The organism is Bradyrhizobium sp. 142, from assembly GCF_023074015.1.
Taxonomy (GTDB): Bacteria; Pseudomonadota; Alphaproteobacteria; order Rhizobiales; family Xanthobacteraceae; genus Bradyrhizobium.
Genome location: NZ_JADPKQ010000126.1, coordinates 1 through 55,798, shown reverse-complemented (window position 1 = coordinate 55,798; position 55,798 = coordinate 1). Strand labels below are relative to the sequence as shown.

The following is a 55,798-nucleotide window of genomic DNA, read 5'->3' as shown; positions in this document are numbered from 1 at the left end:
CGTGAAGGCAGCGCGTGCCAGCTGCCGGATCGCTTCCAGCGAGAGATAATTACCGCCCTTCATGTCGTAGATGCCGGGGCCGTAGCACCTGCCGCCCTCGCGCCGCCATTTCAGCTTCTCGATCGTGCCGACCGGGTGGACGGTATCCATGTGCCCCGCAATCAGGATGCCCGGCTCGCCCTGCTTCGGATGCGGGAAACGCGCGCGGACGACACCGCCAAAACCCTGACGGCCGGCGATGCGCTCGATCGTCGCACCCATGACCGCCATATCCCGCGCTGCGAGATCGAGCATGCGGTTCACGGCGTCGGCGTCCCAGGTCGGGCTTTCGCATTCCACCCAGCTGCGCAGGCCCTCGAGCATTGCCTCGGAATCAAAGGGAAGATTGGCTGGATTCATCTGGGTCTCTTCGGCTTAGAACGATGGATTTGCGCGTGCAGCGCGCGATGGGGGAAGGATCGGCGGACAACGTTGTAGAGTGAAAGCGATCATTGTGGAGCCCGTGCGCGCGCCCCCATGGGCATGCACTGAATGCGGATTGACGGGCTCGATGCTCTCTGCAAGTCTCGAAAAGATAAAGGCATTGCATGAGGTTAGTTCGCCTAAAGAACGATCCGATTGCTCAACCAATAACCTGCCTTTGACCAGTTTCACGTCAGGAGAAACTTCAATGTTCCAACTCATGCGCCGGGGGCGTCGCGCGTTCGCCTCCAAACTTGCGCTGTCGGTCGTCGCGCTTTCGACGGCACTGGCCTCGCCCGTGCTTGCGGCCGGCAAGACCATCACGGCGGTGATGCATTCGGATCTGCGCATCATCGATCCGATCTTCACCACGGCCTACATCACGCGTGACCACGGCTACATGGTTTACGACACGTTGATCGCGACTGATTCGAATTTCAAGATCCAGCCGCAGATGGCGGACTGGAAGATCTCCGACGACAAGCTCACCTACACCTTTACGCTGCGCGATGGCCTGAAGTGGCATGACGGCGCGCCGGTGACGGCGGAGGATTGCGTCGCCTCGCTGAAGCGCTGGGGTGCGGTCGACGGCATGGGCCAGAAGCTGATGGACTTCACCGCGAGCATCGAGGCGACCGACGCCAAGACCATCACGCTGAAGCTGAAGGAGCCCTACAGCCTGGTGCTCGAGTCGATCGGCAAGCCATCCTCGCGCGTTGCCTTCATGATGCCGAAGCGCCTCGCGGAGACGCCGCCGGACAAGCAGATCCCCGAACAGATCGGCTCCGGCCCCTTCAAGTTCGTGCAGTCGGAATTCCAGCCCGGTGTGAAGGCGGTCTATGTCAAGAACACCGACTATGTCCCGCGCAAGGAGCCGTCGAGCTGGACCTCCGGCGGCAAGGTGGTGAAGGTCGACCGTGTCGAATGGATCACCATGCCGGACTCGCAGACCGCAGTGAACGCGCTGCAGTCGGGCGACATCGATTTCATGGAAAATCTGCCGTACGACATGCTTCCGGTGCTGGAGGCGAACAAGGAGCTCACGCTCGAGGTCTCGAACAAGTTCGGATTCCAGACGCTCGGGCGAATGAACTTCCTCTATCCGCCGTTCGATAACGTCAAGGTGCGCCGCGCTGCCTTGCTGGCGATGAACCAGAAGGACGTTCTCGACGCGCTCGTCGGCAACCCCAAATATCAGAAGATCTGCGGCGCGTTCTTCGTGTGCGACACACCGTTTGCGAGCGACGCCGGCTCCGAGAGCCTGATCAAGGGCAGTGGCATGGCGGAAGCCAAGAAGCTGCTCGCCGAGTCCGGCTATGACGGCACGCCGGTGGTGGTCATGGCTCCGGGCGATGTCACTACGCTGAAGGCGCAGCCGATCGTCGCGGCCCAGCTCTTGCGCGAAGCCGGCTTCAAGGTGGACCTGCAGGCAACCGACTGGCAGACGGTGGTGAGCCGTCGCGCCAGCCAGAAACCGCCGAAGGAGGGCGGCTGGAACATGTTCTTCACTAACTGGGTCGCGGCCGACGTGTCCAATCCGATCGCCAATCTCTCGATCGGCGGCCAGGGCAAGAAGGGCGGCTGGTTCGGCTGGGCGGAAGACGCCAAAATCGAGCAGCTCAAGGACGCCTTCGTGCGCGCGCCCTCGCTCGACGAGCAGAAGAAGATCGCGACCGAGATCCAAAAGGAAGCTTATGAGCAAGTGATCTACGTTCCGCTCGGCCAGTATCTTCTGCCGAGCGGCTGGCGCAAGTCGCTCACCGGCTTGCTTGACGGCCCGGCAACCCCGGTGTTCTGGAACGTCGACAAGAGCGAGTGAGGCGAGGGCGCGTCCCGCGCCCTTCGTCCCGATCAGGACACGGCGCCGCTGTCAGCAGCGGCGCCGTTTTCGTTTGCTCCTCGCTTCGGCAAAAGGCCTGGAGCCTTGAAGACTTCCAGTATCCAATCATTGCTATTTGTTTCCATTCTGAAATAGATGTGCCGTCTCCTCGCATCACTTTCCCTTCCTCCATTTGATTCCCGTGCCGATCGATTTTGCATTTCAGGCGATGGCCGAACGGTCCGATCGCGCGCCGGCGCGATGGCGCCGACCTTTTCTCGGTTGGCTCGACGCGGTCGAGGCGGGCTGGGCCGTGCCGCTGCTGCTGGCCTGCTTCGTTGCGCTCTGGACCCTCTATCTGGTCATCGCCTATGCCGGCGGCGGCCTGCATCCCGATACGCTCGAGGGCTGGACGCTGGGGCGGAATTTCGCCTGGGGCGATTACAAGCATCCGCCGCTGACGGGATGGGTCACGGCGGCGTGGACTTTCGTCTTCCCGCTCAGCGACTGGTCGCTGCAGCTGATGGCGATGACGAATGCGGGGCTCGGCCTGTTTTTCGTCGACCTGATCTCGCGGCAATTCGCAAGAGGGCACAAGCGCATCCTGGTCCTGCTGCTGCTGATGCTGACGCCGGCCTATCAATTCCACGCCCAGCGTTTCAACGCCAATGCGGTGCTGCTCGCAACCTGGCCGCTGGCGACTTATTGCTTCCTGCGCGCGTTCGAGACCCGCAATGCGTTCTGGGCGGTCGCGGTGGGATTCACTACGGCGCTGGCGATGGTCGGCAAGTATTATTCGATCTTTCTCGTCGCGAGCTTCGCGTTTGCCGCGCTGGCGCATCCGGCGCGGCGCGCCTATTTCACGTCCGCTTCGCCGTGGATATCCGTCGTCGTCGGGCCCGCGGCGCTGTCGCCGCACATCTGGTGGCTCGCGACCACCGGCGCGTCGACCTTCACTTATGCGCTGGCCCACGCCAACGGCAATGCCGCCAGCTCTCTCGGCGAGGTGAGGAATTTCCTGCTGGGGCTGGCGGCAGCGATGAGCGTATCGGCCGTGGTCTGGTTTTTCGTCGCCGGGATGCGCCTAAGGCAGATTCCGGCCGATTTCGCCGCGATGAGTCCCGCCTTGCGGCTTCTCTTGTACGTTGCGATCGGCACGATCGTGCTGCCGGTCCTGACATCGCTGGCATTGGGCACGGATCTGCCGTCGCTTTGGGCGTTGCAGGGGCTGTTCCTGTTCATCGTGCTCGTCGTCTGCGGCACGCGCTACCCGATCGAGCGCTTCTATACCGTCAATGTCACCGTCATCACTGCACTCGTTGCGCTCGCTGCCGTCTTGATCGCCGCGCCGATCCACGCCGTCTACCGCAACACGAGCGGCTATGAAGAGGGGCGAAACCTCTACGCACAGGCGGCGAACGAACTCACCCGCCAGTGGCACGAGCTGACCGGCGAACCGCTCAGCGTCGTCAGCGGCGACGATTCGCTGGCCTTCGCGGCGGCGTTCTACAGCCCGGACCATCCGCACTACGCGCGGGCCTTCGATTATCCATACATTTGGGGATCGCCGCACAAGGCGACTGACCGCGGCTGGGCCGCGCTCTGTTTTCGCGGCCAGGACTATTGCAATCAGTGGATGGAATGGGTGTCCGGGCAGGCCAGCCACGTTGTCAGGCGTGAATTCACCGTGCAGGCGAGGCTGTGGGGCCGGCCTGGCCTCACACGGGAGGTGGTCGTGATGATGGTGCCACCGCGCGCCAACTCCGCAATGCCCGAGAGCGCCGCCGACGATTTCAGCGCCAGCAAGCGCGCGCCGGAGTAGCGGCTGCGCTTAGCAGTGGCCGCCGCGCACCTGTTCGAGCCCCTCGCTTGCGAACGGCAGATGCGGCTCGGCAGGAGTCGAATCCGACGACGGGCTTTGCTTCGTCTCCCGCTGATCCCGGGCGTGTTGGTCTTCGCGGTGTTCCGGTTCCATTGCGGCCCTCTCGAATTGCTGCAGTACAACATCAAGGGCGCAAGGAAGTTCCTCACGCGATCGGGCGATGATGCGGCTTGAACAGCCGTCCCTTCTCCACCACCAGCACGATCGCGAGCGCTGCGAGCGTCGAGAGGAAGAAGCCGGCCGAGAACGGCAGCAGCGTGCCGTCAAAGCTCTGGCCGATGGCCATGCCGACGACAATGCCGATCAGCGTCGTGATCGAACCGTAGAGCGAGGAGGCGGTGCCGGCGATATGGCCCTGCGGCTCCATCGCGAGCGCGGTGAAGTTGGCGACCATCATGCCGAACGAGAACATCATCAGGGCCGAGAGCGCCATGAACAAGGCAAGCGGCAGCGCGCCCAGGCTTTCCGTCAGCAGCATCACGCCCGCCACGGCGGTGTAGAGCATCAATGCACCGTGCGAGATCACGCGCATGCCGAGCCGTCCGACCAGTTTTGCGTTCAGGAAGCCGGCGATGGCGGTGCCGGCGGCGATCGCGGCAAAGGCGAGGGGGAAATAGTGCCCGAGATGGTAGATGCCGGTGAAGACCTGCTGGGCTGAGAACACATAGGCGAACAGCGCGCCCATGACGCTGCCGGCGGCGGTGGCGTAGCCGATGGTCTGGCGGTTGGTCACGGTCTGGCGGAAGGCCGCGAGCACGTCGGCGGGCGCGAGCGACCTGCGCTCCGATTCGGGCAGCGTCTCCGGCAACCGCCACACGCTCCACGCCAGCGCGAGCAGCCCGTAGAGCATCAGCACGACGAAGATGCCGCGCCATTGCGTCACCAGCAGCACCGCCTGTCCGAACGAGGGCGCGATCACGGGTACCGCGATGAACACCATCATGGCGAGCGACATCACGCTGGCCATGCGGCGCCCGACATAGCAATCGCGCACCATGGAGGTTGCGATCACGCGCGTCGCCGAGGTGCCGAGCCCCTGCAGCGCCCGCGCCAGCAGCAATGTTTCGAACGAGGGTGCGGCGACCGCCAGCACGCTCGCCACCGCATAGACCGCCATGCCGCCCAGCAGCACTGGGCGCCGGCCGAAGCGGTCGGACAGCGGGCCCATGACGAACTGGCCCACGCCGAAGCCGATCAGGAAGGTCGACAATACGAGCTGGAGATGGTTGGCGTTGGGAATCTTGAATGCGGCCCCGATATTGGGCAGCGCCGGCAGCATCATGTCCATGGCGAGCGGATTCAGCGCCATGATCGACGCCACCACGATGACGAATTCGGGAAAGCCCATCGGGCGGTGTCCCGAGGACACCCAACTGTCGGCGTTAACGTCGGACAAGGAAGCTCACCTCTGATTTCGGAGGCTTGTCTACCCCTCATGCTGCGATGCACAACCCTTGTTTCGAGATGGCTGTCAGGCGGGGCGGGGACGGACAAGAATTGGTGAGGGCGCCGCAGATTCGGCGGATGGGAGCGCCTTGGCTGCCGGCCCGAAACCAGCGATTTACCATGTGCGTCCAAAGATCGGCGCCCCGGCAGCGTCTATCGACACGGCAGGATGAAATGAAAACCCATCCTGTTCACTGTGGTGGCCGATCGATGAGGCGCAGCGTTGGCGGCGCTGAGGGAAGCCCAGGCAAAGGTATCTATTTGTGTCCGACGTGACCGGAACAGCACGATGGTTGGGGCCGTCGGCCGACATGGCTGAGCAGCGGGGCGTTTGGCTTGTCCGCCTGATCGTGCTGGTGGCGCTGCTGGTGCTCGGCAATCTCGTCAACGACGCCAGGCTCGACATGAAGTATGGCTGGGATGTTCGCGTCAATTGCGCGGCAGTCGATGCCCATGTCGGCGGGCTCGATCCCTACTTCGTCAAGAATCTGAAGGGCACCAAGCTTTCCTATCCCTATCTGCCGGTGACGTTGGATGCCTTCCGCCCCCTTTGCGCGGGCGGCTTTCTCGTCGGTCATTACAGAGGACTCTATCTCGGTCTCGCCATCCTCTGCGGCCTGCTGCTGCCTGGTCTCGGCCGGACGCGCAATCTGCCTGACGTCGCACTCAGGATTCTCTGGGTGCTCGGCGCATTTGTCGGCTTCGAGTGGGTTGTGGCCTCGGGGAATTTCGCGATCCTGAGTGGTGCGCTGACCGCCGTCGCGCTTGCGCTGCTGCTTCGCCCCGCCGCACCTGCGGCGCGCGATGGTCGCGATGACCTATTTCGCGTCATAGGGGCTGCATTGCTCGGGCTCGTCCTTTCGCTCAAGCTGGTGTTCTGCCCGGTGCTGGCCGCGCTCTATTTCCTGCCGCTGCCGCGTCGGCGGAAACTCGTGCTGATCATCGTGGGTGCCGTCGGCTTCGCGCTCCCGATCCTGTTCTCGATCGCCTTCTATCCACAGCTATCATCGAGCTGGTTGCTCGCGATCACGGGAGAGATTCCCGACCAGCATTCGGTCCAGCTTGACGAAATCAATCCGTCGCTGCTGCTGCTGGCCCGAAGCGTCATGGACTGCGCCGGCCTGGCCGATAGCAAGGCGATCGTGTTCGCCGTCTATGCGTTGGCAGCGTCCACGCTGGTGTTGGCGCCGCTCGGCTGGTCGATGCTGCGCACGATCGGCAATGGTGAGGGATCGCTGCCGGCGCGCTTCGACCGCTGGCTGATCGATCATCCGCATGCAGCCATGCGCTTCAGCGTGCTTGCGATGTACGGACTTTATCTCTGTTCGCCGCGCCTCAAGGAATATGCCTTTCTCGAATTGGCGGTCTACGCCGCCGTCCTGATCGTCGATCTTCCGGCCGCGACGCTTGCAGCCGTGCTGAGCATCGGCGTCGCCATCCCGACTGTTGTCTCGCTCACGGGGGAGACGATCGAGGGCAGTTTCATTCAGATCGCGGTCGCGCTCGCCTGCTTCTGGATCATGCTGTTGGCGCGATCGGCGCCGTCAGTTCAGGTGGTGCGGGCAGCCGGGGTCGAACCGGCACAGCGCTTGCGCACCGAGGGATTTTAAGTCCCTTGCGTCTACCAATTCCGCCATGCCCGCTTGATCCAACGAGATCAACGACTTAAGTCCCGTTTCGGCCGCTTTGGTGGCGGAAGCCGGACGGGTTGTCTCTTCCTTAAGCGAGCCGCCCGCGCAAGGCAAAGCCTCAATCCGGACATCTCGGCTTGCTTTAGGCAATCTCAATCTACGGGGACTACCAATCCGACATGCCTGTCTCGTTTCTCCACCAAACTCGCCTTGCGCGTGTGCTGCTTCCGCTGCTGGGACTCTGCGCGGTGCTTGGCGGCTGCGCGGGTATCACCGAGACCATCAGCCCGGCCTTCGTCGATCCGGCCCGCTATGACCTCTGGGAGTGCAAGCAACTCGCGCCCGAGCGGAAAACCCTCATCAAGCGCCGTGATGAGCTGGAGCGGCTGATGGCCAAGGCCGAAACCGGGGCAGGCGGTGCGGTCGTGTCGGAGCTCGCCTATCGCAACGACTACCTCGCCGTGCGCGGACAGCAAAAGTTGCTGGAAGAGACCTGGCGGAGGGACCGATGCCGCGAGAGCGACATGGAGGCAGCCAATCCGCCGGCTCAGCCGACACCTGTGGCTGCACCGGCAGGCGCGGCCAAGCCGTCGAAGCTGCTGGGCTCGAAATCCGGCGACGCCATCCACTGACGATGACGATCGCTGCTAATCGCACCGCGCTTCAGGCCCGCCAGCCGTAGATCCAGTCCTGCCGCGCCAGCATGCGCTCCGGCCCGAGCGAGCGGATCGCAAGGTCGCGCGCGAGCGCAAGCGGACCGCTCAAATGATAGATGCGGCCCTGCTGCCGTGCCGTTCGCTGCACGCGCCGCACGCGCGTCTGGCGCGCCCGGCCATACTGTTTCAACGCTGCGGCGATGCTGCTTGCGCTTTCGGCTGTCTCAAAGCTCAAGTGCCTGGCGAGCACGGCGGCATCCTCGATCGCCATGCCGGCCCCCTGGGCGGCGAAGGGCAGCATCGCGTGCACGGCGTCGCCGAGCAGCGCCACCTGGCCTTTGCTCCAGGGGCAGCCCTCGGGCACGCCGAACAGCGCCCATTTGCGCCAGCTGTCGACCGCGGCGAGCATCATCCGCGCCGGTGGCGGCCAGCGCGGCGCGGCAAAGGCGTCCATCACCTCGAAGGGATCGCCCGGCGTGCTCCAGCCCGGCCTGTTCCACGTGCCCGGCAGCACCGCCACCACATTGAGTTGGCGCCCGCCCGCGATCGGATAAGCGACCAGGTGGGCGTTTGGCCCCATCCAGAGCTGCACCCGGCGCGCGGTGTAGTCCTTCGGCAATTGCGTGGCATCGATCGTGCCGCGCCAGGCGATCAGTCCGGAGAACCGCGGCTGCACCTCGGGAAACAGATGCTGGCGTACCGTCGACCAGATGCCATCGGCGCCGATCAGCGCGCTCGCGAGATCACTGCGGCGTATCGTGCCGCTGCGATGGACAACCGTCAGTCCCTTGGCGTGAGACGCGACATCCTCGAACGTCGCGCCGAGCTTCAACTCGATGTCGGGATGGTCGGAGACCGCGCCGGCCAGCGCCGCTTGCAGGTCGGCACGATGCACCACCCAATAGGGGGCTCTGGCCCGCGCCGAGGCCGCTTCGCCAAGCGGCATGCGCAGCAATTCGCCGCCGGCCCGCGCGCTCATGATGCTGACCGCCTCGGGGGTCACCGCACGGAGCCTGAGGCGCTCGGTCAGGCCGAGCTCGACCAGGACACGGCTGGCATTGGGGGAGAGTTGCAGACCCGCGCCGACTTCTTCGAGGTGCTCGGCTTTTTCCAGCACCACGACACGAAAGCCGCGGGCCGCAAGCGCCAGCGCGGCCGTCAGGCCTCCGATTCCGGCACCGGCGATGACGATTGTTCTGGAGAGCGCCACCCCTGGTTGAAGCGACCGTCAGGCCACCTTGTCCTTCAGGACGCATTCCGGCGGACGCGCCTCGCCGGGCTTCAGGTCCGCGGCAAAGCGGTACAGCGTCGAGCAGTAGGGGCAGATGATCTCGTTGTCGTTGCCGAGGTCGAGGAACACGTGCGGATGATCGAACGGAGGATTGGCGCCCACGCACATGAATTCTTGCGAACCGATCTCGATGACGGGAACACCGGCATCGTTATGGAAGTGCGGGACGACATGGTCGGACATCGTAACTCATCCTGGAGTGGCAATGGTAGCGAACACAATCAACAACTGACGCGGCATCTTTAAGGCGCCGCGGACCATACTGGCGAGGGTGGGTGATTGCTAGTCCAGCGGAACCGAAAGGTTCGCAATGCCCCATGCTCATTTGCTCTTGCAAATTCGACACAATCTTGCGGCCTGAGAGAAGCCCTTCTTTCGTCGGGGACGTTGTGTCGCAATTTTGGCATACTATGTCTGCGCACGAGGGCAATTGCGGCAAAAAACCAACCATCAGGCAGACGTCCAGGCTTTCAGCATGAAGTGGCTGCGAATCAGCACAGCGTTGAGCGGGATTGCGGCATGCGGCTTCGTGCTCGCGCAGGTAGCGCCGCATGCCCACGAGGCCGGCGCGATCTTCGCCGCCCAGGACGATCCGGCCACGCTGTCCGAGCTCAAGCTCGATACGGTTCTGCGACAGAACGAGCGGTTGATTCAGGACAACATCGAGGCTGCGCTCGCATCGGGCGATGCCGATCTCGCGAACAGTTTCGTCGTGCTCGCGCGCGAGCGCAATATCGCGCTTGCCGATGACATCCTCACGCGCGTGAGTGACGCGGTCAAAGAGGAAAATTCGACCTCGTATTTCGCCAGGCGATTCGCTACCGGCCTCGTCACCGGCAGCGCGGACGATGTCGCAAGCCTGTCCGGAACCGTCGCCGGCGATCTCTTCGTGATCGGCGACATCAGGGACGTCGTTCGCGAGGGCAAGCATCTCGCCATGGGCGAGGACACCGACCGTCTCGTTCTCGGGCTCGCGGCCGTGGGGCTTGCGGTGACGGCGGCAACCTACGTGTCCGTCGGCGGCGCGGCGCCGGTTCGCGCCGGGCTGACGCTGGTCAAGGATGCCCGGAAGGTCGGGCGGCTCGGCGAGGGGCTGGCCAAGTGGGCCGGCCGGTCTGCGCGCGAGGTGGTCGATACGCCGATGCTTCAGAACGCGGTTGCCTCTGGTTCGGTGCTACGTCCAAGCGAGACCGCGCGCGCCATTAAGGCAGCATTCCGCGCCGAAAAGGTCGGCGCGCTGGTTCGACTCGGCAAGGACGTCACGCGCGTCGCCGAGAAGACCGGCACGCGCGGCGCCATGGACACGCTGCGTATCGCCGAAGCCCCGAAAGATGTCGCGCGTGCGGCGCGGCTTGCTGAAGCGCAGGGCGGCAAGACGCGCGCGATCATGAAGCTGCTCGGTCGCGGTGCGCTGCTGCTCGTGGGCGGCGCGTTCGATCTCGCGCTCTGGCTGTTCGGCGCCGCATTGACGCTGTTTGGCCTTCTGTCCTCGATCAAGACGACCGCCGAGCGCCTGACCCAGTCCTGGTGCGATCGCAGACGAGCGCGGCGGCTTCGCCGGGCGCGGATCGCCGCCGAAGTCGATCCGGCGCACGCGGCCCTCACAGCATGATCCGGAAAAGTGCCCAGCGGTTTTCCGAAAAGATCATGCTCAAACAATAACCACAACCTTCCCCTCAAGACCGCGGAACAAGTGATGCCGAGCTTTCACAACGGCGCCGTTGAAATTGCCTATCTCGACGAGGGCGAGGGCGACCCCATCATCCTGGTGCACGGCTTTGCCTCCAGCAAGAACGTGAACTGGGTCTATCCGACCTGGGTCTCCGAGCTGCGCAAGAACGGACGCCGCGTCATCGCGCTGGACAATCGCGGCCATGGCGAAAGCGCAAAGCTCTACGAGCCCGCGCAGTATTCGATCCCGACCATGGCCGGCGACGTGCTCGCGCTGATGGATCATCTCGCGATCCCGCAGGCCGACATCATGGGCTATTCGATGGGCGGGCGGATGACCGCGTGGCTCGGGCTCAACGAGCCGCAGCGCCTGCGCTCGGCGATCCTCGGCGGCATCGGCATTGGTGGCCTGATCGATGGGACCGGGCCGGGAGAGAACGTGGCGAAGGCGCTGGAAGCACCCTCGCTCGATGACGTCACCGATCCCATGGGCCGCACCTTCCGCGCCTTCGCCGATCAGACCCGTTCCGACCGCCGTGCGCTCGTCGCCTGCCTGCGCGGCACGCGCGACCTCATGACAACGGACGAAGCCGCGGGCATCGACGTGCCCGTGCTGATCGCGGTCGGCAGCACCGACGACGTCGCAGGCTCCGCCAGCGCACTCGGCGCACTCATCCCCGGCTCGCAAGTGCTTGAGATCCCCAACCGCGACCACATGCGTGCCGTCGGCGACAAGGTCTACAAGACCGGCGTGCTCGATTTCCTCTCACGCCGCGGCTGAGATGTCGTCCGCCGGCTCGTCGTCGCCTAAACGGCGTGTCAGCGCCGTCAGCACCACGAAGGTCGCAAGCCACACCATCCGCGCGCCGTAGCGGTCGTGCGGACCGGAGATGACGGCGCAGATGAAGGCATTGCCGAGCAGCGCCAAGGTGACGGTCGCCGCCAGCAGCGTCAGATCGTCGAGCCTGCGGTTCGCCAGAGAATGCGCGAGCAGCGCGACGAGCGCCAGCATCGAGACCAGCGCCACCGGAACGTGCAGCCAGTTGACGTCGTCGAAATTGACGGCCCAGTGCTGCTGGCGCGCCGCGCGCATCGGCGCGACCTGCGCCGGAATGTAGCGTTCGATGATGCCGTAGGTGTGCGGGATCCAGCCATTGGCGCCTTCACCGGTCGCGACATGGAGCAATTGCTGCCCGATCGCCCGCAGGGCGGCGCCGGCCTGCCAGGCCGGATAGTCGGCGAGCGAATGCACGACGATGTAGCTCATCTCGTCGTCCATTCCCTCGAACCGGCCGAGCGTGTTGAACATGCTCTTGCCCCACAGGAACTCGTCTGCGGTCGCCGGCAGTTCATTGCGATAGGGACAGAGCTTGAATCGTTCGCGCGGACAGTGATCGCTGAGGTAGCGTGCGACGATGCCGTCCTGCATCATGCGGCCGAAGGCGACGCCGTAGCCGCCGGGCGTCCAGGTCCATTGGCCCGACAGCGCGAAATTCGCCGACACCAGCATCAGGCTGCCCGCGACGATGGACAGGCTCGCCTGTGCCAACCCCGACAGCGGCAGCCGGCGTCCTACGAGCGGCCGCGCCATCCAGCCGGCGGCGCAGAGCCCGAGCAGCACGCCGAGCGTGGCGCTGTGGGTTGCGGCGGCAAAGGCGGTGAAGACGAACAGCGAGATCTTTTCCAGTGCCGAGATCCGATGTCCCCCGACGACCAGGAGAAACAGCGACAGCACCGACAGCCCTGCAAAGATGTCGGTGAGCAGCATGCTGGTAAGCCAGGGCAGGGCGGTCGACAGGATCAGGAGCAGGCTGATGGCGACGAAGCGGAAGGTCTGCATCAGGCCGAGCATGCGCAAGGTGAGCTGCAGCAGCCACAGCGTCGCCAGCGACTGGACGGCGAGGTTGATCCAGAAGCCGAAGCTTTCGCCATAGTGCAGATAGAGGCCGAACACGGTGGAGCGGCTGGGGACGAGATAGCCCTCGTACCAGCGCGCCAGATAGCCGCCGGTATCCCATTGAAGCAGGGGGTAGCCATTCCAGAACGCCGGCGCGAGCATGAAGAGGGGCAGGGCCAGCGCGGCCAGCCGCAGCCAGAACGAGCCCGCGGCGCGCGCGCGCAAACTTTCGGTGGTGGTGCTCAAAACGGCTCCGTCGTTCGGACCATGACTGCAATAAGGGTCCGGACGGAATTCACCAATAGTTTGACGCCGCCCGCCTTGAATTTGGCAGAACTCTGACCACTTTGAGCCAACCCTGCCGCCTGCAGCGTCAGAGGAAAGTGTTGCGATTCAACGCGTTGGCAGGCTTTCGCGGGGCAGGGTGCAGTTCACTCTCAGGCAAGCCGGTCAGGACTTTGTCGCCTATACTGTGCTATAGAACCAGCAAAGCGGGCCAATTCGAAAGAGCAGTTTCCATGGCAGTGCATCAGGTCAATCCGGGAGGAAAGCTCGCGTCGCTCGACCCGATCTGGCAGCGGGTCCGGGGCGAAGCGGAGGACATCGTCCATCGCGAGCCGGAGCTTGCGACCTTCATCTATTCGACGGTGCTGCATCACAGCCGTCTGGAAGATTCGGTGATCCACCGTCTCGCCGACCGGCTCGATCACGCCGCACTGTCGGGCGATCTCGTGCGCCAGACCTATGACGAGGCGCTGCGCGACGAACCGGACCTCGGCAACGCCTTCCGCGCCGATCTCGTCGCCGTCTACGACCGCGATCCCGCGACCTCGCGCTTCATCGATCCCTTGCTCTACTTCAAGGGCTTTCACGCGATCCAGACCCATCGCCTGGCGCACTGGCTCTATCTGAAGGGCCGCAAGGATTTCGCGTACTATCTGCAGAGCCGCGCCTCTGCGGTGTTCCAGACCGACATCAATCCCGCCGCGCGCATCGGCCGCGGCATCTTCCTCGACCACGCCACCGGTTTCGTCTGCGGCGAGACGGCTGTCATCGAGGACGACGTCTCGATCCTGCATGGCGTCACGCTCGGCGGCACCGGCAAGGAGAACGAGGACCGTCATCCCAAGATCCGGCACGGCGTCTTGATCGGTGCAGGCGCAAAGATCCTCGGCAACATCGAGATCGGCCATTGCGCGCGCATCGCCGCCGGCTCGGTGGTGGTGAAGCCGGTCCCGCACAACGTCACGGTTGCCGGCGTGCCCGCCAGGATCGTCGGCGAAGCCGGCTGCGCCGAGCCGTCGCGTACTATGGATCAGATGATCAACGCCCTGGGACTCTGAGATGGGACTTTGAGGTGGGGCTTTGAGCTTGAAGAGGGCCTGATTTTCCGGCCCTTTCTCGTCCCCACATTCTTTGGCAATTGATGCTGGCGGTTCGTCGCGTCTCGTCCTAAAACCCCGCTAACCCAGATTTGGATTGGAGACTTGCCGTGGACGTCAAGGAAGTAAGGAAGCTCGACGCGTATTTGAAGCGCGTATTCGGCAATCCCAAGATCCGCGTCGTGCCGCGGCCGAAGAAGGATGATTCCGCCGAGGTCTATATCGGCGAGGAGTTCATCGGCGTGCTGTTCGTCGACGACGAGGACGATGATCGCTCGTTTCAGTTCCAGATGGCGATCCTCGAGGACGATCTCGTCGATCAGGAATAGTTCGTCAGCGGTCATTGCGAGCAAAGCGAAGCAATCCAGAAATCTTTCCGCGGAGGGATTCTGGATTGTTTTGCTTGCAATGACCACTCTAGCTAGATTCGCGGGCCCGTAAATCTACTTCTTTGCGACAATCCGTAGCCGCGCCGTCGCGTCAGCGACAATGTGGCTTTGCGCATCGACGAGGTCGGCTTGCACGACCTCCGCTCGACGACACGCGCTGGGGCCGTGCGAAATGGAAGTAATGGGTTTCGCTTCGCTCTACCCATCCTACGAGCTGCAAATATCAATAAGGCAATTGGCCGAAGTGCGCTCATTTCAGCCTCAAATCAGAATACGATGAGAGTATTAGGAGTGTTCTGCCACCAACAGGTTTTCCCCTCGCCTGGCACTCGCCTTCAGTTACAGATCTCGACGTTAATAAGGGTGTGGCCTGTGCTTCTTGAATCAAGGCGACAGCCGGGTCGGACGGGACGACAGCCCGCATTGTTGCAGACCATTTGCCCAGATGCGGAGGGCTTCGCTGGTGTCGCTTCGGTTTGTTTCCGCTCCGCGTCTCGATTCTTGGCGTCCTCGCGGGTCGCAACCGGCTTCTTGTCCTGAACCTTCTCGCATTCATTGTCGTCATTGACGCGATAGCCGGCGCGGCAGGCGATCTTCACGCAAGCGTCGCCGTCGGCCTTGAAGCCGTGATCGCAGACCAGCGGACAAACCCGGCCCGGCTTGGCCTTGATGGCATCGAGCGCGTCGAAGCTCGCGAGCTTGGCGTCGAACTTCGTCCCGGCATATTTGTTGAACAGCGTCAGCGAGCGTTGCGATGACGCATTCCAGTCGCCATCGGCAGCGGCGGCCAGGCAGCCGACCCGGCGCAGCTCGGACTGAACCAGCTTCGCCGTCTCTTGCGGCGACAGGCTCGGCGGTGATGAGGTCGGGGCAACGGCAGCAACTTTCTGTTCACTATCCGCCCGCGCTTTCGCGTCCGCCGCCTGCTTCTGTGCGGTTTGTTTGGTTTGCAGCTCGGCGGCCGCCCTGTCGCTTGCGATCTTGTCGGCGAGCGCCTTCTCGGCGGCTTGCTTATCTGCCACGGCCTTTGCCGCTGCGGCCTCGGCGTCCTTGCGACGCTGCTCGGCGGCGGCCGCCTTGGCCTCCTCGACCTGCTTGGCTTTCTCCGCCGCCGCCTTGGCGACCTCAGCGGCCTTCGCGGCTGCAGCGGCTTTCTCCTGTTCGGCCTTCTTGGTGCGGTCGAGTGCCAGCCTTGCCTTCTCGTCCTCGGCCTGCCCGGCCTTGTCCGCAGCGGAAGCGCGGGTTTCTTCGGCGGCGATCTTGTTCAACTGGCCCTTGGCGAGATCGCTATAGAAACCGCTGGGAAAGCGGTTCAGGAAGGCGGCCCATCCGTCACGCGTGCCAAGCTGGAGCGCCAGTTCGTAATCGCGCCGGATTTCGCTGTCCGGGTTGGCCTGCGGCCCGGCCGCCACCGGCTTCGCTGCCACCAGCGGCACGTCATCGCCTCCAAGCGAGCCGTACACATACGGCTCCTGCTTGTAGCCGGTGGTCTTGAGCACGTCGTCGCGCACGAAGCCGAACGCCTTGCGCAGATCGAGGCCCGGCATCGGCAGACGTTCGACCAGAGCGGTGGCGAACGGGCTGTTCTTCGCGTCACCGTCCGAGGCGGTCGAGCCCGCCTTCGCCGCGAAGGCAATCATGGTGTTCGGGCTGGTCGGCTCGACCTTGGCAAGGCCGCGGCCGATGGCCCGGGCGGCAATCGTCCGCTTCATGGTCTTGGCAAAGGGATTGTCGCGACAGGCGTCCAGGATGACGAGCCGGAGCTGCTTCGCCGGTTCGACGGCGAACAGGGCCCGGTCCAGCGGCAGCGTTTCGTCGAGAACGTCGCTGTCGGTTTCGAGCGTCGCGTCGGTGGGGATCAGGTAATTGGTTCCGTCGAGCTCAATGCCGTGCCCGGCATAGTAGACCACCGCAACGTCGGCCTCGCGCGCCTTGCCGCCAAAATCGCGCAGCGCCTTGCGCATCTCGGCGACGTTCAGGTCGAGCTTGACGTCGACCGTCTCGAAGCCGGCCTTTCTGAACATGCCGCCGACCAGCGCGGCATCGTTGGCCGGGTTGGTCAGCTTCGCCACGTTCTTGTAGGCCGAGTTGCCCATGACGAGCGCGACGCGCTTCTCGGCCAGCGCAGAGTCGGTCCCAAGCCAGGTCGCTAAAATCAACAAAACAAACAGCCGAAGCCCGCGCATTCCTGCCCCCGAATGCAATCGCATCAGATTATTCGTAGAATGGCCAAATGCAATCTGCGATCAGTGATGTTCATCACACATCCCTTCAAGAGTCGGTCGCCGCGTTGGCGCGGCCTGCGTATCTGGCCTGCAAGGGAATGCTTGCGTCTCGGTCGCGGCTCAGTCGCACACTTCCTTTTGAGATGCGATGTTTCCACTGTTCGGGTTAACAATGCGACAGCCCGACTTTACCGGCCGACAGCCGGCTTGGTTACAAAGGATTTGACCAGATGCAGACGGCTTGATGGGGGCGGCTTCAACCTGCTTCCGATCTGCGTCTCGTTTCTTGGTATCCTCGCGGGTCGCGACCGGCTTCTTGTCCTGGACCTTATCGCATTCATTGTCGTCGTTGACGCGATAGCCGACGCGGCAGGCGATCTTCACGCACGCGTCGCCATCGGCCTTGAAGCCGTGATCGCACACCAGCGGACAAACCCGGCCCGGCTTGGCCTTGATGGCATCGAGCGCGTCGAAGCTTGTGAGCTTGGCGTCGAACTTCGTCCCGGCATATTTATTGAACAGCGTCAGCGAGCGTTGCGACGACGCATTCCAGGCGCCATCGGCAGCGGTCGCCAGGCAGCCGACCCGGCGCAGCTCGGACTGAACCAGCTTCGCCGTCTCTTGCGGCGACATACTCGGCTGCGATGAGGTCGGGGCAACGGCTGCAACTTTCTGTGCAGTGTCGGTAACCTGCTGCCTCTCTGTAGTCCGCTGTTCGGCGATCTGCTTGGTGTCATTTGCCAGCCTCTCGGCGAGCGCCTTCTCGGCCGCTTGCTTGTCGGCCAGCGCCTTCGCCGCTGCGGCCTCGGCTTCCTTCCGGCGCTGCTCGGCCGCGGCCGCCTTGGCCTCCTCGATCTGCTTGGCCTTCTCTGCCGCGATGCGGGCGTTCTCGGCGGCCTTGGCGGTGGCAGCCGCCTTCTCTTGCTCGGCCCTGTTCGCACGCTCGGCTGCGAGCCTTGCCTTTTCGTCTTCGGCTTGGCGTGCCTTCGCGGCCGCAGCTGTGCGCGCCTCCTCGGCCGCGACGTTCTTCAGTTGCGCGCGGGCGAGGCCCGCGTAGAACCCGTCAGGATAAGCCTGCAGGAATGCTTCCCATGCGTCTCGGTTTCCCGCCTGGAGCGCCAGCTCATAGTCCCGGCGCACGCTGTCTTGGGGATTGGCTTGCGGGCCCGGCGCTGCTGCCGGCTTGGCCGGTACCAGCGGCACGTCATCGCCTCCAAGCGAGCCGTACACATACGGCTCCTGCTTGTAGCCGGTGGTCTTGAGGACATCGTCGCGCACGAAGCCGAACGCCTTGCGCAGGTCGAGGCCCGGCATCGGCAGACGTTCGACGAGCGCCGTGGCAAACGGGCTGTTCTTCGCATCACCGTCCGAGGCGGTCGAGCCCGCCTTCGCCGCGAAGGCGATCATGGTGTTCGGGCTGGTCGGCTCGACCTTGGCAAGGCCTCGGCCGATGGCACGTGAGGCAACCGTGCGCTTCATCGTCTTGGCGAACGGATTGTCGCGGCAGGCGTCCAGGATGACGAGGCGAAGCTGCTTGGCCGGCTCGATCGCAAACAACACCCTGTCGAGCGGGAACGCCTCGTCGAGAACATCGGTGTCGGTCTCCAACGCGGCATCGGTAGGGATCAGATAGTGGTGCCGTCAAGCTCGATGCCATGGCCGGCGTAGTAGATGACCGCGACGTCGGCGTCGCGTGCCTTGCCGCCGAATTCGCGCAGCGCCTTGCGCGTGTCGACCACGTTCAGGTCGAGCTTGACGTCGACCGTATCGAAGCCGGCCTTCCTGAACATGCCGCCGACCAGCGCGGCATCGTTCGCGGGGTTCGCCAGCTTCGCCACGTTCTTGTAGGCCGAGTTGCCCATGACGAGCGCGACGCGCTTCTCAGCCAGCGCAGAGCCGGACCCAAACCAGGTCGCAAAGCAGGTCGCAAAAATCAACAAAACAAACAGCCGAAGCCGCATTCCAGCCCCCGAATGCAATAGCGTCAGATTATTCGCAGAATGGCCAAATGCAAATCTGCGATCAGTGATATCAAGCACACATCCGCGCGGCCATCCCAGAAACTACGGGTGGGAGATGCGTGACCGCACCATTCAAATCGATCTCCCATGATGCCCATTGTGCCCCTGTTTTGCCCGACGGATCAACGGCTATTCGAAAAATACGAAAATGCTCAATGCTGCCGGATGCTTGGCTACTGTGCATGGGGTTGTTTTCGAGGTTTTATTTTGAAGGCTCCAGCCGATCCCGCGGCGGGGCCGCGCTCACCCCCGCGGTCCGCGCAGCTGCAGCGTCAGCCGGTCCATCGCTTCCGTCACCTCGCGCCATTGCGACAACCATTTGCGCGGATAGCGGAAGGTGAGGTCGGCGCCGCCGAAGCGGCGTTCGGAGAGGCACATGCCCGGGGTGGCCGCATCGCGCGTGCAACGTGCGGTCAGTGCTGGGCTTGCAGCCGAATAGAGGTCTTCGCCGGCATAGGGCGTCTCGCTGCGAAACATTCGCATCGTCAGCCCGTCCTCGGGCATCGTCGCGGCCAGGTCGAGATAGCGCGGATAGATCGTGCCGACGCGCTGCTCCGGCGCCAGCGCATCGTGATGCGCTGCGATCGACAGGAAGATGCGGTCGATCGCTTGCAGCGTCGTATCCACGCTGTCGACGGTGACATGCTTCGGTGCCCCCGGCGACTCGAGCGAGGGATAAAGGAAGTCAAGGTCGATGCGCTCCTGCGGCCCGGAGTGCCGCTGGATCTTCATCCGGATCGCGGCCGCCGGCAGGTTGAACAGCGTGCCACCGATGCTCACCGGCAGCTTGTCCGGAGCGTTGGCGCCGCCACCGGCGCCCCAGGTCGGCCACAACAGATAGGCGACCAGCGCGATGGCGATCACCGCGCAACCGCCACTGAGCGCGATCGGGAGCAAATGAGCCCGGGTTCGCGCGCTGCGGGACGGAGGGGAAGTTGCCGAAAACAACGTCATGGAACTTGCGCGACTGAGCCGGAGGTCGGCCGGTGGCCGACGAATCAGCGCGAATATGCCACGCGGCGGCGCTTTCGCGGAGGGTTCCTGGCTGCCGGGAACGGGAGAGGGCTCTGCGCTGACGGGGCGGCGGCGTTAACCTTCGCTTAAGGATAATCTAGCGTTAACCGGCACTATTTGTCACAGGAAGACGCTGGCGTTGCGTAAGGGCGGACCGTTCCGATGACACCTGAAGCTTTCAATACCTTCTTCTCGATCTGCATCGGCTTCGCGCTCGCGGGCGCCCTCGTGAACGGATACCAGGCCTTGGCGCAGCGGCCCGCCGGTTTCGGGCTGTTGCAGGAGGGCGTGGCCCCCAAGACTTTTGCGGCAGTACCGTTCCTGGTCTTCGCCGCCCCCTTCATCATCATGCGCAATACGCTGCGCGGCATGCGGGTGGAAAGCCGCCGTGTCGAGTTCGTGATGATGGCGACCGTCATCGCCGGCTTCTGGAGCATGATGAGCGGCACTTTCTTCCTGATGACGCTGCGCGCAGCCGGCGTTCTGACCTGACAGACGCGGGCGGCCTGCCAGGGCGGCCCTTTGCCTGATGCGGCGTGTTTCGCTATGCCAAGTCAGCGTGACAGGAGACCTTCATGGCCATCTACGAGCTCGACGGGCAGGCGCCCGATCTTCCCACCGACGGCAACTATTTCATCGCGGAGACCGCGACCGTGATCGGCCGCGTACGCCTGAAGCCGGGCGCGAGCGTCTGGTTCGGCGCGGTGCTGCGCGGCGACAATGAGTGGATCGAGATCGGCGAGGGCGCCAACGTGCAGGACGGCTCGACCTGCCACACCGATCTTGGCTTTCCGCTGGTCGTCGGCACCAACTGCACCGTCGGCCACAACGTCATCCTGCACGGCTGTACCATCGAGGAGGGCGCGCTCGTCGGCATGGGCTCGATCGTGATGAACGGCGCCAGGATCGGCCGCAACAGCATCGTCGGCGCCGGCTCGGTCATCACGGAGGGCAAGGAATTTCCCGAACGCGCCCTGATCATCGGCTCGCCCGCGCGCGTGATCCGCACGCTTGACGACACCCAGGTGCAGAAGATGGGGAGCGCGGCAAGGTTCTATGTCGCCAACGGGCCGCGCTTCAAGAAGGGCCTGAAGCGGATCGGGTGACATGCACGCCTCGGTGCAAGCATCGCCGGCTTCTTGGCGATCGTCACCACCTTCCTGCTCGTGATGTCGATCCAGACGGTGCGCCTGCAGACGACCTATCGTCACATGCACGCGTCCTCCGCCGAGGCGGCCATCAACGTCGGGCGCATCAACACGCTGATCTACGCCATCGTGATGGAGTCGCGCGGCATCTACATGTCCGCCGATCGCGGCAGCGTGAAGCCGTTCGCGGACGGGCTGGTCCGGCGCAACCGCGAGCTCGCCGAGGCGGTGAAGAACATGGAGCGGACCGTCGGCGACGACGACGCCGATCAATTCACCACTTTCCGGCAGCGGATCGCGCAGTTCATCGAGTTTCGCCAGGAGCTGGTGCGGCGCGGGCTGGAGATCAGTCCTGCCGCGGCGCGCGAATGGGGTGACAACGACGCCAACCGGTCGCTGCGAAACAAGCTCAACAGCGATCTCGAGACCCTCGAACGAATTTACAGGCAGCGCGCCCGCCAGGCGGACGAGCTCGCCAACGAGAACCGCTACGCCGCGGCCTATCTGTTCGCGCTCGGCCTTACGGCGCTGCTGCTCGCGGCGCTGAACGTCGGTGGTCGGCGCACTGTCCGAGATCACGCAGGCGACCGATCGGATCGCCACCGGCGATATCAAGAGCGAGGTGCCGCATCGCGGCCGTCACGACGAGATCGGGCACCTGGCGCGCGCTGTGCAGAATTTCCGCGATGCGGTGGCGCGGATCTTCGAGCTCGAGGAGCTCGAGCTCGGCACCGCGCACGCGCGCGACACGGCCAGGACCGAGCGGGACAAGTTCAACGACAAGTACCAGGCCAAGAAGTGGCAGCTCTCGGCTGCGATCAGCAGCATGCCACTGGGCCTGATCATGCTCGACGCTAAGGCGGGTGTGGTCGCAATGAACGCCAACTACCGGCAGATCTACAACCTGCCCGATACAATCCAGGCCGGATCGACGCTCGAGGATATCCTCCAGCATCGGGTCAAGAGCGGCCTGTTCAGCGGCGACGTCGCGAAATATGTCTCGGCGGTTCTCGACCGGATCGCCAGGCGCGAGCCGACGGCCTATGAGATCACCTTGAATGACGGCCGCACCATCAAGATCTACGAGCGTCCGATGGACGGCGGCGGCTGGGTATCGGTGCAAGAGGATGTCACCGAACAGCGCCAGCGCATCCTCGAGCGGATGGAGCGTTTCCTCGCCACCATCATCGAGAATGTGGCGGAAGGCATCATCGCCAAGGATGCGCGCAATCTGCGCTACGTCTTCGTCAACAAGGCCGCCGAGAAAATGATCGGCATGTCGAGCGGCGAGATCATCGGCAAGACCGCGCGGGAATTGTTCTCCCCGGAGACGGCCGAATTGATCGAGCGGCGCGACCGGCAACTTCTCGCCCAGAAGCAGCAGCTCGAACCGATCGTCGATATCGTCGACAATCCCACGCGGGGACGCCGCGTGATCTCTGCCCGCCGAGTCCAGATCGGCGGCGCCGGCGAGGAGTCCCACATGTTCGTGACCATGGTCGAGGATCGAACCGAGACGATGGTGGCGGCCGCATAGATCGGCTGCGCCGGCAGACCAAGCGTCAGCTTCTCTCGGACTTGCGCGCTTTAATCGCACCGGCGACCTTCTCGTGACCGGCGGCCCACAGCGCATGCTCGTCGCTGCCGTCCTGGTACGGATTGGCTTCGGCCGGAATGTTCTCGCTAGCGGCGCGTTCGCCCTCTGCAAAGGGATCGCGATCGGTCATCGTGATTTCGCCTTTCCCCTCTCGCGCGCCAGCTGCTTCAGCTTGTCGAACGTGTGCTCGAACGCAATCAGTTTGCCCATGATCGTGGCTGCCTCTTTGCTCTCAAGCGGATGTGACGGGATTTGTTCCGGAACCGGCTTTTGCCGCGGCCGTTGACCGGCAAGGAGACTTTGCCAAGGGAGAATTTGCGATGGCCGCATCGCATGCAACTGTTCCAATCAAGGCCCTGATCGTGATCTGCGGCATCGTCGCAACGCCGGTCGCATCACTTGCCCAAGGCCCCGGTAGCCCCAGTAGCACTGGTAGCACTGGCGGCTCCGCCGGATTGAGCGGCGGCGTTTCCAATTCACCGGCGCCGCCACCCGGCACCAACAGCCTCGGCACCGCGCAGTCGTCCGGCCCGAACGCGGCGCGCGCGACCACCACAGACGGCGGCGCGGGTGCGTCCGCCGATGCGACCGTGAGTGAAGAGAACAGGCTGCTCGACAAGAAGATGAAGAGCATCTGCCGCGGCTGCTGACGCTCGCGCGGAAGTGAGACAGGGTGGCTGTCAGGAACGCCCGGATGACATTAGCTTGATCTTGCTTTGGAGCGTGGGGCGTGTCCACGCGGAGGATCGAGTGATGTTACGCAGGATGATCATGGCGGCACTGGCCGCGGCGGCGGTCGGGCTGTCGGCGCCGCAGGCGGCCCAAGCGCGAGGGTTCGGACATGGTGGTGGCTGGGGCCATGGCGGGCATGGCCATTGGCATGGCGGCGGCTTCTGGCCCGGTCTCGCGCTCGGCGCAGGTCTTGGTGCAGGTCTTGGTGCAGGACTTGCCGGGGCCGGCTACTACGGCGGCTATGGCTATTATGGCTCCCCCTATTACGGCGATCCCTACTATTATGGTACCGGCTACGATGATGGTTATGGCGGCTGCTACGTCGCGCGCAAGCGCGTGATGACGCCTTCGGGGTGGCGATTCCGCCGCGTCGACGTCTGCGAGTGAGGCGAAAGCGCCGGCCGTACCCAGCAAAAAACAAGGCCGTTGACGCAATATACCGTCAACGACCTTGCCAGCCCCGGATATTGAAATCGGCTCACGCCATCCGGTAAACCCAAGCATCGCTCGGAATCATACGGGTGAATGTGATCCAGTTCACAAGTCGAAAAAATTAAGTCGAAAAGGGGTCAGCCGCGCGACTTGCCCTGCTTGCGTGCGCTGGCGTGGATGCGGTGGCGCGCCGGTTTCCTGCGGGTAACCGAGGGGGCCTCGGTCTCGGTGGCACGGGCGCTGGCAAAGGATTGCCGCAGGCCATCGATGGACTCGTTTAGAGTTGCGACCTGCTCCGAGAGGCGCTTGGTGTCGGCCTGCTGCAATGCGAGTAGCCGCTTCATCGTCTGGAGCTGGTCCTGGACGACCTGCAACTGGTCGATCGATTCCTGCTGGGTCGCCTCCAGCCCCTTGGTTTTCTCGACGAGCTGCTCGGACGCCTGCGCGGTGCGGGTCTGAAGCTGCCGCGACGCCACCACCCGGTCGGCCTCCGGCGCGCTGCCGGTGTAGGCACGCCAGATCGCGATCGAGGTTACGCCAGCGATCAGGAGCACGAGGACCGCGGCGGTCAGCGCGATAGGCTGGGCACCGAGACGGGCGAACGGATGGGAAGTATCCTCTGCGAGATCGATCATCGCTGACAAAGCCCAAATGGAAACTTGGAAAGTGGCGAAGACCGGCAATCCACAAGGGGCGGCCGGGATGTCCCGAAAACGCTACGTTTCGGCAAGGAATGGGACCAAAAAGAGGCCGAGCGCCGAAAAAGGCCGGCCCGCCTGATCCCGGCAACCGGGAATCCAGCGCATGGTTCGCCAAAATCTCGCTCGTTCCGAATTCGGCATGTCTCGGAATTCGCCGTGACAACTAAGGGCGAATGGCCTTCATCGAGGGCTGGATGGTGAGCCGATAGGCGACAAACGCGTTGCCGTCGAATGTCTCCAGCACCTTGTCACAAGCAGGACATCGATAGTCGCCCTTCGTCCCCGGTTGTGTCGCCAACTCGAGTCGGCGGAAGCCGGCACCGCAGGCGGAACAGGTCACATCGTTCTTTTTCATGGAGATCCCGTAAAATCCGGTGGCGTCACTCGTACCAACGGTTGGGGCGAAACTTGGGTTGCGCCGATTGAGGACCGAAAAGCAATCTCGTTGCAGCGTGATCGGCGCGGCTCAGGGCTGGAACGGCGACAACAACCCGGCATAGGTCTTGGCCCTCGGCGCCGCGTAAGGCCCGAGCCGGGAGGTCTTCAGGCCCAGCCGCACCAGTCCTTCCGCAAGCGTCACCGCGGCGGCGACGCCGTCGACCACGGGCAGGCCATGCTTGTCGGCGAGTTCGGCGGCAAGATCAGCCATGCCGGCGCAGCCGAGTACGATAGCCTCTGCACGGTCGTCGCGGATAGCTGCGGCGATCTCCGCAGAGATTTTGCCAAGTGCCTCGACGTTGCGCTCCTCGAGCGCCAGCACCGGCACCTCGGCGGCACGGACGCGGGCGCAGCGCTCGGCGAGGCCGTATTTGCGCAAGTTATGCTCGATCGGCACGATCGAGACACTGAGCGTCGTCACCACTGCAAAGCGCGCCGCGACCAGGCTCGCCATGTGAAAGGCGGCCTCGCCAATGCCGATCACCGGCGCCTTGGCGGTGGCGCGCGCCGCGTCGAGGCCGGTGTCGTCGAAGCAGGCGATGATGTGAGCGTCGGCACCGTCGCGATCGGCCTCACGAATGCAGCCGAGCATGCCGGGAACCGCAAAGGCCTCGTCGTAAAAGCCTTCGATCGAGACCGGGCCCATGGTCGGCTGGCGCGGATCGATCACGGTGCCGGGCAGGGCGATCGCGCGCGCCGCCGCGGCGATCTTTGCCGTCATCGACGCCGTGGTGTTCGGATTGACGACGTGCAGCCGCATCGGTTCAGACAAGCCCCTTGCCGGCGTCCGAGCCCTTCGCCGCCTGCCGCTTGTTCAGCATGTGGATAGTGCCGAGCGCAAGGGTGATCACCGTGAACGACACCGCCGAAATCACGGTACCCAGCGCATAGATGTCCGGGTTCGTCACCGTGGTGGTGAGGCCCTGGAGATCCAGCGGCAATGTATTCACCGCCCCGATCGCCTGGCTGGAGCGCGCCAGTTCGTCCCAGGACAGCGTGAAGCCGAACAGCCCGATGCCGATCACGGAGGGCAGGATGATCGGCAGCACGACATGACGGAAAGCCTGCCACGGCGTCGCACCGAGATCTCGCGCAGCTTCCTCCAGGCGCGGATCGAAGCGGTTGAAGATCGCGAACATGATGAGCAGGCCGAACGGCAGCGTCCAGGTCAGGTGCGCGCCGAGGCCGGAAGTCAGCAGGCCCATCGAGGTCTCAAAGTTCTCGTTGAAGTAGCCCTTGATCAGGTCGTCGATAATGCGAAATTCGAGCGAGATACCGAGCGAGGTAATGATCGACGGGACAATGAGGCTCGCGATCGCCGAATAGAACAGGATGCTCTGCGCCTTGAACTTCCTGCGGAACGCCATGCCAGCGGCGACCGAGAGCACGACGGTGACCGCCATCACCACGACGCCGAGCAGCAGCGAGCGGCGGAAGGCGGCTCCGAGATCGACGATGCCGGTGCCCTGGAACAGTTTTGCCAGCCAGAAGGTCGACACCCCGTTCATCGGAAAGGTGAGGCCGCCCTGCGGCCCCTGGAACGACAGGATGTAGATCGCGATCATCGGCCCGTAAAGGAACAGCACATAGGATGCGAAGAAGATCGCGAGCACATAGAAGCTGCGCGGGCGGCCCTCGGTCATCGTCTAGAGCTCCTTCCTGATGTCGACGATGCGCGACATCATGGTGATGATCAGGAAGGTGATCGCGAGCAGGATCACGGCATTGGCTGCGGCCGCTGGGAATTGCAGCGCGTTCACCCGCGTCTCGATGATCTTGCCGGCGGCGGCGATCTGCTGGCCGCCCATCACGCCGATGGTGATGAAATCGCCCATCACGATGGTGATGACGAAAATCGAGCCGATCACGATGCCGGGCTTGGCCAGCGGAATGACGACGTTGACCAGCGTCTGGAAGCCGGTCGCACCGGCGTCATAGGCCGCCTCGATCAGCGCTTTGTCGATGCGCACCATCGAGTTGAAGATCGGCACCACCATGAAGAAGGTGAAGAGGTGCACCAGCGCCAGTACCACGGAGAATTCGGAGAACAGCAGCCATTCCAGCGGCTGGTTGATCAGCCCGGTCTTGACCAGTCCGGAGTTCACCAGGCCGTTGCGTCCCAGCAGCGGGATCCAGGCGATCATGCGGATGACGTTGGAGGTCCAGAACGGGATCGTGCAGAGCAGCGACAGTCCCATCTGCCAGGTCTTGGACTTGACGTGAAAGGCGAGGAAGTAGGCGACCCAGAATCCGATGAACAGCGTGATCGCCCAGACCAGGAAGCACAGCTTCAGCGTCATTACGTACGTTCGCCCGATCGTGCAGAGATCGGGGAGCTGCGCGATGCATCCTTCGAACGTGTCGGTGTAGCCGCGGCCGGAGAAGGCCGGCAGCAGTTGATATTCGTTGTAGTCCCAGAAGGAGACGATGATGACGAAGACCAGCGGAATCAGGAAGAAGGCGAGAAACACCAGCATCATCGGCCCGGCCTGGAGCCAGGAGACGAAGGAAGGCGACAGGCGCGCCGGTTTGGTCCGGCGCGCCGTGCCCGATCCCCGGACGAGGTCCGGGGATGCCTGTTGCAGGATGTCCTCCGACGTATCCATCACGCGGCGATGAACTCGTTCCACTTGCGGACCATGTAGTCGTTCTCGTCCATCACGGCGTTCCAGCAGGCGACGCCGCCCATGCGGTCCTCGTAGGAGCCGCCGTCGCGCACCGCACCGGCCTTCTCCAAGAGCGAGCCGTCGGGCGCCTTGATGTCCTTCTCGGCCGGCTTGCCTTCCATCCAGTAGGCCCATTCGTAGGGCTCCATATGCGCCTTCGCGGTGGAGAGCACGGCAGAGTAGTAGCCCTGGCGGTTGAGATAGGCGCCGGCATAGCCGGACAGGAACCAGTTGACGAATTCATAGGCCCATTCGAGCTTGGCGCCCGACACGCCCTTGGAGACACAGAAGCCCGAGGCCCAGGAGCGGTAGCCTTCCTTGAGCGGCTGGAAGGTGCAGGCAATCCCCATCGAGCGCACCTTTGTCACCGCAGGCGACCACATCGACTGGATCACCGTTTCGCCCGAGGCCATCAGGTTGACGCTCTCGTTGAAGTCCTTCCAGAACGCGCGGAACTGGCCGGCCTTCTTGGCCTCGGTCATCACCTTCATGGTGAGATCGATCTCTTCCTTGGTCATGTTGCCCTTGTCGGCATATTTGTACTTGCCGGTGGCTTCCACGACCATCGCAGCGTCCATGATGCCGATCGAAGGGATGTTGAGGATCGAGGCCTTGCCCTTGAATTCAGGGTTGAGCAGTTCAGCCCAGGAGCTGATCGGGCGCTTGATGATGTCGGGACGGATGCCGAGCGTGTCGGCGTTGTAGACGGTCGGGATCAGCGTAACGAATTCGGTCGCGGTCTTGGAAAAGGTCTTGGAGTCCTTGCCCTCGAGATAGAGCACCTTCCAGGGCGCGGTGCCCTGGTTGCCGATCTTTTTGCCGCCGGGTGTCTCGCCCTTGGTGAAGACGGGCGTGATGTTGCCGAATTCCTTGATCTTGTTGGCGTCGAGGGCAAGGATGTTGCCGGATGGCACCAGCTTCTTCAGCGAGAAATATTCGGTGTCCAGCACGTCGAAGGAGTTCGGCTGGGTCATCACGCGCTTGGTGACGTCGTCGGTGGTCGCGGTGATGTATTCGATCTTGATGCCGGTGTCCTTCAGGCACTGTTTCGAGATGTCGTCACCCTCGTTCACGGCGGTGCCGAGATAGCGCAGCACCTTCGGCTCGGCCGACATCACATAGGGAAAGCCGGTGATGGCGCCGGAGCCGGCGGCAAGGCCGGCGAGACCCGCGGTGCTCTTGAGTAGCGTACGGCGGCTGACGCCGGTCTTCCCAGTGGTCTTGGTCATATCGGTCACTCCTCTGTTGCACATTCTCAGAAACGGCGGGCGCTATTGCAGGCGCTGCGCCTTGGCAGGATCCCAGGTGGCCAGTACACGATCGCCCGGACGGAACGGGTGGACGTCGAAGGCGGCCTCGGGAAGGTGGGAGAACAGGGCGGTGCCGTCGTCGAGCGTGAGCGAGACGGCAATATAGGAGCCCTGGTACTCGGTCTGGGTCAGTAGCGCCGGCGCGCCGTACGCGCCGTCGACAAACGGCGAGATGCCGAGCTGATCGGCGCGCACGGCGATGAGATTGCCGGCGTCGCTGAGCACGTTGTGCCCGCCGATGAAGCGCGCCACGAATTCGGTACGGGGATGGTGGAAGATGTCGCGTGCCGAGCCCTGCTGCTCGATCTTGCCGTGGTTCATCACCACGATGTGGTCGGCGAGCGCCATCGCCTCTTCCTGGCCGTGGGTGACCTGGATGAAGCTGATGCCGAGCTCGCGCTGGAGCCGCTTCAACTCGCCGCGCATCCTGACGCGCAGGAACGGATCGAGCGCGGACAGCGGCTCGTCGAGCAGGAGGATCTGCGGCTCGGTGATCAGTGCGCGGGCGAGCGCGACACGCTGCTGCTGGCCGCCCGAAAGCTGCGCCGGCAGCCGCGCGGCGTAGGGGGTCATCGCCACCAGCTCGAGCAGCTCGCCGGCCTTCCGGTGTCGCGTCTTGCGATCGATGCCGCGCATCTTCAGTGCGAAGGCGACGTTGTCGATCACGTTGAGATGCGGGAACAGCGCATAGGACTGGAACATCATCGCCGTGCCGCGTTCAGCCGGAGGCAGATCGGTGACGTTCTGAGGGCCAAGGATGATATCGCCCTCGCTGACCGCCTCGTGGCCGGCGATCATGCGCAAGGTCGAGGTCTTGCCGCAGCCGGAGGGACCGAGCAGGCAGCAATACATACCGGCCGGGATTTTCAGGTTGACGTTGTCGACCGCCAGCGTCGCGTCGTAGCGCTTGGTGACGGCGACCAGTTCGAGGGCTGCGGGAGTGGCCATGGCGTGTCCGAGGCGAGGGCGATGCGCGCCTCTCTCCGCAAGGTCCATGCCAATTGCCCAAGGCCGGCCAAATTCTCAAACATCGCAGCGGAGTCAGATCGTTAGATCGAATCCGGCGCAACTGGGCGGCTCGTCGCTTTCGCAGTTGCGTGCACACAAAACAGGCGAAGATTGTATAAAGTTTCGCCTGTGATTGGATACAGCTGGTCGATTACCATTTGCGGTGACCTTTGCCGACTGAGCCTCTCGTCCATGGCCGCCAAGACTCGACCGAAGCCCGACACGCCGGACGCGAGCGATCGCGTCAGCCGGATCCGGGAGGGCGTGACCGCCGCGATCCTTGAGCATCGCCTTCTGCCCGGCACGAAGCTCGGCGAGGACGAGATCGGCGAGATTTATGGCGCGAGCCGCACGCTGGTGCGCACTGCGCTGCAGCAGCTCGTGCACGAGGGGATCGTCAGCATCGAGAAAAACCGCGGTGCCTTCGTGGCACGCCCCACACCTGCCGACGCGCGCGAAGTGTTCGAGGCGCGGCGGCTGATCGAGCCCACGATCGTCGATCACGCCTGTGACGCGGTCTCGCCGGCCTGGCTCGACCGCCTCCGCCGCCATCTCGCTGAAGAGCGCGAGGCGGAATTGCGCGGCGACGCCCGCGCCTCGGTCCGGCTCTCCGGCGAGTTTCACCGCCTCGTCGCCGAGATATCCGGCCACAGCATCTACCTCGGCTTCCTGAAGGAGTTGATCGCGCGCTCCTCGCTCATCATCCTGCTCTACCGCCGCCACGACACCCCGGCTTGCGGCACCGATCATCATGCCGGGATCGTCGCCGCGATCCGCAAGCGCGACAAGGCGGCCGCACGCGAGCAGATGCTGTCGCATCTGACGGAGATCGAGGCCGAGCTGTTCCTGAAAGATCCCGCCGCCGACGAGATGCGGCTTGCGGATGTGCTTGGTGCCTGACGCGCGCAACTCGCGAGCCGCCAGGAAACTCCGCGACGGGGCCTGAGGACCTGCGTCAACGGCTAAGTTCTGTTTCGGCAGCGAACTGTCCCTCAGGTGTAATCTCGTATTCGCCGCCTTGCGATCTCAGCCATCCGGACCTGACCATCTCCCGCGCAACCTGCACGGAGCAGATCGGGTGATTTCCCCCAGGGTAATACAGCCTGTCATTTCGCACCAACAGGTGACCGTACAGCTGAGCCTGGCGCAGTGCCCTGCGCATCCCGGGCGATGGGTTTTTCATATCCGTTCAAGCGCAAGCAAGCTGAAGGTTCCTAAAGGTCGCTGCGGCCCTTCAATGACACCTCCTCAACAGGCGCGGCGAATAGGAACCGTCATCCTGCCGCATCGTTTGTTCTCCCAAGGAACAATGTCATGAACGTGCGGGACGAGCACACCCGATCGCCCTGGATGGATGTTTTGGTCGCCGATGCTCCGGCGCTGCCATTCACGGTGGCCACAGACGTTGCGGTCATTGGCTCCGGAATTGCCGGGCTGTCGGTCGCCTATGAGCTTGCCAGTCATGGACGTTCGGTCGTGGTGCTGGACCGCGGCCGCATTGGCAGCGGGATGACGGCGCGCACCACCGCGCATCTGGCGACGGCGCTCGACGACGGCTACGACGAACTGGCCAGGGTGCGCGGCTCTGATTGTGCGCGTCACTACTATCAGAGCGTTGCAGCCGCGATCGATCGCGCCGAGGCCATTCAGCACGCCGAGCGCATCGATTGCAATTTTCGGCGGTTGGACGGTTACTGGGTACTTGCGCCCGAGACACCTGCATCCGAGCTAGACGAGGAACTGAATTGCTGCCGTAAGCTCGGGATTCCCGTCGAAGACTGCATCGAGCCGACCCCGTTCCATGTCGAAGGTCTGGTGCGTTCGTTGCGCTTTGCGCGCCAGGCGCGTCTGCATCCGACCAAATATCTCGCCGGTCTCGCCCGCGCGATTCAGGGTCTGGGAGCGCGGCTCTACGCCGACACTTGTGTCGAAGGCATCCGCCAGCAGCATGACGACATGGTCGTGACGACCACCTCAGGCCACGAGGTCCGTGCAGCCGACGTGGTGGTCGCGACGAACTCGCCTGTCAACGTGCAAGTGGCGATCCATACCAAACAGGCGCCTTACCGCACCTACGCGCTCGCCGCCAAGATCCCGGCCGGCGCGCTGGAGGATGCGCTCTATTGGGACACACTCGATCCCTATCACTATGTCCGGCTGCAGCCGTTCTCTGCCGGCGAGGATCTCGTGATCATCGGCGGAGAAGATCATAAGTCTGGCGAGGCGGACGATGGCGCGCAGCGCCTTGCCGCGCTCGAACGCTGGGCGCGCGATCGTTTGCCGGACTTGCGCGAGGTCACTCATCGATGGTCAGGTCAGGTGCTGGAGCCCATCGATTTTGCCGGCTTCATTGGCCGCAGCCCCGGCGAGGAGCACCTCTTCATCGTCAGCGGCGATTCCGGGCAGGGCATCACCAACGGGCTTGTGGCCGGCATGTTGATTACGGATCTGATCACGACGGGCGCGAGCGCTTGGGAGGAGGTCTACGCCCCGTCACGGAGGATTCAGAAGAACATCGGCGAGTTCATCAGCGAGAACATCACTCCGCTGAAGAATCTTGCCGAGTATCTGACAGCGAGCGAGATTGCGAGCGTCGAAGGGCTGCGGCCTGGAGAGGGGCGGCTTGTCCGCAGCGGACTGAAAAAGATCGCCGCTTGCCGGGACCGGGGCGGAAATCTGCATTTGCATTCGGCAAGTTGCACTCATCTCGGTTGCGTTGTGCACTGGAATTCGCTGGAGCAATGCTGGGATTGCCCGTGTCACGGCTCGCAGTTCGCGCCTGATGGCACCGCACTGAATGGCCCCGCGGTGTCACCGCTGACAGATGTCGAGAAACCGGCCAAGCTTGAAGCCGCAGAGTGACCGCCGCGACAGCGCGCGGCCGTATGGTTTCAACGCCGGAATCGTTACCACGGTCCGCAAGCGCGAGAAGCAGGCCGCCCGCGGCGGGCGGCGCCCCGATCCTATTGCGGCTCCAACCCGAGAGTCTTGATCGACTCGAGCCAGACCGGCCCTTCCTTTTCGTAGAGTGCCACCGAGGATGCGCGGTTCATTGCCGGCGAGTCGACCCCGAAGGCTTCGAGCAGCTTCTGCACCCGCTCCGTCTTGCCGCCTTCGACCATCAGCTTGGCGAGCAGGTCGATCCGGTCTGCCGGTGTCGCAGCGGGCGCCATTAGCGCGGTAAAGCTGGTGAGCTGGAAGACATTGCCGGTGACCCCTTGCTCTACAAACGTCCTGGTTTCGGGCAGCTTCTTCATGCGCACCGGTGTCGGCACGGCGATCGGGCGGCCGACGCCGGTATCGAGCACCGGAAGCGCGGCCTGATAGCTGCCGACCGCCGCCTGGATGACGCCGGCGGCAAAATCCTGCCACATCGGCGCTTCGCCGCGGTAATGCACGATGGAAATGTCGAGACCGAATTGGCGGTTGAGCTCGGCGATCGCAATGTGCGCGAACGAGCCGATACCGTAGGAGCCGGCCGTGACCTTGTTGCGACGCGCATAGGCGACGAACTCTTCCAGCGTCTTTGCATTGGTGGCGGAATGGACCACCAACGGCAGATGTCCCGAAGGGGTCATAGCGACGATCGTGAAATCCTTGTCCGGATCATAGGCCAGCGATTTCAGCAGCAGCCGGTTACCGAGCAGGGTGGACGAGATCGTGTACATCAGCGTGTAGCCGTCCGGCGGGGAGTCCTTCACCAATTGCGCCGCCAGCGCGCCGCTGGCCCCGGTCTTGTTCTCGACGATGACGGGCTGGCCGAGTTTCTGAGAGATGTAATCGCCATAAGCACGGGCGAACGCATCGGTGATGCCGCCTGGCGGTGTGGAGACGACGATCCTGATTGCCCGGGTCGGCCAAGCTTCGGCCGAAGCCGCTTCAGCGGCGGCCAGCGTCAGGCATGCAATTGCGGCAGCCAGAATTCTTGCGGATGTCCACACCTCGGCGTCCCCTTTTCCTTGCGTCATTGGGCAGCCGGCAGCCACCGGAACGAGATGTCACACGGGCAGGAGAGGGCGTCAAGAAATAGAGCGGCGTATGCCGTCCTCCGGGCTAACGGCTTCGCGAAGCATCATCACGTTCATGTTGGCGAACAGCCGGTCCTGGTTGATCGCCCGCAGGAACTCGAGGCCCCTGGACAACGGGGCAGCCCCGCTTGACGCCTCCACCTTCACCGAGCCTGAGCGTGCCGCTGTCCAGGCCGCTGACAACTGGGCCGCTATGAATCATGAAGAGCAGCAGGATCTACAAGAATATTCTCGTGCGCTGACGGGGCGTGCTCGAACTTGCTGCTAACGCATGGTGCCCTGCAACTAAATCCGTTTCTAGTTCCAATCATCCGCAACAGGCTTTCTGCGCCGCAAGCTAGCCGCGATCTGAGCGATCGCAACATGCCTCGCCGGGCTTGTCACAATCTCGGGCCGATCGTCGGACGCATGGCTTCTCAGCGTTTCCAGCACCAGAAAGAATTTTTCGGCTAGCATGGTCAAGCTCGCTGACGCCTTCATCTCGTCGATGGGCGACGAGATTCGCCGCGAATTCGATCACTTGCTGCGCCCGGGAGCAATTTAATTCGTATGTGCATGCCGGATTGTGACGAGCTTTGCCGGTTCCTCGCCTCCAATGCTTTGTGTGAATGATCGCTCGCTGTGACCCAACGTTACTATTCATCGCGGACAGCTCCGGCTATATGATGTCCCTTGTCATCGAACTGTCATGTCACCGTAAATGTTAAAGTCAGACGCAACGCCGTCCCGCAAAACTCCGAGCGCGCGGGGCGGAAATCCAATCCCGAAGGACAGCAAGAGGACGCAACACGCTGGCGGCTTCCTCAGGCAACGCGAATTCGGCGAGCCCGGTGCGGGATCGACGCCGATTGCGGATGCTCTGGCTGATGAAACGGCGTCGCAAATCGCGACTTCTGCGCCGGAGCCGTCTCTGCCAAGCCTCGCCGCGTGTCCCGCGGGCGAGATCGAACTCAAGCTGCTCGTCGAAGCCGGTCGCATGCCGCATTTCGATGCCGCGCCGGTCATCACGGCCAATGCGCGCAGCAAGGGCACGCGCAGGCATCTGAAGTCCGTCTATTACGATACGCCGGAGCGGACGCTTCGGCGCGACGGCTTGAGCTTGCGCGTTCGCCAGAGCGGCGCACGCTTCGTGCAGACCATCAAGACCGACGCTGCGGACGATCCACTCCGCCGCGGCGAGTGGGAGGCGAGCGTCCCGTCGTTGGCGCCGGATCTGGCCCTGGCGATGCCCTTCATTCCGGAGAAGCTTCGCGTCAATCTCGAAGCGCGGCCGCTCGAAGCTGTCTTCACGGCCGACATTCATCGCCATGCGCGTATCGTCGACCTGCCGTCCGGGACGGTCGAGATCGCCTTCGACCAGGGCCTCCTCACGGCGGGCGACCGATCGTTGCCGGTGAGTGAGATCGAGCTGGAGCTCAAGGGCGGCAGCGCCGGCACGATCTACGAGATCGCGCTGCGGCTTGCGGAGCATGGGTCGGTGAAGCCCTCGATCCGCAGCAAGTCGGCGCGCGGCTTCGACCTTGCCGCCGGCACGCCGCCATCGGTAAGCCGGCCGCGAAAGCTTCGCCTCGACCCATCGGTCGCGCTCGACGAGGCCTTCGCGACGATCCTGCGGTCCTGCTTCCTTCATCTCCTGCAGTCCCTGCCGGCCGCCGAAGACGGCCGCAATCCGGAAGGCGTGCATCAGCTTCGCGTCGCGCTGCGCCGGCTTCGATCGGTTCTCGATCTGATGCGATCAGCGGGCGCGCTCAGCAATCTCGACGCGCTGCGGTCGGAAGCAAGATGGCTGGCGCAGGATCTGTCCGCTGCGCGCGATTGGGACGTGTTCCAACTCGCGACCTTGCCGGCAATCGCAAAGGCCTGTCCCATGGTTCCCGGCTTCGACGCATTGGAACGCGTTGCGGCCGAGCGCCAGTCGGACGCCTATCGCAAGGCGCATCATGCGCTCGACGATCGCCGCTGTGCGCGTTTCCTGATCGGCCTCGGCGGCTGGATCGAAACGCGAGGCTGGCGCAACGGCGTCACCGCCGAAGATCTCGGCCTGCTCGCCGAGCCCGCCGTCAACTTCGCGGAGCGCATTCTCTCGGAGCAATATGCGAAGGTGCTCAAACGCGGCCGCCGCTTCAGGTCGCTCACTGTAGAAGAGTTGCACCGGGTGCGGCTCGCGACCAAGCGGCTGCGCTATCTCGGCGAGTTCCTGCTGCCGCTGTTCCCGGATCGCAAGTCCGCGAGAAAATTCTCGCGCAAGCTCGCCGGTTTGCAGGAGGAGCTTGGCGCCTTCAACGACATGGCGATCACGGCTTCACTGCTGGATGGCTTGGCTGCCGAAGCGCCGGACAGTGCCACCGCCGCGGCAGCGATCACCGGTTGGCAGGCACGTGCATCGGTCGAGGTCCAGCCGTCCTTGCGAAGCGCGTGGCGAGATTTCACGGCCGCGCGCGTGCCGTGGTCGCGGCAAACGCAGCAGGAGTGATCGCGCTCACGTCCTTAGAAAAAGTTGCGGCCAGCCATTGGGGGATGGCTGGCCGCGCGCGAACCGGTCTGGGACGGGGAGGGGTGGGGATGTGACCGGGTCGCGTATCTTTATCCTTGTTAACTACTGATCTCTCGCGCTGGCGGTGGAGACCGCCGGCTTGGTATCGCCGAGCGAGACCCAGACGTTGGGATCGCTCTGTGACTGGCGCTTGACGAAGCGGTAGCCGGTCTCCGTCCAGGCAACGACGCTCTCGTTCTGATTGTCGAGAACGAACTCGCCCTTGTCGGTCTTCACGGTCAGCACCGCATGCCCTTCGCCCTTCTTGTCGCGCACGACGGTGATGAGCAGGGCCTCGCGCGGCCATCCGGCATCGATCAGCATCTTGCGCTTCAGCAGCACGTAGTCTTCACAGTCGCCGTAGCCATCTGACGGCAGCGACCACTTCTCGATCACGCCCCAGTGCTCCTGGTCGGTCAAAGGCTTCACGGTCTCGTTGACCCAGCGATTGACCTTGACGAGGTCGCGCCATGCAGCCTGCGACATCACGATGTCGCGCGGCTGGGTCGACCTTCCCTGACACTGAGCGGCATTGTCCGAACAAAACTCGACCCAGCCGATCGGCGCACGCGTGGTGTCGCCGAGGCTCGCGTAGAGCAGTCGGCTCTCGCCGGCCTGCGCTGTCGCGCCGATCCCGAAGAGCATGGCGGCAAGCGCCAGCCCTTTTTCTCGTCCCCTGAAATCGAACATCGTGGCCCCCGTTTCTTGTTGGGACCACGTTTCGCACGGAGCTTTTGAGTTGCCGCTAAGTCAGCCAAGTCAAGTCGAGACGAATGCAAGTAAAACGAGCGGCGAATTCGATCTATACTTGAATATAATTTGAGTAAAATTCGATATGACTGCAATTGATTCAAATTGTAGGGATTAACGACGGAAACGTCTGCGGAACCGCTGTTTCCATGTGCTGGCGGGCCGCGCGTTAACCCGCTTAAGGCGCCTCGCGAACCCATGAAAAAGGCGGCGTCCGCGTCGCGGAGGCCGCCTTAGGGCTGAAAAAACAGCGCGTTTCGGGCGCTTGCGCTTTACCGCGCGGTAACGCTCTCTTCGAGAGTCTCGATCGGCTGCGAGTGCGTGAACTCGAGCGCAAAGCCGTCTTCGAGATTTCGGACGACGCGGCCCTGCACCCGGCCGAGAAAAACCGTCGATTTCAGCGGCGGACGGTTCTCAGCTGCAATCGCCGCGCCGGACAGCGAAAGATCGATGATGCGGCAGGTCATCTTGGTGCCGTCTTCGAGCGTCAGCACCGCGATCGGGTTGCGCGGCACGATACGGTCGTGGCGGCGGTCCTCGGGCAGGTTGAGGATGTCGCGGTTGGCGAGCCAGGTCAGCTGTGCGGCGAGCTTGTCGCGCTTGCGGGGCGTCGCCCCGACGGTCATGGCGAAACCGTTGTCGATGATCCGGGTGATCTTGCCCTCGACCCGGCCGATATGATCGAGATAGGCCACCACGCGGTCGCCGACATTGCCGATGCCCGGCGCCAGCAGCGCCACCCCGCCCGGCGACATGTTGATCACCTGGCAGGGGAATTCACGGCGGTCCGGCAACATGTAGCGGCCGAGCAGGTGAACTTTCACCCGCTGGAAACGCCGACGTTCCTCGGCGGCCGGAAGAAATTTTTTGTTCGCCAACGCCATTTTCACTACCCGACCCCCGCCCGGGCGGAGTCCGGGACGACCCTAAGGTGCATAGGGTTAATGCTGCGTTATGATTTCGCGCGATGGTTACGGACAGACACAATGCGCTCGAAAAGCCACATCAGCGGCGGGCAGGCGAGCACGGTCAGCGCGCCGAGGTCGAGCGCGACCGCGGCACTCCCGGCGGATTTGGCGAGCCGCCCCGCCACGGCAGGACCGACCATCATCGCGGCATAGAAGAGCGTATAGAACACGCCCATGCCGATCGCCCTCGTCTCCGGCGCCAGCACGCGGGCCGCAAGGCTCATGATCGGGCCGGCCGGAAGGCCGCCGATGAGGCCGATCAGGACGAGGATCGCGATCACGGCGTCCGTTCGCGGCAGCCAGGCCAGCAGCACGGCGACCATAAGGCTCGTCGCAATCGCCAGCGTAAGCGGCCGCCGCCGGGTGCGGTCGGCCAGAAACCCGCCGGCCGGCACCGACACCACCGACAGCCACATCACGAGGCTGATCGCCGAGCCGGCCGCGGCAATGCTCCAGCCGCGCTCGGCCAGCAGCGTGGGGCCGAACGAGAAGATCATGGCGAAGCCGACGTTATAGAGACCCCAGATCGCGCCCGCGACGATCACCGCCAGCAGGGCCAGGGGATCGAGACGCGCCGAACCGGCGGCGCTGGCCATCGTTGCCGGCGGCGGCTGGTAGAACGCGATCAGCACAATGCCGATCGCGGTGAGTGCGCCGGCCGCGAGGAACACGGCGCCCGCGCCATAGGCGGTGCCAATTGCGGGTAGCACCAGCAGCGAGATCGCGACGCCTGCCGGCCAGGAGTTGACGAAGATCGCCATCGCGGTTGCGATTTCCTTGCCGGCAAACCAGTCGGTGCCCATCTTGGTCAGCTGCACCGTCAGCAGCACGCCGCCGGCGCCGGAGGCGAGCCGGCCCGCCATCTGCCAGCCCCACAAATCCGTCGTGGCCATGACCAGGCTGCCGGCCGTCATCAGCAGCAGCGCCACGATGGTCGTGGGCTTGTCGCCGAGGGTCCGTCCGATTGCGCCGCCTGGCAGCGCCAGCACAATGCCCGGCGTAAAATAGAGCCCGATCAGGATGCCGATATCGGCAAGGCCGACGCCAAAGGTCTGTTGCAGCAGCGGCGCGACCGCGGCCACGCTCTGGAACTGGAACGCGATGGTGAGGCGAACGACGAACAGGATCGCAAGAATGCCCCAGCGATTGCGCAACGCCTTATCCCCCAGCCGCCGCGGCGAGCGTGCGGTGGCGAGACGCCGGAGTCAACCGGCTCAGTCGCAAGCCTGCGCCGTCACGCCTTCCTCGCCGCGCGCCGATGCAGATGAGCGAAGCGATCTCCGGATCCCTACTTAGGCAGGAGCGACCTAGCCGATCTTGCCGTGAACATAGGCCTCCGCCTGTTCGACAAGATGATCGAGCGTGCTGCTTGCAGTGTCGAGTACAAGATGCCCTCGATCCCACGGTTCATAGTGGCGATTCACTATTTCGTCCCAGCCTGGCAGTTCATGACCGCTGATGTCGGGGGAGCGGCCTTCCGCTCGCCGCCGGTGGATAGTCAAGTCGCTGCAGACCAATTCAATCTCGACGATATGTGCCGAGTTTTGCAAGGCGGTCTGTCGCCAGCCAATGCGGCTTGCCTGCACTGGATTGACGCAGTCGACAACAACGGTGTGGCGGAGCTTGAGATTTTCGGCGGCAAGGACGTTGGCTATGGCATACCCTTGTATGCCGACGGCGAGGCCTGCATTCCGCAAGCTCTGTTCAATGGTGTCGATCCGAAGATACGTCGCCGCAAGCCGCATCGCTAATTCGCGGCAGACCGTCGTTTTGCCGGTGCCGGGAAGGCCGCCAAATACGATCAATGCCGGTGGCCGAAGGCTTGTCATGTCTCACGATCGGTTATCATTCCGAGGTTTGCAACGCTCGTTTTCGATCTCGGCCATGCGGACGTGGATCCGACGCAGATGCCCCGGCCCGGAGAAGTCCCGTAGCCCGGATGGAGCGCAGCGTAATCCGGGACCGCCTGTCCCGCATTCCGCGTTGCTTCATGCGGGCTACAAGACCGCGGCTTGGCAGCACCCCGCATCTCACATACGCTTCCCTTGCGCCCGCACCAATCAATCATAACAAGCAGGCACCGAGGACACACCATGGAGCACATCCGCGTCTGCACCCACGCGGGGCCGGGCAGCGAGCCCGTCATTCGCACCGTGCCGTGGCCGAAGGTCGGCCGGAAGGGCGCCCTGATCAAGATCGGCGCCTGCGGCGTCTGCGGCACCGACCTGCACATCCTCAAGGGACATTGGCCAAAGCCCTTGCCCTGGCCATTCACGCTTGGACACGAGCTCGGCGGCATCATCGTCGAATGCGGCGACGAGTTCGCCGAAGATTTCATGAGCAAGCCGCTGAAGGTCGGCTCGAAGGTGATGATCCCGCCGCTGATGCCTTGCGGCCGCTGCTACTACTGCATCCACTATCCGCAGACCGCCAACAAATGCCTGACGCCGGTCTATTACGGCCGCTATCTCGGCTTCGACAAGGCGCCGCATCTGTGGGGCGGCTGGGCCGAATATGTCTATGTCGATCTCGAGATGCTGCCGGGCACCAAGATCTACAAGCTGCCCGACGACATGTCGCTGCGGCTGGGCGCGCTGTCGGAGCCGCTGACCTCCTGCATCCGCGCCTTCAACCGCGCCAGCCGCGCCGGTGGTTTTTCGTGGGGCGACACGGTGGTGATCCAGGGCTCGGGCCCGATCGGCATTCTGGCGGTCGCCGCCGCGCAGGAGATGGGAGCAGGGCGCGTGATTTGTGTCGGCGCGCCTGAGGAGCCGCGGCTCAAGCTCGCGCGCGAATTCGGTGCGGAAGCCACGGTGAATATTGACGAGCTGAAGTCGCCCGAGGCGCGCATCGCGCGCGTGCGCGAGATCGTTGGTGGCTTCGGCGCCGATCTGGTGATGGATTGCTCGGGCCATCCGACCGCCGGCCCCGAAGGCATCGAGATGCTGCGCGACGGCGGCACCTATGTCGAGATGGGCCAATTCACTGATGCCGGCTCGATCGAGACCTCCTGGCATCGCATCTGCACCAAGGACCTCAACGTGCTCGGCTCCTGGGGCTTTACCGGCAACGATCTGCCGCTCGGCGTCGACATGCTCTACCGCACCCGCGACAAATTCCCTTGGACGAAGATGCAGACGATCTATCCGTTCACGGAAGCGGGCGTCGCGCAGGCGGTGAGTGATGCGATGGCGATGAAGACGGTGAAGTCGACCATCGTGCCGTGGCCGGAGCTGGTGGAATAACCCGTGCCTTTCATCCCCCATGATCTGGCCGCGCTGCCGCGCTGCTGTGGCGGTTTGTTGCGATAGAATTCCCGGTTCTCGCGTCTCAGGCTTCAATTCTCCGCGAAAAAACGTTTGCCACTTGTTTCCATTTGACGTTGATGCGGTTAGCCTGCACACGTCCGAAGCATGACTGAGTGCCATGAACAGATCATCTGCCGATACCCCAGAGTCCTCGCTCGCGTCTCTCATTCCCGATATCGATCGGCTCGCAGCGGAAGCAATGGCCGTTTGGAAGGTCCCGGGCGCAGCGCTCGCCATCGTCCAGGACGGCCGGGCTCCAATCCTGTGCGCCCATGGCCAGCGTGACGTCGAAGCCGACCGAGGACGTGCTCGCCTTTCCGCTGCTGCGCGAGCTCTCGCCGAACTGGATCGAGTACAGCGTTGGCAGCAACACGCTGGCACTGGCAACCCCGGGCCGCACTGCAACTGATGCGCCGTTTCCAACCGGCAGCGCCGCGCTTCAATTGGCCTTCAAGGTGTCCGCGGCCGAGGTCGACCAATGCGCCGACGAGCTGGTGCGCCAGGGCGTGGCGCTGCTGTCGCCGCCGACGAACCAGTCCTTTGGCCACCGCACGCTGTTCTTCCGCGATCCCGACGGCAATCTTTTGGAAGTGTATGCGGAGATCTGAAACACGCAGAGGCGGACCGATGCTCAAAAAGTTCCAGCAAAAATTCGCGACTTATCCGCGTTTAGGTGAAACTTCGGTCCAAGTTCCGGCTTTCACTTGGCGGGAGAGCAGCTGTGAAGCGAATCCTGAAACCCGTCACGTATATCCTGGCCGGCATCTACTTTCTGATAGATGCGCTCTTTATGGCCGTGGCCGCGCCGATATCGCGCTGGGTTGCGCGGCATCTGGAGCTCAAGAGATTGCGGGCCTGGATCAGGTCGCTGCCGCCTTATCCCTCGCTCGCACTATTTTCCATCCCCGTGATCATCCTGGAACCGATCAAGCCGGTGGCGGCCTATCTCGCCGCAACGGGCCAGGTTGTGAGCGGCGCCGTGACCTTCATCGTCGGCGAGCTCATCAAGCTCGTGCTGGTCGAACGCCTGTTCAATCTCACGCGCGATAAGCTGATGAGGATTCCGGCTTTCGCTTGGGCCTATACGAAGTTCACTGAGGCCAAGGCATGGCTGCAAGCGACCGAGGCCTGGCGTGTCATCCAGGCTTTGAGCCGCGCGGCACGCGATCTTGTCACGCAGGCAAGGGCAAGGCTCGCCGGCGGCTTCAGCAAATTGGCGGCCTTTCGCGATTAGCGCCCCGAGGGAGCAATCTGTCCTCAAGCAAGCTTGCGCGGTGCAGCCGTCGGCTTGTCGCCGGTGTTCGGCGTGCCGGTCGGCTCGATCAGCAGCAGGTGAACCTCCTCCCGTGCCACAGGGCGATGCTCGACGCCCTTCGGCACGACGTAGAGTTCACCCGGGCCGAGCGTCACCGTGCGGTCGCGCAATTCGATATCGAGAACGCCTTTCAGGACGAGAAAAAAGTCGTCGGTGTCCTCGTGACTGTGCCAGGTGAACTCTCCCTTCACCTTCACCACCATCACGTCGCAATCGTTGAAGGTCATGATCGTGCGCGGAGACCAGTGGTCCTGGAACGTCGCGAGCTTGTCGGCCAGCGATATCTTGTCGCCCATTTGTTACCCCCGTCGTGTTGGATCTCGTGACCGGCGATTTGGGATCGCGCTGGCGAGGCGACAAGGAGCCATTTGCGCTGCAAATGACCACTTCCCGGAGCAACAAGGAGGTGAGACACGCCCTCGATGCGCGTAGGGTTAAGCGAGGTGGCGGCGAAAATCTTCTGCTCTGGCGCAAATGCGCTCTATATGCAGCAAATCAGCCCCAAAAAGCTGGATGTAGTAGGTCAGGCTGATGTGCGAGCTTGTTCTCGGTATCGCCAAAGGCATGCGTCATAGGCATGGCGATTTGCCTGCGCTTGGCGTAAAGAGCGTCCAAATCAAATCACCACGCGTGCGGCCGGACCATTTGCCGCGTACGCAGCTTCAGGTCGCGCGGCTCGACGTTCCGCGCCTGGACCAACCAAGGTTTTTCAACCCGTGCCATTCCCGACCATTAGTCCGCCGCTCGCCCGTGCTTTGGCCGAGCGCAACTACGATTCACCGACCCCTGTTCAGCTGGCCGTGCTCGCCGCCGACGCCGTCGACCGCGACCTCCTGGTTTCGGCCCAGACCGGCTCGGGCAAGACGGTCGCCTACGGGCTGGCCATTGCAAAGGATCTGCTCGGCAGCGCCGAGCGGTTTGAGCGCGCCGCCGCACCGCGGGCCCTGATCGTCGCGCCGACCCGCGAGCTTGCCTTGCAGGTCCATCGCGAACTTGCATGGCTTTACCAGCATGCGGAGGGACGTGTGGTCTCCTGCGTCGGCGGCATGGATCCGCGCCGTGAGCAGCGCGAGCTGGCCGCTGGTGCCCACATCGTGGTCGGCACGCCCGGCCGGTTATGCGACCATTTGCGCCGCGGCCGTCTCGACATCTCGGAATTGAAGGTTGTCGTCCTCGACGAGGCCGACGAGATGCTCAACCTCGGTTTTCGCGAGGACATGGAATTCATCCTCGAGACCACGCCGGAGACGCGCCGCACCTTGCTGTTCTCGGCGACGTTTCCGCGCGGCATCGTTGCGCTGGCCAAGCAGTATCAGCAGCAGGCGTTCCGGATCGAGGTCGCGGGCGACGAAGGCGGTCACGCCGATATCGAATACCGCGCCATCCGGGTCGCCCCTGGCGATGTCGAGCATGCGGTCGTCAACGTGTTGCGCTTTTTCGAGGCGCCGAGCGCGCTGGTGTTCTGCAACACGCGCGACGCCGTCAGGCATTTACAGGCGGCGTTGCTGGAGCGCGGTTTCTCCGTGGTCGCACTGTCAGGCGAATTGACGCAGAACGAGCGCACCCAGGCGCTCCAGGCGTTGCGGGATGGACGTTCCCGCGTCTGCGTGGCGACCGACGTGGCCGCGCGCGGCATCGACCTGCCGAGCCTCGACCTCGTCATTCACGCCGACCTGCCAAACGACGCGGAAGTCATGCAGCATCGCTCGGGCCGCACCGGACGTGCGGGACGAAAGGGCGTCAGCGTCCTGCTGGTGCCGCCGATACGGCGGCGGCGTGCCGAGGTGCTGCTGAATCTGTCCGGCATCGACGCGGTCTGGGGCACGGCGCCGCAGGCGGATGAAATCCGCAAGCTCGATCACGAGCGAATGCTGAAGGATGCGCTGTTAGGTGAGGAAACCACCGCCGACGATCTGGTCATGGCGCAGGCATTGCTGGCCGAGCGCTCACCTGAGGATATCGCAGCAGCGCTGGCGCGGCTTTATCGCGCGCGGCTTCCATCGCCTGAGGACATTCTCGATCCCGGCGAGGCGCGCGGTCGGCCGCGTGACGATCGTGGCCGCAGCGACGTCCGTGCGCCGCGCGACGATGCGCGCAGTTCGCGCGGCGATGAACGGCCTGTCGGGCCGCGATCCAAGCCGGGGAAATCATCGCCGCGTCACGGCATGGGGGAGGCCAGCGTCTGGTTCCGGGCCAACATCGGACGCAAAAAGAATGCGGAAGCGCGCTGGCTGTTGCCGATGATTTGCCGTCGCGGCGGCATCGACAAGGGCGACATCGGCGCCATCAAGATCATGGACACCACCACTGAGTTCGAAATTTCCGCGCGGGTCGCGGACTCCTTCGCAGTCAAGATCAAGCGTCCGGACAAGGAAGACAATATCCGCCTCGAGCCGATGGCAGATGCGCCGAAGGGCCAGGCGCCGTCGGAGAAGCGGCCGCACGCGCCGCGGCGCGAGCCCGGCGAGGGCGGTGAGAGTGCCCGTCGAAGTGATTATTCGCGCGCCGCGGCAGGACCGAAGCAACACGGCAAGGCTCATGGCGAAGGCGGCTCGAAATTTGGCGACGGGCCGGCGTTCGGAAAGAAAAAGAAACACCGCGACAAACCCGGCCAGGCGACCGAGTGGCCGGTGAAGGGCGCAGCCGGCAAGAAGGCAAAGAAGAAGCATCGCGGCTGATTGACCGCCGCAGGGGAGGTCATTTGCGGGCGGCGTGCTGCTCCGTGAGACCGCGGAGCATGTAGGTCGCGCCCGCGCCATGTTGCATCGGCCCTGATTGCTGGGCCGGGCCCCACGCTTGCCTGCGATGCCCCGCCGGTGCTTCTGTCCGGCTATCTCGGATATTCGAGCTGCATCGCGACAAAGTCCGCCGTGCGTTGGCCGTAGCGCGCCTCAATCGCTTGCAGCGTCGCGTCCAGGGCTTTCGCTGGTGGCAATTCGACTGCCGGCGGTGGCTTCTCGCGTGCCGGCAGGTCGACTGCAACCTTGTCCGGCAGAATGCGCAAGCCGTTGCGGCTTGGCCGGGCGTCCGCCGTCGCGGCAAAGGTGAGGGCGCGGGACCGGTAGGTCCGTGACCACGCATCGGCCACCAGCGCAAGCGACACCTCATCGATCCCTGATGTGAGCTCGATTCCGACTTCGTCGCGCCTCCAGAATGCGAGTGTGTTGCCGATCGCCGTCAGCGCGAACGGGCGCGTGAACTGGAACGCGTCGCTGCGATGGCGCGCGTCCCACTCCACAAGTCCGGCGTCGCGGGCGACCGCGGCGGCCTTGTTGCGGCCGGCAATGGCCTCGATCAAGGTGAGCGCCATCGGCATCGATGCGGTGATACCGGTCGTCGTTGCTACGCCGCGGTCGACCACCAGCCTGCGGTCTTCCACGTAGCGGATATCCGAATGCTTGCGGAGATCGCGCACGGAATACCAATGGGTCGTGGCCTGCCTGCCGTCGAGCAGCCCCGTGTTGGCGACAACCATGGCGCCGACGCAGACGCCGACAATGATGGCGCCTCTCGCGGCCTGGGTCCTGATCCACTGCAAGGCGACGGGATCGTCGTCGCGGCTCATCGCGGGCACGACAACGTAGTCGGCGCCGTCAGGATGCTCGGCGTCGAATGCGGCGGTCGTCGCGTGCGGCTCTACTTTCAGCGCGGGAAAGAGCGTGACGGGACCCGGCTGTGTTGCCAAAGTCACGACGTCGGCGATATCGGCGCGTGCGAGGATGCCGTACGGCATCAGGTAGTCGGCAGTCTCACTCATATTGTTGATGCCGACAATGGCGATCAGCGGACGCTGCCGTTTCGGCGGCTTCAGTGCGGCGAGCATCGCTTCGGACTCGTGCCTGGCAATGGCGGGCGCGGATCCGCGCGCCGGCGCCGGGGGCAGCAGGTACAGCCAAATGCCTCCGGCCGCGAGAAACAATGCGACGCAGCCAAGGCCGCTCAATGTCAGGATTCGCCAGGTCATGTGAAAGTCGACGTCATGTGCAGTCGGTCGATATCCGTTATCTCACGAGTGCGGAAACTACGCGTTCGCGGCGACGTCGGGAATGACGCAAATCCGGCAAAAACCGCCATCGCGCGGCCCGCCGGGCAAGGGCTCGAACACGGCTCGGGGCATGTCGTACGAGTAAGTCCGCCTGCGCGCCTTGTAATCGACGGTTTCGTAGCCACTTCGAGCCGAGTCATTGCCGAAAGGGCATTTTCGATGAAGTTCCGTGTCGGATTCGAAATGCTCTACGATTTCCCGCAGCCAACGCCGATCATCATGGTGCTGGGCACGCATTTCACGCGTGCCTCTGATGTCATCGTGCCGGATTTTCTGACCACTACGCCTGCGGTCGAGATCACACCCTATCGCGACTTGTTCGGCAATTGGTGCAGCCGCATCATTGCGCCGGCTGGTCGCATCCGCCTTGCCGCCGACGGCGTGGTTCGCGACAGCGGGCTGCCCGACCCGGTCTTTGCCTCGGCCGTTCAACACAGGATCGAAGAGCTGCCGTCCGATACGCTGGGCTATCTGCTCGGCAGCCGCTATTGCGAGACCGACCGGCTTTCGGAGATCGCGTGGCAATTGTTCGATAAGTCGCCGCCTGGCTGGGCGCGGGTGCAGGCGATCTGCGATTTCGTCCACCGCCACATCGTCTTCGGCTACGAGCACGCGCGCGCCACCAAGACGGCGTGGGAGGCGTACCAGGAAGGCAAGGGCGTCTGCCGCGACTATGCGCACCTTGCCATTGCGTTCTGCCGCTGCATGAACATTCCGGCGCGCTATTGCACCGGCTATCTCAGCGACGTCGGCACGCCGCAGCCCTGGGCGGTAGGCGATTTCGCCGGCTGGTTCGAAGCCTACCTCGGCGGCCGCTGGCACACCTTCGATCCGCGCAACAACGTGCCGCGGCAGGGCCGCATCCTGATCGCGCAGGGACGCGATGCCTGCGACGTTCCGATCACACAGACGTTTGGCCCGAACGAGCTGGTCAGCTTCAAGGTCTGGACCGACGAGATCGCGTGATGCCCGGTCATCTCCCGCTTGGCGACGACGAATTTGTGAGCTGACAGCCGCCCGGATCAGGTGCCCGGCGACGGAACGACAGCATTCGCTACCTCAGACCCTCATAGACCATCAGCCCGCGGGCGATCTGCAATTTGCGGATGGTGCGCGGCAACAGTTTCTCCGGCTGATGCAGATAGCGCCAGGAGATGAGGGTGAAGCTACCAAGCGCGCCGCATTCGTCGTCAAAGGGCGCGAGCACGCCGGTGACGCTGACCGGCGTATGCGGACGAGCGTTGAAGGGGAGCAGCAACAGCTCGAGATGCGCCTTGCTGCCGTCCGCGCGCGCGGCGGTAACGCCGGCGATGACGCCGAGCGTCTCGTCGGCGACGATGGTGGTGATCTCCTCGATCTCCCGGCGGCTGGCCTCGGTGAACAGCGCCGCAAAGCTCTGGTCCTTGAGGTCGAGCCCGGCGAGCGCGCAGACGCGCGTGCCGGCGACGCGGAACGGAAAGCCAAGCTTGGGTTCGCAGGACAGCACGAAGATGTCGCCGAGCAGGCCGCGGACCGCAGCCGGATCTATGTCGGCCCTGTCAGGCGCCCGCGCGGTGCCGCGCTTGTCGTTCCAATATGCGAAGAACTCGCGGCTCGACGGATGTTTCATGACTGACCGCTTACCTCGGGTGCAACCTTGCGGGACAAACCTGTCCCGCTTCAGCGCACCGCGATCCCTTCTGTTGTTGTGCAGGAGGGGATTTGCAGCGTCCATGCCGCGGAGGGGTTTTCGCAGCTCCAGGCCGAGCCTTTGCGTCGTTAACGTTAAATTAACTATCTACTTTGCGCCCTGCCTGCCCCTGTTATGGTGACCGCGATCGCAAGCCTTGCCGCTTTCATCCAGGTTCTCGGCAAGGCCTGTACACGGGCGTCAAACAGTTTGGTCACCGGCCGCGGGGAGGGGTGGGGATACCCCTTATTCCTCTGCTGCCGGAAAGGCCGACACGGACAGGGAGGGCTTTCCCAGGCCCTCCCTTTTCCTTTTGTCTTTTCCTTTGTGCACTTGCACCGGGTGGGTAAAGGCGACTATCTCCAAGCTTGCCGCACCGATCGCGCCTGAAAGCGAAGCCCGTTGGATTCCCCGCCAAATTCCCCGCCGGATGGACCGGCCGTCATCGAGGAAGCTCCGCGCGAGCCGATCCTGACGCTGCCGGCGGCGCTGACCGCCTATGTTATCCTCCTGGCGGCGATCCATCTGCGGGTGCTGTTGCCGCCGGACATCGAGAACTGGACCATCGACGTCTTCGGCTTCATCCCGAAGCGCTACGATTCCTCGCTGCTCAATCTTGATATCCCCGGCGGGACCGGCGCCAAGGTCTGGACCTTCTTCACCTATTCGCTGCTGCACGCCAATCTCACCCATCTCGGTTTCAACGTGCTGTGGCTGTTGCCGTTCGGCAGCGCGCTGGCACGGCGCTTCGGCACTGTCAGGTTCTTCCTCTTTCTCGCGGTGACTGCCGCGGCCGGCGCGATCGCCCATCTGCTCACCCATGAGCACGCTGTGGCGCCGATGATCGGCGCCTCGGCCTCGGTGTCGGGCGCGATGGCGGCGGCGATCCGCTTCGCCTTCGTGCGCGGCAGCTTCCTGTCATTCAGTCGTGCGGATGCCGATACCGCCGCGAAGGTTCCGGCGCTGCCTCTGTCGCGTGCGCTGCGCGAGGGCCGGGTGGTCGCGTTCCTCGCGGTGTGGTTCGGCGTCAACATCATCTTCGGCATCAGCGCCCTCGGCATCGAGACCGAAGGGGCGAGCGTGGCCTGGCAGGCGCATATCGGCGGCTTCTTCGCCGGGCTGATGCTGTTCGCGCTGTTCGATCCCGTGCCGCGCGTGCGAGGCGATGCTGCGGATGCGTCATCACGGGACATTTCAACCCGTATCTGAAGCGGTGCTTGCGGCGCGGCCCGATTTCATCCATCATTCCTGTGAAGAATGTTTGAGGCGACAAGCCGCTAGCGGCGATGCTTCGACAAGCGCCTGAGGCGCGCAGCCGGTGCCATAACTGTTACTCGAAGAACAAGTCCGGACCGCGAACAGCGGACGGGTCCGATTCAGGGAGGCGACAATGACGGTACGTTCGATTCTCGACACCAAGGGCCACCAGATCGTGAGCGTCGAGCCCGGCACCAAGCTGGCGGCCGCGATCCAACTGCTCGGCGAGAAGAAGATCGGCGCGGTGCTGGTGATGAACCAGAGCCGGCTGGAAGGCATCCTGTCGGAACGCGACATCGTGCGCGTGATCGGTGAGCGCGGCGCCGGCGCGCTGGAGGAGCCCGTCAGCCAGGTCATGACCCGCAAAGTCGTGACCTGCAAGGAGACTGACACGGTCGCCGAACTCATGGAGATGATGACGACAGGCAAGTTCCGCCATCTGCCGGTGACCGACAATGGCAACGTGGTCGGCCTCATCTCGATCGGCGACATCGTCAAGCGCCGCGTCCAGGAATACGAGGCCGAGCAGGAAGCGCTGCGCGACTACATCAAGACGGCCTGATCCTCACTCGGTCGCTTTCGGCGCAGCACCCTCGGGGGGCGGCGCCAGCACGTGGATCGCTTCCTGGATCGAGTCCAGCGCGCGCTCGGCGGCGCGGGTGCCCAGCGCGATGAGGTCATCGGCGCGATGGAAGTCGAACCAGCCGAACTGGCCGACCCGCGGCGTGATCAGCATGTCCGGCGGATCGCCGGCGAGGCGCGCGCGGGTGATGCGGTCCTGCATGATGTTAAAGGCATCCACCATCACCGAGGAGAGGCCGGGACGGCTGCCGCCGCCGCCGAAGAATTCGCGCTTCACGGTCTTCTCCGCCGAGAAGAATCTCGGAAAGCGCCGTTTGGCCGTCGTCTCTTCGGCCACAGCAACGGGTGGCTCAGGCGCCGCGCCGTGCGAATAGACCGTCGTGGAATAGGTGAAGATATCGCTGGAAAGGTTTGCGGCGATGACGATTTCGGCGCCGAGCGCGCGTGCGGCCGAAACCGGCACCGGATTCACCAGCGCGCCGTCCACCAGCCAGCGGTCGCCGATCAGGACAGGGGAAAAGATGCCGGGCAGGGCATAGGAGGCGCGCATGGCGTCGACCACGCGGCCGCGCGTCAGCCAGATCTCGTGGCCGGTGCGGACCTCGGTCGCCACCGCGGCGAATTTCACCGGGAGATCCTCGATCAGGGTCTGGCCGATCGACTCCTGGAGCCGGGTCGCGAGCTTCTCGCCGCCGATCAGGCCGGAGCCGTTGAGACGGATGTCGAGATAGCCGAGGATGTTGCGCACACCTTGCAGGCTGCGACCCCAGTCTTCCAGCGTATCGAGCTGGCCGGCCGCATAGGCGCCGCCGACCACGGCGCCGATCGAGGTGCCGACCACCACATCGGGCGCGATGCCGTTGGCAAGCAGGGTCCTCACGATCCCGATATGGGCAAAGCCGCGCGCCGCGCCGCCGCCGAGCGCAAGGCCAATGACCGGCCGGCGGATGCTGCCGAGGCCGACTTTCTCGCCATTGGACCCGTTTGCGCGTCGGCCCTTCAATATGTCTAGCACCGAAACTCTCCTACGCCGGGCCAGCCCCGATCATCAGGCAACCGGACTTGCACTCCGCTAGAACCAGGGCGAAGCATGGTTTATGCCGCTTTGGAAAGGGCACGGGGCAGGAGTATGACGATGGGCGGTTGCCTGAATACTAATCACGCAGGCGTCGATCAAGTTCCAAATGTCCTTATTTCCTGGGACTGCTGAGGCTTGAATTTGCCGCGTTTTCAGTGAAAAGCAGCTGACATGACTCTCGGGGGTGACGGCATCATCGCATGGCGGCGCGGCGCAGTGCTGCTGCCTGCGCTGATCTTTGCTGCGTGCCTGCTTACCCTTGGCCAGTTTACCTTCGGTCAAGGCACTGCACAGGCGCAGCTTTTCTCCGATCGCCCGCCGCCGGTGCCGCCGGCTTCGGTGCCTGACCCCGGTGGCGCCGTCAGCCTGGCGCCGCCCTCCGGGCCGGGCGCTGCGCCTCCGAGCCTGCCGCCGGCACTGATGCAGCCGGCTTCGCCCGCCATTCCGCCCGCGGTGACCACCGTGCCGCCGACCGCGCCGCTCAATGCGGCGGTGCCAGGACAGGCCGTGCTGTCGTTGAATGCGAAATACGGCAAGGATTCCCCCCCGATCACCAGCGGCCTGGTCTGGCGGGTGTTTGCCGATCGCCCCGACGAGAACGGCACCTTCAAGCTGATCCGCGAAGACCGCAACGCCACGCCCAACATCGTGCTGCCGCCCGGCAATTACGTCGTGCACGTTGCCTTCGGCCTCGTCAGCGCGGTGCGCACCGTCAGCTTGAAGGCCGAGACCGACCGCGAGTCGTTCGTGCTGCCGGCCGGCGGATTGCGTATCGAGGGCCGCGTCGGCACCAGCCGCATTCCGCTGAACCAGATCTCGTTCGCGATCTACAAGGGCAGCCAGTTCGAGTCCGGCGAGCGTGCCTCGCTGGTCCCGAACGTCGCCGCCGGTGACGTCGTGCTGCTGCCGGAGGGCACTTACTACATCATCTCCAACTATGGCGACGCCAACTCGGTGGTGCGTTCCGACATCCGCGTGCAGGCCGGCAAGCTCACCGACGTCACCATCACCCACCGCGCCGCCGTCATCACGCTCAAGCTCGTCAGCGACAAGGGCGGCGAGGCGCTCGCCAATACCGCCTGGTCGGTGCTGACGCCTGGCGGGGACGTCATCAAGGAATCGATCGGCGCCTTCCCGCGCGTGGTGCTCTCCGAGGGCGAATACCGCGCCATCGCCAAGAACGAAGGCAAGGTCTACGAGCGCGGCTTCAATGTCGTCAACGGCGTCGACGGCGAAGTCGAAGTCGTCGCGCGTTAGGGCCGGTGACGCACTCTTGCCTCTCTCCGCGGGTTCGGTTCTCACCAACTCCGCCGAAATTTCCGCACCATCGTACCGCGCTTCTCATCGAGCGAACAAAAAAACAGCCAGATGCTGATCAATCTGCTCGTATCGTATCTCGCATTATCCAACTCGACGGCCGATCGGACGTCCGGTGAGCATTCGCTTACCGGATGTCCTCGTCGGTGTTCTGCTCTGAATACGCATGTCAGCGCTACCAAGCCGTGTCTATCCCGTAAGGCCTGGGGAAACACCGGCGCTGCGGCGAAAATCCGATAATCAATCTTATTCTCTTTCTCTCCTGCTGCGTTATATGTCGGGCATCCGTCCAAAGGGGGCCGGAGCGCGCAGACCATCGATGCCTGCGCCATTCGGCAATGAGCAGGGGGCCCAGCCCGTCGGCATGTTCGAAGTGGTCCTAACGAGACGCAAGCGGTTTGGCTGGCGATGGCAGGTGTGTGACCAGTCCGGCAAGGTATTTGCGGACGGGTTCGAACGCACGCGCCCATCCGCCAAGTATCAGGGTGAGCGCGCGCTGTTCTTTCTGCTGTCACAGGCCCCTTTGCACAAGCGCTCAGCGGCCTCGAGCGAGGACTAGCGTGCCACGTCCCGTAGCCGGGATGGGCAAGTGCACACCTGCCGTCATTCCGGGGCGATGCGCAGCATTGAGCCCGGAATCCATCGGGCGGCATCACGCGCGGTGAAATGGATACCGGTTTTGCGACTTCGTCGCGCCCCAGAATGACGCAGCAGGGCAACAAGACTTTGCATTGCCTGTCGGGCAAAACGCCCACAATGCTGGTCAAGGTCCTGCAGTCAAAATATTCCACTTTACCGAAATTCGGAAAGGGCGTACGTGTCGCCGCAACCCGGCCCGAGGAAGAGGGGCGTATCGCGATCGTCACGACACGCGGGCCGGAAAGGGTGCGATGTTGCGAGAAGGCAGGGCGCGCGCCTAGGCGCTGCCTACCCACAGTATTCGCCCGGATAGAGATCGATCCTGCATGGACCGCCGCATACTTACGCGTATTCATGAAGTTCTTTGACGCACGGCTTTTCACCGATGGCATTGCTCGTCCATGTTCGGCCGACCCATCTGCGGCTCAACGGCGAGGTCTTTTCCAATGCCCCGCGTCGGGAACGATTGACGGTGAGCGCTCCTCCAGTTCGCGGAGCCGGTCGATTTGCTTTTTAAGTCTCGCTGGTGAGGGCAACCGTACCCAGCAAGGTTTTCTTCATTTTTCATCCAGTCCAGTGCCCGCCCCAGCATGCAACCTACCATTGTTCGCCGAAATTTCTGTCACTCGAGCGCCACATCGGCGGAAAAACCGAAGAGTTAAACCCTATGTTGGTTCCGCAGCCGCGTCGCTGTGGTGGATCAGTCGTGCGGAGTGCCACAGCACTTGTTGCCGCAGAGCATGTGGGTACTCGGTCCCAGCGTTTCGCACCGCCGGAGCCGGATAGTCTGGAAACACGCTCGGCATCGGCGGCAGGTTGCCGACATAGCGATTGATCACGCGGAATAGCGCGCGGATTGCCTCTTGGTTGGTCGTGACCGAATACCAGGTTTACACACTGGCGTCTCGTGTCGGAGAAAACGTGGTCAACTTTGGCCGCTTTGGCAGCGCCGCACACCCACGATGGCGGTGCTTCGGCGTAAGAACAAAACCGAGAGCCGTTGCGTAGCTGAGCATCCTTCTAATCTGGCGCTCGTAACGGGCATACTCTTTGACAAGATCGCGCCCGGTCATTTTGATCGCCTTTGGATTGCCGAACGGCGCGAGGGGTAGGATGTGGAAGGTGCCATCCACTTCCGTGTACTTCATCAGGGGCATGTGAATGCCGATGTTGTCGCGCTGGTCGGCGATCTTGTCACTACTGTCGATCAGCCACTTGATCTCCGCGAGCAACGGATTTTCCGGCTTCAATTTCGCCCGTGCTGCTGCCATCAACATCCTTCTTTGCGATCTGTCGCAGATCGCGCATGTCGAACCATTGCCCGCACGCCGGGCATTTCCTGTGGTGGTCGGCCTCGGTCCTAGCGATGCCGTTGACGTCCTGACCCGGTTTCGTTACCTACAATGCCTATGACCTCGTATTCAAACACGACACCTTCAGGATCGTTCACCATGAACGATTTTTCGGCGGCGACCTCGCTCGCAAACCTTGTCGCCAACTTGCTTGCTTGTGCGGACAAGAGCAGGCTTGGACCCTGCCAGGAGTGCCAGCCGCACTTTTTAGCTGACAATCTCCTTGACCTTGATGCCGCGCAAGGCGTCGATGCAGTCAGCTACCAAATGCAACAACTCTTGCCGCTTTATGCTTTTCACCTGACGACCTTCCATATTGATGAGAATGAATCTCGCCATCTCGTAGGCGACTTCAAACTGCGATTTGCCGGTAACCTCGACATCGATTCTTTCAGCCATTTCGCTCCCCGCTAGTTGGAGTTCTCCTCTAACCACTCATCGGCAAGGCCCGGGCTTGCGAACACCTTGAGATGATCAACATCGCGAACCTGTTTGCTGGTATCGACGTAAATCCAGACCGTTTTCATCGATCTCGCGCCAGCTTGCGGCGTCCCCAGTGAGGGTCCTTGAGAGATAGGTTAAACTCCCGAACGTGGCCCCGGTTCAATGCTTTCATGGACGCCGATCCGGGCAAACATCGTCGGGCCGCCACTCTCAGCAACAAGCAAGAGTGCTTCAACGGCGGCCTCGTTTCCGAGGGACGCCCGGACACCCGTTCGAGAACGGTTTTGATCTGACATTGAGGCCCGAACGGCTCCAGCAGCCTCTGGGTGGCGAAATTCCCGGATGATCTTCCGTCAACTCAATGAGCGACCTGTTTCACAAAGAGATACCGAACGCGTTCATTGGCAGCGTGTTTGATACGATGGAGCGCGCGCACTGGCACACGTTCCAGATACTCACGAAGCGGTCCTCGCTGATGCGCAATTTCCTGCGCCGACGCTACGGTCGGAGCCGAGGTCCGTCCCACATGTGGTTCGGCGTGTCCGTCGAGGACGGCACCAAGAAGAGCCGCATCCGTCATTTGCAGGACGCTCTGAGTCGTGAAGTGGCGGCAGCGCTATCGCGCGACGGGTTCGGTGGCGCCGGGCAAGATGGGCGGTCACCGTAAGCCGGTTCTGGAGCCGCATCGAGCGTTC

The 55,798-nt window shown here is 63.6% G+C and carries 52 protein-coding genes, 1 tRNA gene and 5 pseudogenes (1 of these 58 cut by a window edge); 28 read left to right on the top strand and 30 right to left on the bottom strand.

Translation table 11 applies throughout. The annotated features are described in order from the left end of the window. Nucleotides 1–399, bottom strand: partial view of a M20/M25/M40 family metallo-hydrolase gene (locus tag IVA82_RS12765; RefSeq protein WP_247390897.1) — the start only. The gene continues 732 nt to the left of window position 1, outside the view; only the first 399 of its 1,131 coding nucleotides appear in the window; it begins with the start codon at nt 397–399; its stop codon lies beyond the left edge, outside the window. A gap of 271 nt (nt 400–670) precedes the next feature. Between IVA82_RS12765 and IVA82_RS12760 the strand changes: the two genes are divergently transcribed. Together IVA82_RS12760 and IVA82_RS12755 are read left to right on the top strand one after the other, a co-directional pair. After that, on the top strand, nt 671–2,281 hold the full coding sequence (locus IVA82_RS12760; RefSeq protein ID WP_247390895.1) for an ABC transporter substrate-binding protein: 1,611 nt from the start codon (nt 671–673) through the stop codon (nt 2,279–2,281). A 229-nt stretch (nt 2,282–2,510) separates the two neighbouring features. Continuing rightward, the gene (locus IVA82_RS12755) at nt 2,511–4,103 is read left to right on the top strand and encodes a glycosyltransferase family 39 protein (protein WP_247390893.1); all 1,593 of its coding nucleotides are present in this window, start codon (nt 2,511–2,513) and stop codon (nt 4,101–4,103) included. Nucleotides 4,104–4,308: 205 nt separating this feature from the next. On the opposite strand, the gene IVA82_RS12750 is transcribed toward IVA82_RS12755, so the two are convergent. The 4 genes from IVA82_RS12750 to IVA82_RS12735 all read right to left on the bottom strand — a co-directional run bounded on the left by IVA82_RS12750 (nt 4,309) and on the right by IVA82_RS12735 (nt 7,252). After that, a complete protein-coding gene (locus IVA82_RS12750) occupies nt 4,309–5,559 on the bottom strand; it encodes a multidrug effflux MFS transporter (protein WP_247390892.1) in 1,251 nt (416 codons plus the stop codon). 307 nt (nt 5,560–5,866) lie between these two features. Further along, a complete protein-coding gene (locus IVA82_RS12745) occupies nt 5,867–6,187 on the bottom strand; it encodes a hypothetical protein (protein WP_247390890.1) in 321 nt (106 codons plus the stop codon). 426 nt (nt 6,188–6,613) lie between these two features. Further along, nucleotides 6,614–6,886: a hypothetical protein gene (locus IVA82_RS12740; RefSeq protein WP_247390888.1), complete on the bottom strand. Its 273-nt coding sequence runs from the start codon at nt 6,884–6,886 to the stop codon at nt 6,614–6,616. A gap of 277 nt (nt 6,887–7,163) precedes the next feature. Continuing rightward, nucleotides 7,164–7,252, bottom strand: a tRNA-Leu gene (locus tag IVA82_RS12735). Between the two features lie 206 nt (nt 7,253–7,458). On the opposite strand from IVA82_RS12735, the gene IVA82_RS12730 reads away from it, so the two are divergent. After that, a complete protein-coding gene (locus tag IVA82_RS12730) occupies nt 7,459–7,872 on the top strand; it encodes a twin-arginine translocation pathway signal (RefSeq protein ID WP_247390886.1) in 414 nt (137 codons plus the stop codon). Nucleotides 7,873–7,903: 31 nt separating this feature from the next. Here IVA82_RS12730 and IVA82_RS12725 read toward each other — a convergent pair whose 3' ends face one another. Together IVA82_RS12725 and IVA82_RS12720 are read right to left on the bottom strand one after the other, a co-directional pair. Continuing rightward, entirely contained in the window at nt 7,904–9,106 is a 1,203-nt protein-coding gene (locus IVA82_RS12725) for an FAD-dependent monooxygenase (RefSeq protein WP_247390884.1), read from the bottom strand. A gap of 18 nt (nt 9,107–9,124) precedes the next feature. Beyond that, the gene (locus tag IVA82_RS12720; protein WP_008562814.1) at nt 9,125–9,370 is read right to left on the bottom strand and encodes a zinc-finger domain-containing protein; all 246 of its coding nucleotides are present in this window, start codon (nt 9,368–9,370) and stop codon (nt 9,125–9,127) included. Between the two features lie 292 nt (nt 9,371–9,662). Here IVA82_RS12720 and IVA82_RS12715 point away from each other — a divergent pair, with 292 nt between their 5' ends. Both IVA82_RS12715 and IVA82_RS12710 read left to right on the top strand, forming a co-directional pair. Further along, complete coding sequence (locus IVA82_RS12715) at nt 9,663–10,799, top strand: hypothetical protein (protein WP_247390882.1); 1,137 nt, start codon at nt 9,663–9,665, stop codon at nt 10,797–10,799. An 84-nt stretch (nt 10,800–10,883) separates the two neighbouring features. Then, the gene (locus tag IVA82_RS12710; RefSeq protein ID WP_247390880.1) at nt 10,884–11,639 is read left to right on the top strand and encodes an alpha/beta hydrolase; all 756 of its coding nucleotides are present in this window, start codon (nt 10,884–10,886) and stop codon (nt 11,637–11,639) included. On the opposite strand, the gene IVA82_RS12705 is transcribed toward IVA82_RS12710, so the two are convergent. Beyond that, the gene (locus IVA82_RS12705) at nt 11,625–13,001 is read right to left on the bottom strand and encodes a hypothetical protein (protein ID WP_247493316.1); all 1,377 of its coding nucleotides are present in this window, start codon (nt 12,999–13,001) and stop codon (nt 11,625–11,627) included. The genes IVA82_RS12710 and IVA82_RS12705 overlap by 15 nt on opposite strands. Before the next feature lie 272 nt (nt 13,002–13,273). Between IVA82_RS12705 and cysE the strand changes: the two genes are divergently transcribed. After that, nucleotides 13,274–14,098: a serine O-acetyltransferase gene (gene cysE / locus IVA82_RS12700; protein ID WP_247390876.1), complete on the top strand. Its 825-nt coding sequence runs from the start codon at nt 13,274–13,276 to the stop codon at nt 14,096–14,098. Between the two features lie 149 nt (nt 14,099–14,247). Then, nucleotides 14,248–14,466: a DUF3126 family protein gene (locus IVA82_RS12695; protein WP_007602550.1), complete on the top strand. Its 219-nt coding sequence runs from the start codon at nt 14,248–14,250 to the stop codon at nt 14,464–14,466. A gap of 395 nt (nt 14,467–14,861) precedes the next feature. On the opposite strand, the gene IVA82_RS12690 is transcribed toward IVA82_RS12695, so the two are convergent. From IVA82_RS12690 to IVA82_RS12680, 3 genes and pseudogenes are all read right to left on the bottom strand, one after another. After that, complete coding sequence (locus IVA82_RS12690; RefSeq protein WP_247390874.1) at nt 14,862–16,712, bottom strand: caspase family protein; 1,851 nt, start codon at nt 16,710–16,712, stop codon at nt 14,862–14,864. A gap of 159 nt (nt 16,713–16,871) precedes the next feature. Then, nucleotides 16,872–18,613, bottom strand: a pseudogene (locus tag IVA82_RS12685) (caspase family protein). A 402-nt stretch (nt 18,614–19,015) separates the two neighbouring features. Beyond that, nucleotides 19,016–19,726, bottom strand: a complete 711-nt coding sequence (locus tag IVA82_RS12680; protein WP_247390872.1) for a hypothetical protein — start codon at nt 19,724–19,726, stop codon at nt 19,016–19,018. A 222-nt stretch (nt 19,727–19,948) separates the two neighbouring features. Here IVA82_RS12680 and IVA82_RS12675 point away from each other — a divergent pair, with 222 nt between their 5' ends. The 4 genes and pseudogenes from IVA82_RS12675 (at nt 19,949) to IVA82_RS12660 (ending at nt 22,471) form a co-directional block, all read left to right on the top strand. Then, on the top strand, nt 19,949–20,278 hold the full coding sequence (locus IVA82_RS12675; RefSeq protein WP_247390871.1) for a hypothetical protein: 330 nt from the start codon (nt 19,949–19,951) through the stop codon (nt 20,276–20,278). 83 nt (nt 20,279–20,361) lie between these two features. After that, nucleotides 20,362–20,892, top strand: coding sequence for a gamma carbonic anhydrase family protein (locus IVA82_RS12670; RefSeq protein WP_247390870.1), 531 nt, complete (start codon nt 20,362–20,364; stop codon nt 20,890–20,892). A 595-nt stretch (nt 20,893–21,487) separates the two neighbouring features. Further along, nucleotides 21,488–21,568: pseudogene (locus IVA82_RS12665) on the top strand (hypothetical protein); the annotation flags it as partial. Between the two features lie 192 nt (nt 21,569–21,760). Then, entirely contained in the window at nt 21,761–22,471 is a 711-nt protein-coding gene (locus IVA82_RS12660) for a PAS-domain containing protein (RefSeq protein WP_247390927.1), read from the top strand. A 25-nt stretch (nt 22,472–22,496) separates the two neighbouring features. On the opposite strand, the gene IVA82_RS12655 is transcribed toward IVA82_RS12660, so the two are convergent. Beyond that, a complete protein-coding gene (locus IVA82_RS12655; protein ID WP_247390869.1) occupies nt 22,497–22,661 on the bottom strand; it encodes a hypothetical protein in 165 nt (54 codons plus the stop codon). 190 nt (nt 22,662–22,851) lie between these two features. Here IVA82_RS12655 and IVA82_RS12650 point away from each other — a divergent pair, with 190 nt between their 5' ends. Next, complete coding sequence (locus IVA82_RS12650) at nt 22,852–23,181, top strand: hypothetical protein (RefSeq protein WP_247390868.1); 330 nt, start codon at nt 22,852–22,854, stop codon at nt 23,179–23,181. Between the two features lie 103 nt (nt 23,182–23,284). Next, on the top strand, nt 23,285–23,650 hold the full coding sequence (locus IVA82_RS12645) for a hypothetical protein (protein ID WP_247390926.1): 366 nt from the start codon (nt 23,285–23,287) through the stop codon (nt 23,648–23,650). A 182-nt stretch (nt 23,651–23,832) separates the two neighbouring features. Here the strand turns inward: IVA82_RS12645 and IVA82_RS12640 are convergent, their stop codons facing one another. The 7 genes from IVA82_RS12640 to IVA82_RS12610 all read right to left on the bottom strand — a co-directional run bounded on the left by IVA82_RS12640 (nt 23,833) and on the right by IVA82_RS12610 (nt 29,758). Beyond that, complete coding sequence (locus IVA82_RS12640; protein WP_247390866.1) at nt 23,833–24,330, bottom strand: hypothetical protein; 498 nt, start codon at nt 24,328–24,330, stop codon at nt 23,833–23,835. Between the two features lie 229 nt (nt 24,331–24,559). Further along, entirely contained in the window at nt 24,560–24,751 is a 192-nt protein-coding gene (locus IVA82_RS12635) for a hypothetical protein (RefSeq protein WP_247390864.1), read from the bottom strand. A gap of 111 nt (nt 24,752–24,862) precedes the next feature. Beyond that, nucleotides 24,863–25,594 carry an aspartate/glutamate racemase family protein gene (locus IVA82_RS12630; RefSeq protein WP_247390925.1) on the bottom strand — a complete coding sequence of 244 codons (732 nt, stop codon included), beginning with the start codon at nt 25,592–25,594 and terminating at the stop codon, nt 24,863–24,865. Nucleotides 25,595–25,598: 4 nt separating this feature from the next. Next, nucleotides 25,599–26,477 (bottom strand): ABC transporter permease, encoded by an 879-nt coding sequence (locus IVA82_RS12625; protein WP_247390862.1) that lies wholly within the window; start codon nt 26,475–26,477, stop codon nt 25,599–25,601. Between the two features lie 3 nt (nt 26,478–26,480). Then, nucleotides 26,481–27,440, bottom strand: a complete 960-nt coding sequence (locus tag IVA82_RS12620) for an ABC transporter permease (protein WP_247390924.1) — start codon at nt 27,438–27,440, stop codon at nt 26,481–26,483. Next, nucleotides 27,440–28,729: a PotD/PotF family extracellular solute-binding protein gene (locus tag IVA82_RS12615; protein ID WP_247390860.1), complete on the bottom strand. Its 1,290-nt coding sequence runs from the start codon at nt 28,727–28,729 to the stop codon at nt 27,440–27,442. The genes IVA82_RS12620 and IVA82_RS12615 overlap by 1 nt, the downstream gene beginning before the upstream one ends. A gap of 42 nt (nt 28,730–28,771) precedes the next feature. Next, entirely contained in the window at nt 28,772–29,758 is a 987-nt protein-coding gene (locus IVA82_RS12610; RefSeq protein ID WP_247390851.1) for an ABC transporter ATP-binding protein, read from the bottom strand. 252 nt (nt 29,759–30,010) lie between these two features. On the opposite strand from IVA82_RS12610, the gene IVA82_RS12605 reads away from it, so the two are divergent. After that, nucleotides 30,011–30,718: a GntR family transcriptional regulator gene (locus IVA82_RS12605; protein ID WP_247390847.1), complete on the top strand. Its 708-nt coding sequence runs from the start codon at nt 30,011–30,013 to the stop codon at nt 30,716–30,718. A gap of 414 nt (nt 30,719–31,132) precedes the next feature. Beyond that, complete coding sequence (locus IVA82_RS12600) at nt 31,133–32,680, top strand: FAD-dependent oxidoreductase (protein ID WP_247390846.1); 1,548 nt, start codon at nt 31,133–31,135, stop codon at nt 32,678–32,680. Between the two features lie 101 nt (nt 32,681–32,781). Here IVA82_RS12600 and IVA82_RS12595 read toward each other — a convergent pair whose 3' ends face one another. Further along, complete coding sequence (locus IVA82_RS12595; RefSeq protein WP_247390845.1) at nt 32,782–33,759, bottom strand: tripartite tricarboxylate transporter substrate binding protein; 978 nt, start codon at nt 33,757–33,759, stop codon at nt 32,782–32,784. A 787-nt stretch (nt 33,760–34,546) separates the two neighbouring features. Here IVA82_RS12595 and IVA82_RS12590 point away from each other — a divergent pair. Next, nucleotides 34,547–36,319 (top strand): CYTH and CHAD domain-containing protein, encoded by a 1,773-nt coding sequence (locus tag IVA82_RS12590; RefSeq protein WP_247390844.1) that lies wholly within the window; start codon nt 34,547–34,549, stop codon nt 36,317–36,319. Nucleotides 36,320–36,442: 123 nt separating this feature from the next. Here IVA82_RS12590 and IVA82_RS12585 read toward each other — a convergent pair whose 3' ends face one another. From IVA82_RS12585 to IVA82_RS12570, 4 genes are all read right to left on the bottom strand, one after another. Further along, on the bottom strand, nt 36,443–37,069 hold the full coding sequence (locus tag IVA82_RS12585; protein WP_247390842.1) for a transglutaminase-like cysteine peptidase: 627 nt from the start codon (nt 37,067–37,069) through the stop codon (nt 36,443–36,445). A gap of 332 nt (nt 37,070–37,401) precedes the next feature. Next, nucleotides 37,402–38,013 carry a PilZ domain-containing protein gene (locus tag IVA82_RS12580; RefSeq protein ID WP_247390840.1) on the bottom strand — a complete coding sequence of 204 codons (612 nt, stop codon included), beginning with the start codon at nt 38,011–38,013 and terminating at the stop codon, nt 37,402–37,404. A gap of 68 nt (nt 38,014–38,081) precedes the next feature. After that, on the bottom strand, nt 38,082–39,251 hold the full coding sequence (locus tag IVA82_RS12575; protein ID WP_247390838.1) for an MFS transporter: 1,170 nt from the start codon (nt 39,249–39,251) through the stop codon (nt 38,082–38,084). A gap of 153 nt (nt 39,252–39,404) precedes the next feature. After that, nucleotides 39,405–39,926, bottom strand: coding sequence for an AAA family ATPase (locus IVA82_RS12570; protein WP_247390836.1), 522 nt, complete (start codon nt 39,924–39,926; stop codon nt 39,405–39,407). A 264-nt stretch (nt 39,927–40,190) separates the two neighbouring features. Here IVA82_RS12570 and IVA82_RS12565 point away from each other — a divergent pair, with 264 nt between their 5' ends. The 3 genes from IVA82_RS12565 to IVA82_RS12555 all read left to right on the top strand — a co-directional run bounded on the left by IVA82_RS12565 (nt 40,191) and on the right by IVA82_RS12555 (nt 42,639). Next, a complete protein-coding gene (locus IVA82_RS12565) occupies nt 40,191–41,342 on the top strand; it encodes a zinc-binding dehydrogenase (RefSeq protein WP_247390835.1) in 1,152 nt (383 codons plus the stop codon). Between the two features lie 335 nt (nt 41,343–41,677). Further along, on the top strand, nt 41,678–42,013 hold the full coding sequence (locus IVA82_RS12560) for a VOC family protein (RefSeq protein ID WP_247390834.1): 336 nt from the start codon (nt 41,678–41,680) through the stop codon (nt 42,011–42,013). Nucleotides 42,014–42,126: 113 nt separating this feature from the next. Further along, nucleotides 42,127–42,639: a hypothetical protein gene (locus IVA82_RS12555; RefSeq protein WP_247390833.1), complete on the top strand. Its 513-nt coding sequence runs from the start codon at nt 42,127–42,129 to the stop codon at nt 42,637–42,639. 23 nt (nt 42,640–42,662) lie between these two features. On the opposite strand, the gene IVA82_RS12550 is transcribed toward IVA82_RS12555, so the two are convergent. After that, the gene (locus tag IVA82_RS12550) at nt 42,663–43,016 is read right to left on the bottom strand and encodes a cupin domain-containing protein (RefSeq protein ID WP_247390832.1); all 354 of its coding nucleotides are present in this window, start codon (nt 43,014–43,016) and stop codon (nt 42,663–42,665) included. 420 nt (nt 43,017–43,436) lie between these two features. Here IVA82_RS12550 and IVA82_RS12545 point away from each other — a divergent pair, with 420 nt between their 5' ends. Next, nucleotides 43,437–45,398 carry a DEAD/DEAH box helicase gene (locus IVA82_RS12545; protein WP_247390831.1) on the top strand — a complete coding sequence of 654 codons (1,962 nt, stop codon included), beginning with the start codon at nt 43,437–43,439 and terminating at the stop codon, nt 45,396–45,398. 152 nt (nt 45,399–45,550) lie between these two features. On the opposite strand, the gene IVA82_RS12540 is transcribed toward IVA82_RS12545, so the two are convergent. Then, a complete protein-coding gene (locus IVA82_RS12540; protein WP_247390830.1) occupies nt 45,551–46,684 on the bottom strand; it encodes a DJ-1/PfpI family protein in 1,134 nt (377 codons plus the stop codon). Nucleotides 46,685–46,924: 240 nt separating this feature from the next. Between IVA82_RS12540 and IVA82_RS12535 the strand changes: the two genes are divergently transcribed. Then, a complete protein-coding gene (locus IVA82_RS12535; protein ID WP_247390829.1) occupies nt 46,925–47,731 on the top strand; it encodes a transglutaminase family protein in 807 nt (268 codons plus the stop codon). A gap of 88 nt (nt 47,732–47,819) precedes the next feature. Here the strand turns inward: IVA82_RS12535 and IVA82_RS12530 are convergent, their stop codons facing one another. Next, a complete protein-coding gene (locus IVA82_RS12530; protein WP_247390828.1) occupies nt 47,820–48,374 on the bottom strand; it encodes a PAS domain-containing protein in 555 nt (184 codons plus the stop codon). 462 nt (nt 48,375–48,836) lie between these two features. On the opposite strand from IVA82_RS12530, the gene IVA82_RS12525 reads away from it, so the two are divergent. Then, a complete protein-coding gene (locus IVA82_RS12525; protein ID WP_247390820.1) occupies nt 48,837–49,643 on the top strand; it encodes a rhomboid family intramembrane serine protease in 807 nt (268 codons plus the stop codon). A 181-nt stretch (nt 49,644–49,824) separates the two neighbouring features. Next, a complete protein-coding gene (locus IVA82_RS12520; RefSeq protein ID WP_247390819.1) occupies nt 49,825–50,253 on the top strand; it encodes a CBS domain-containing protein in 429 nt (142 codons plus the stop codon). A 3-nt stretch (nt 50,254–50,256) separates the two neighbouring features. Here IVA82_RS12520 and IVA82_RS12515 read toward each other — a convergent pair whose 3' ends face one another. Next, the gene (locus tag IVA82_RS12515; protein ID WP_247390818.1) at nt 50,257–51,288 is read right to left on the bottom strand and encodes a patatin-like phospholipase family protein; all 1,032 of its coding nucleotides are present in this window, start codon (nt 51,286–51,288) and stop codon (nt 50,257–50,259) included. 234 nt (nt 51,289–51,522) lie between these two features. Here IVA82_RS12515 and IVA82_RS12510 point away from each other — a divergent pair, with 234 nt between their 5' ends. Beyond that, the gene (locus tag IVA82_RS12510; RefSeq protein WP_247390817.1) at nt 51,523–52,608 is read left to right on the top strand and encodes a hypothetical protein; all 1,086 of its coding nucleotides are present in this window, start codon (nt 51,523–51,525) and stop codon (nt 52,606–52,608) included. Nucleotides 52,609–52,987: 379 nt separating this feature from the next. Further along, a complete protein-coding gene (locus tag IVA82_RS12505; protein ID WP_247390816.1) occupies nt 52,988–53,227 on the top strand; it encodes a hypothetical protein in 240 nt (79 codons plus the stop codon). Between the two features lie 841 nt (nt 53,228–54,068). Here IVA82_RS12505 and IVA82_RS48965 read toward each other — a convergent pair. Both IVA82_RS48965 and IVA82_RS48960 read right to left on the bottom strand, forming a co-directional pair. Then, nucleotides 54,069–54,164, bottom strand: a pseudogene (locus IVA82_RS48965) (SOS response-associated peptidase); the annotation flags it as partial. A gap of 33 nt (nt 54,165–54,197) precedes the next feature. Next, the gene (locus tag IVA82_RS48960) at nt 54,198–54,578 is read right to left on the bottom strand and encodes a hypothetical protein (RefSeq protein ID WP_247390815.1); all 381 of its coding nucleotides are present in this window, start codon (nt 54,576–54,578) and stop codon (nt 54,198–54,200) included. 180 nt (nt 54,579–54,758) lie between these two features. On the opposite strand from IVA82_RS48960, the gene IVA82_RS12490 reads away from it, so the two are divergent. The 3 genes and pseudogenes from IVA82_RS12490 to IVA82_RS12480 all read left to right on the top strand — a co-directional run. Beyond that, nucleotides 54,759–55,073 carry a hypothetical protein gene (locus IVA82_RS12490; protein ID WP_247390814.1) on the top strand — a complete coding sequence of 105 codons (315 nt, stop codon included), beginning with the start codon at nt 54,759–54,761 and terminating at the stop codon, nt 55,071–55,073. Between the two features lie 391 nt (nt 55,074–55,464). Beyond that, nucleotides 55,465–55,683: pseudogene (locus IVA82_RS12485) on the top strand (DUF5131 family protein); the annotation flags it as partial. Between the two features lie 16 nt (nt 55,684–55,699). Continuing rightward, a pseudogene (locus tag IVA82_RS12480) lies at nt 55,700–55,798 on the top strand (IS630 family transposase); the annotation flags it as partial.

What these genes read in the sequence shown, in the direction of transcription:
- IVA82_RS12590 (WP_247390844.1), top strand. Translation starts at nt 34,547, where the DNA reads ATGTTAAAGTCAGACGCAACGCCGTCCCGCAAAACTCCGAGCGCGCGG.
- IVA82_RS12680 (WP_247390872.1), bottom strand. Translation starts at nt 19,726, where the DNA reads ATGACGTTGTTTTCGGCAACTTCCCCTCCGTCCCGCAGCGCGCGAACC.
- IVA82_RS12760 (WP_247390895.1), top strand. Translation starts at nt 671, where the DNA reads ATGTTCCAACTCATGCGCCGGGGGCGTCGCGCGTTCGCCTCCAAACTT.
- IVA82_RS12740 (WP_247390888.1), bottom strand. Translation starts at nt 6,886, where the DNA reads ATGCGGATGATCGATCAGCCAGCGGTCGAAGCGCGCCGGCAGCGATCC.
- IVA82_RS12600 (WP_247390846.1), top strand. Translation starts at nt 31,133, where the DNA reads ATGAACGTGCGGGACGAGCACACCCGATCGCCCTGGATGGATGTTTTG.
- IVA82_RS12550 (WP_247390832.1), bottom strand. Translation starts at nt 43,016, where the DNA reads ATGGGCGACAAGATATCGCTGGCCGACAAGCTCGCGACGTTCCAGGAC.
- IVA82_RS12655 (WP_247390869.1), bottom strand. Translation starts at nt 22,661, where the DNA reads ATGACCGATCGCGATCCCTTTGCAGAGGGCGAACGCGCCGCTAGCGAG.
- IVA82_RS12490 (WP_247390814.1), top strand. Translation starts at nt 54,759, where the DNA reads ATGAACGATTTTTCGGCGGCGACCTCGCTCGCAAACCTTGTCGCCAAC.
- IVA82_RS12535 (WP_247390829.1), top strand. Translation starts at nt 46,925, where the DNA reads ATGAAGTTCCGTGTCGGATTCGAAATGCTCTACGATTTCCCGCAGCCA.
- IVA82_RS12715 (WP_247390882.1), top strand. Translation starts at nt 9,663, where the DNA reads ATGAAGTGGCTGCGAATCAGCACAGCGTTGAGCGGGATTGCGGCATGC.
- IVA82_RS12675 (WP_247390871.1), top strand. Translation starts at nt 19,949, where the DNA reads ATGACACCTGAAGCTTTCAATACCTTCTTCTCGATCTGCATCGGCTTC.
- IVA82_RS12650 (WP_247390868.1), top strand. Translation starts at nt 22,852, where the DNA reads ATGGCCGCATCGCATGCAACTGTTCCAATCAAGGCCCTGATCGTGATC.
- IVA82_RS12585 (WP_247390842.1), bottom strand. Translation starts at nt 37,069, where the DNA reads ATGTTCGATTTCAGGGGACGAGAAAAAGGGCTGGCGCTTGCCGCCATG.
- IVA82_RS12755 (WP_247390893.1), top strand. Translation starts at nt 2,511, where the DNA reads ATGGCCGAACGGTCCGATCGCGCGCCGGCGCGATGGCGCCGACCTTTT.
- IVA82_RS12565 (WP_247390835.1), top strand. Translation starts at nt 40,191, where the DNA reads ATGGAGCACATCCGCGTCTGCACCCACGCGGGGCCGGGCAGCGAGCCC.
- IVA82_RS12670 (WP_247390870.1), top strand. Translation starts at nt 20,362, where the DNA reads ATGGCCATCTACGAGCTCGACGGGCAGGCGCCCGATCTTCCCACCGAC.
- IVA82_RS12720 (WP_008562814.1), bottom strand. Translation starts at nt 9,370, where the DNA reads ATGTCCGACCATGTCGTCCCGCACTTCCATAACGATGCCGGTGTTCCC.
- IVA82_RS12620 (WP_247390924.1), bottom strand. Translation starts at nt 27,440, where the DNA reads ATGGATACGTCGGAGGACATCCTGCAACAGGCATCCCCGGACCTCGTC.
- IVA82_RS12530 (WP_247390828.1), bottom strand. Translation starts at nt 48,374, where the DNA reads ATGAAACATCCGTCGAGCCGCGAGTTCTTCGCATATTGGAACGACAAG.
- IVA82_RS12540 (WP_247390830.1), bottom strand. Translation starts at nt 46,684, where the DNA reads ATGACCTGGCGAATCCTGACATTGAGCGGCCTTGGCTGCGTCGCATTG.
- IVA82_RS12645 (WP_247390926.1), top strand. Translation starts at nt 23,285, where the DNA reads ATGTTACGCAGGATGATCATGGCGGCACTGGCCGCGGCGGCGGTCGGG.
- IVA82_RS12710 (WP_247390880.1), top strand. Translation starts at nt 10,884, where the DNA reads ATGCCGAGCTTTCACAACGGCGCCGTTGAAATTGCCTATCTCGACGAG.
- IVA82_RS12615 (WP_247390860.1), bottom strand. Translation starts at nt 28,729, where the DNA reads ATGACCAAGACCACTGGGAAGACCGGCGTCAGCCGCCGTACGCTACTC.
- IVA82_RS12510 (WP_247390817.1), top strand. Translation starts at nt 51,523, where the DNA reads ATGACTCTCGGGGGTGACGGCATCATCGCATGGCGGCGCGGCGCAGTG.
- cysE (WP_247390876.1), top strand. Translation starts at nt 13,274, where the DNA reads ATGGCAGTGCATCAGGTCAATCCGGGAGGAAAGCTCGCGTCGCTCGAC.
- IVA82_RS12635 (WP_247390864.1), bottom strand. Translation starts at nt 24,751, where the DNA reads ATGAAAAAGAACGATGTGACCTGTTCCGCCTGCGGTGCCGGCTTCCGC.
- IVA82_RS12560 (WP_247390834.1), top strand. Translation starts at nt 41,678, where the DNA reads ATGGCCAGCGTGACGTCGAAGCCGACCGAGGACGTGCTCGCCTTTCCG.
- IVA82_RS12610 (WP_247390851.1), bottom strand. Translation starts at nt 29,758, where the DNA reads ATGGCCACTCCCGCAGCCCTCGAACTGGTCGCCGTCACCAAGCGCTAC.
- IVA82_RS12625 (WP_247390862.1), bottom strand. Translation starts at nt 26,477, where the DNA reads ATGACCGAGGGCCGCCCGCGCAGCTTCTATGTGCTCGCGATCTTCTTC.
- IVA82_RS12505 (WP_247390816.1), top strand. Translation starts at nt 52,988, where the DNA reads ATGCCTGCGCCATTCGGCAATGAGCAGGGGGCCCAGCCCGTCGGCATG.
- IVA82_RS12605 (WP_247390847.1), top strand. Translation starts at nt 30,011, where the DNA reads ATGGCCGCCAAGACTCGACCGAAGCCCGACACGCCGGACGCGAGCGAT.
- IVA82_RS12690 (WP_247390874.1), bottom strand. Translation starts at nt 16,712, where the DNA reads ATGCGCGGGCTTCGGCTGTTTGTTTTGTTGATTTTAGCGACCTGGCTT.
- IVA82_RS12640 (WP_247390866.1), bottom strand. Translation starts at nt 24,330, where the DNA reads ATGATCGATCTCGCAGAGGATACTTCCCATCCGTTCGCCCGTCTCGGT.
- IVA82_RS12520 (WP_247390819.1), top strand. Translation starts at nt 49,825, where the DNA reads ATGACGGTACGTTCGATTCTCGACACCAAGGGCCACCAGATCGTGAGC.
- IVA82_RS12580 (WP_247390840.1), bottom strand. Translation starts at nt 38,013, where the DNA reads ATGGCGTTGGCGAACAAAAAATTTCTTCCGGCCGCCGAGGAACGTCGG.
- IVA82_RS12570 (WP_247390836.1), bottom strand. Translation starts at nt 39,926, where the DNA reads ATGACAAGCCTTCGGCCACCGGCATTGATCGTATTTGGCGGCCTTCCC.
- IVA82_RS12660 (WP_247390927.1), top strand. Translation starts at nt 21,761, where the DNA reads ATGCCACTGGGCCTGATCATGCTCGACGCTAAGGCGGGTGTGGTCGCA.
- IVA82_RS12745 (WP_247390890.1), bottom strand. Translation starts at nt 6,187, where the DNA reads ATGACCGACGAGAAAGCCGCCCGCGCAAAGGGGGCGGAAGGCATCCAA.
- IVA82_RS12630 (WP_247390925.1), bottom strand. Translation starts at nt 25,594, where the DNA reads ATGCGGCTGCACGTCGTCAATCCGAACACCACGGCGTCGATGACGGCA.
- IVA82_RS48960 (WP_247390815.1), bottom strand. Translation starts at nt 54,578, where the DNA reads ATGGCAGCAGCACGGGCGAAATTGAAGCCGGAAAATCCGTTGCTCGCG.